Annotated in this window: 54 protein-coding genes and 3 pseudogenes (1 of these 57 only partly in view); 15 read left to right on the top strand and 42 right to left on the bottom strand. The window is 60.7% G+C overall.

All coding sequences use genetic code 11. From position 1 onward, the window contains the following. From KHO31_RS34070 to KHO31_RS33985, 18 genes are all read right to left on the bottom strand, one after another. Nucleotides 1-472, bottom strand: partial view of a hypothetical protein gene (locus KHO31_RS34070; RefSeq protein ID WP_211625391.1) — the 5' portion only. Its footprint begins 458 nt before the window's first position; only the first 472 of its 930 coding nucleotides appear in the window; the start codon lies at nt 470-472; its stop codon lies beyond the left edge, outside the window. Nucleotides 473-483: 11 nt separating this feature from the next. Then, complete coding sequence (locus tag KHO31_RS34065) at nt 484-2,661, bottom strand: hypothetical protein (RefSeq protein WP_211625389.1); 2,178 nt, start codon at nt 2,659-2,661, stop codon at nt 484-486. Between the two features lie 58 nt (nt 2,662-2,719). Further along, nucleotides 2,720-3,037 (bottom strand): hypothetical protein, encoded by a 318-nt coding sequence (locus KHO31_RS34060; protein WP_211625386.1) that lies wholly within the window; start codon nt 3,035-3,037, stop codon nt 2,720-2,722. A 2-nt stretch (nt 3,038-3,039) separates the two neighbouring features. Further along, nucleotides 3,040-3,312, bottom strand: coding sequence for a hypothetical protein (locus KHO31_RS34055; protein WP_211625385.1), 273 nt, complete (start codon nt 3,310-3,312; stop codon nt 3,040-3,042). Next, nucleotides 3,309-5,969 carry a transglycosylase SLT domain-containing protein gene (locus KHO31_RS34050; protein ID WP_211625382.1) on the bottom strand — a complete coding sequence of 887 codons (2,661 nt, stop codon included), beginning with the start codon at nt 5,967-5,969 and terminating at the stop codon, nt 3,309-3,311. The genes KHO31_RS34055 and KHO31_RS34050 overlap by 4 nt, the downstream gene beginning before the upstream one ends. 3 nt (nt 5,970-5,972) lie before the next feature. Beyond that, entirely contained in the window at nt 5,973-6,395 is a 423-nt protein-coding gene (locus tag KHO31_RS34045; RefSeq protein ID WP_211625380.1) for a hypothetical protein, read from the bottom strand. Then, on the bottom strand, nt 6,395-6,883 hold the full coding sequence (locus KHO31_RS34040; protein ID WP_211625379.1) for a hypothetical protein: 489 nt from the start codon (nt 6,881-6,883) through the stop codon (nt 6,395-6,397). Before KHO31_RS34040 ends, KHO31_RS34045 begins: the two co-directional genes overlap by 1 nt. 1 nt (nt 6,884) lies before the next feature. Beyond that, on the bottom strand, nt 6,885-7,088 hold the full coding sequence (locus KHO31_RS34035; RefSeq protein ID WP_211625377.1) for a hypothetical protein: 204 nt from the start codon (nt 7,086-7,088) through the stop codon (nt 6,885-6,887). Nucleotides 7,089-7,112: 24 nt separating this feature from the next. Next, nucleotides 7,113-7,322 (bottom strand): hypothetical protein, encoded by a 210-nt coding sequence (locus KHO31_RS34030; protein ID WP_211625375.1) that lies wholly within the window; start codon nt 7,320-7,322, stop codon nt 7,113-7,115. 53 nt (nt 7,323-7,375) lie between these two features. Then, nucleotides 7,376-8,044, bottom strand: a complete 669-nt coding sequence (locus tag KHO31_RS34025) for a hypothetical protein (RefSeq protein ID WP_211625373.1) — start codon at nt 8,042-8,044, stop codon at nt 7,376-7,378. A 3-nt stretch (nt 8,045-8,047) separates the two neighbouring features. Next, nucleotides 8,048-8,761: a hypothetical protein gene (locus tag KHO31_RS34020; RefSeq protein ID WP_211625371.1), complete on the bottom strand. Its 714-nt coding sequence runs from the start codon at nt 8,759-8,761 to the stop codon at nt 8,048-8,050. A gap of 131 nt (nt 8,762-8,892) precedes the next feature. Continuing rightward, a complete protein-coding gene (locus KHO31_RS34015) occupies nt 8,893-9,996 on the bottom strand; it encodes a tyrosine-type recombinase/integrase (protein ID WP_211625368.1) in 1,104 nt (367 codons plus the stop codon). After that, nucleotides 9,993-10,577, bottom strand: a complete 585-nt coding sequence (locus KHO31_RS34010) for a hypothetical protein (protein ID WP_211625366.1) — start codon at nt 10,575-10,577, stop codon at nt 9,993-9,995. Before KHO31_RS34010 ends, KHO31_RS34015 begins: the two co-directional genes overlap by 4 nt. A gap of 9 nt (nt 10,578-10,586) precedes the next feature. After that, complete coding sequence (locus KHO31_RS34005; RefSeq protein ID WP_211625365.1) at nt 10,587-10,808, bottom strand: transcriptional coactivator p15/PC4 family protein; 222 nt, start codon at nt 10,806-10,808, stop codon at nt 10,587-10,589. Further along, nucleotides 10,805-11,152, bottom strand: a complete 348-nt coding sequence (locus KHO31_RS34000) for a helix-turn-helix transcriptional regulator (protein WP_211625362.1) — start codon at nt 11,150-11,152, stop codon at nt 10,805-10,807. The genes KHO31_RS34005 and KHO31_RS34000 overlap by 4 nt, the downstream gene beginning before the upstream one ends. Before the next feature lie 145 nt (nt 11,153-11,297). Continuing rightward, nucleotides 11,298-12,497 carry a tyrosine-type recombinase/integrase gene (locus tag KHO31_RS33995; protein WP_211625360.1) on the bottom strand — a complete coding sequence of 400 codons (1,200 nt, stop codon included), beginning with the start codon at nt 12,495-12,497 and terminating at the stop codon, nt 11,298-11,300. A gap of 188 nt (nt 12,498-12,685) precedes the next feature. Beyond that, on the bottom strand, nt 12,686-13,612 hold the full coding sequence (gene ppk2 / locus KHO31_RS33990) for a polyphosphate kinase 2 (protein ID WP_211625358.1): 927 nt from the start codon (nt 13,610-13,612) through the stop codon (nt 12,686-12,688). Nucleotides 13,613-13,803: 191 nt separating this feature from the next. Then, on the bottom strand, nt 13,804-14,241 hold the full coding sequence (locus tag KHO31_RS33985; RefSeq protein WP_201077472.1) for a VOC family protein: 438 nt from the start codon (nt 14,239-14,241) through the stop codon (nt 13,804-13,806). Nucleotides 14,242-14,429: 188 nt separating this feature from the next. On the opposite strand from KHO31_RS33985, the gene KHO31_RS33980 reads away from it, so the two are divergent. Next, the gene (locus KHO31_RS33980; protein WP_201077470.1) at nt 14,430-15,476 is read left to right on the top strand and encodes a S1C family serine protease; all 1,047 of its coding nucleotides are present in this window, start codon (nt 14,430-14,432) and stop codon (nt 15,474-15,476) included. Nucleotides 15,477-15,663: 187 nt separating this feature from the next. Here the strand turns inward: KHO31_RS33980 and ggt are convergent, their stop codons facing one another. The 6 genes from ggt to KHO31_RS33950 all read right to left on the bottom strand — a co-directional run bounded on the left by ggt (nt 15,664) and on the right by KHO31_RS33950 (nt 22,610). After that, nucleotides 15,664-17,397 (bottom strand): gamma-glutamyltransferase, encoded by a 1,734-nt coding sequence (gene ggt / locus KHO31_RS33975; protein ID WP_201077468.1) that lies wholly within the window; start codon nt 17,395-17,397, stop codon nt 15,664-15,666. A gap of 230 nt (nt 17,398-17,627) precedes the next feature. Further along, nucleotides 17,628-19,031: an MFS transporter gene (locus KHO31_RS33970; RefSeq protein WP_201077743.1), complete on the bottom strand. Its 1,404-nt coding sequence runs from the start codon at nt 19,029-19,031 to the stop codon at nt 17,628-17,630. Nucleotides 19,032-19,288: 257 nt separating this feature from the next. Continuing rightward, the gene (locus tag KHO31_RS33965) at nt 19,289-20,053 is read right to left on the bottom strand and encodes a phosphocholine cytidylyltransferase family protein (RefSeq protein ID WP_201084984.1); all 765 of its coding nucleotides are present in this window, start codon (nt 20,051-20,053) and stop codon (nt 19,289-19,291) included. Nucleotides 20,054-20,080: 27 nt separating this feature from the next. Further along, a complete protein-coding gene (locus KHO31_RS33960; RefSeq protein WP_211625356.1) occupies nt 20,081-21,100 on the bottom strand; it encodes a flippase-like domain-containing protein in 1,020 nt (339 codons plus the stop codon). After that, nucleotides 21,097-21,918 (bottom strand): HalD/BesD family halogenase, encoded by an 822-nt coding sequence (locus KHO31_RS33955; protein ID WP_211625354.1) that lies wholly within the window; start codon nt 21,916-21,918, stop codon nt 21,097-21,099. The genes KHO31_RS33960 and KHO31_RS33955 overlap by 4 nt, the downstream gene beginning before the upstream one ends. Next, the gene (locus KHO31_RS33950) at nt 21,915-22,610 is read right to left on the bottom strand and encodes a CDP-alcohol phosphatidyltransferase family protein (protein ID WP_201077460.1); all 696 of its coding nucleotides are present in this window, start codon (nt 22,608-22,610) and stop codon (nt 21,915-21,917) included. The genes KHO31_RS33955 and KHO31_RS33950 overlap by 4 nt, the downstream gene beginning before the upstream one ends. 240 nt (nt 22,611-22,850) lie before the next feature. Here KHO31_RS33950 and KHO31_RS33945 point away from each other — a divergent pair, with 240 nt between their 5' ends. Beyond that, nucleotides 22,851-23,285 carry a hypothetical protein gene (locus tag KHO31_RS33945; protein WP_201077742.1) on the top strand — a complete coding sequence of 145 codons (435 nt, stop codon included), beginning with the start codon at nt 22,851-22,853 and terminating at the stop codon, nt 23,283-23,285. 30 nt (nt 23,286-23,315) lie between these two features. Here the strand turns inward: KHO31_RS33945 and KHO31_RS33940 are convergent, their stop codons facing one another. Together KHO31_RS33940 and KHO31_RS33935 are read right to left on the bottom strand one after the other, a co-directional pair. Next, on the bottom strand, nt 23,316-25,271 hold the full coding sequence (locus tag KHO31_RS33940) for a PhoX family protein (RefSeq protein ID WP_201084983.1): 1,956 nt from the start codon (nt 25,269-25,271) through the stop codon (nt 23,316-23,318). A 191-nt stretch (nt 25,272-25,462) separates the two neighbouring features. Then, entirely contained in the window at nt 25,463-26,035 is a 573-nt protein-coding gene (locus tag KHO31_RS33935; protein ID WP_201077456.1) for a hypothetical protein, read from the bottom strand. A gap of 627 nt (nt 26,036-26,662) precedes the next feature. Between KHO31_RS33935 and KHO31_RS33930 the strand changes: the two genes are divergently transcribed. The 3 genes from KHO31_RS33930 (at nt 26,663) to KHO31_RS33920 (ending at nt 29,135) form a co-directional block, all read left to right on the top strand. Next, nucleotides 26,663-27,814, top strand: coding sequence for a porin (locus tag KHO31_RS33930; RefSeq protein ID WP_201077454.1), 1,152 nt, complete (start codon nt 26,663-26,665; stop codon nt 27,812-27,814). Between the two features lie 294 nt (nt 27,815-28,108). Continuing rightward, nucleotides 28,109-28,462: a sugar ABC transporter ATPase gene (locus KHO31_RS33925; protein WP_201077452.1), complete on the top strand. Its 354-nt coding sequence runs from the start codon at nt 28,109-28,111 to the stop codon at nt 28,460-28,462. 166 nt (nt 28,463-28,628) lie between these two features. Then, nucleotides 28,629-29,135 carry a metal-dependent hydrolase gene (locus tag KHO31_RS33920; protein ID WP_201077450.1) on the top strand — a complete coding sequence of 169 codons (507 nt, stop codon included), beginning with the start codon at nt 28,629-28,631 and terminating at the stop codon, nt 29,133-29,135. Between the two features lie 314 nt (nt 29,136-29,449). Here KHO31_RS33920 and KHO31_RS33915 read toward each other — a convergent pair whose 3' ends face one another. The 3 genes from KHO31_RS33915 to KHO31_RS33905 all read right to left on the bottom strand — a co-directional run bounded on the left by KHO31_RS33915 (nt 29,450) and on the right by KHO31_RS33905 (nt 31,682). Beyond that, nucleotides 29,450-30,274, bottom strand: a complete 825-nt coding sequence (locus KHO31_RS33915; RefSeq protein WP_201077448.1) for an AraC family transcriptional regulator — start codon at nt 30,272-30,274, stop codon at nt 29,450-29,452. Nucleotides 30,275-30,394: 120 nt separating this feature from the next. Next, entirely contained in the window at nt 30,395-31,321 is a 927-nt protein-coding gene (gene epsC / locus KHO31_RS33910; RefSeq protein WP_201077446.1) for a serine O-acetyltransferase EpsC, read from the bottom strand. Between the two features lie 127 nt (nt 31,322-31,448). After that, nucleotides 31,449-31,682 carry a hypothetical protein gene (locus KHO31_RS33905; RefSeq protein WP_154559118.1) on the bottom strand — a complete coding sequence of 78 codons (234 nt, stop codon included), beginning with the start codon at nt 31,680-31,682 and terminating at the stop codon, nt 31,449-31,451. Between the two features lie 335 nt (nt 31,683-32,017). Here KHO31_RS33905 and KHO31_RS33900 point away from each other — a divergent pair, with 335 nt between their 5' ends. Further along, nucleotides 32,018-32,470, top strand: coding sequence for a DUF3005 domain-containing protein (locus KHO31_RS33900; protein WP_201077740.1), 453 nt, complete (start codon nt 32,018-32,020; stop codon nt 32,468-32,470). Nucleotides 32,471-32,678: 208 nt separating this feature from the next. Next, nucleotides 32,679-33,284 carry a short chain dehydrogenase gene (locus KHO31_RS33895; RefSeq protein ID WP_201084982.1) on the top strand — a complete coding sequence of 202 codons (606 nt, stop codon included), beginning with the start codon at nt 32,679-32,681 and terminating at the stop codon, nt 33,282-33,284. A 99-nt stretch (nt 33,285-33,383) separates the two neighbouring features. On the opposite strand, the pseudogene araD reads toward KHO31_RS33895, so the two are convergent. The 7 genes and pseudogenes from araD to KHO31_RS33860 form a co-directional block, all read right to left on the bottom strand. Continuing rightward, nucleotides 33,384-35,121, bottom strand: a pseudogene (gene araD, locus KHO31_RS33890) (L-arabinonate dehydratase). A gap of 72 nt (nt 35,122-35,193) precedes the next feature. Next, the gene (locus KHO31_RS33885) at nt 35,194-36,123 is read right to left on the bottom strand and encodes an ABC transporter permease (RefSeq protein ID WP_211625350.1); all 930 of its coding nucleotides are present in this window, start codon (nt 36,121-36,123) and stop codon (nt 35,194-35,196) included. After that, nucleotides 36,123-37,010: an ABC transporter permease gene (locus tag KHO31_RS33880; RefSeq protein WP_201108601.1), complete on the bottom strand. Its 888-nt coding sequence runs from the start codon at nt 37,008-37,010 to the stop codon at nt 36,123-36,125. The genes KHO31_RS33885 and KHO31_RS33880 overlap by 1 nt, the downstream gene beginning before the upstream one ends. Continuing rightward, nucleotides 37,007-38,086, bottom strand: a complete 1,080-nt coding sequence (locus KHO31_RS33875; protein WP_211625348.1) for an ABC transporter ATP-binding protein — start codon at nt 38,084-38,086, stop codon at nt 37,007-37,009. The genes KHO31_RS33880 and KHO31_RS33875 overlap by 4 nt, the downstream gene beginning before the upstream one ends. Nucleotides 38,087-38,224: 138 nt before the next feature. Continuing rightward, nucleotides 38,225-39,394: an extracellular solute-binding protein gene (locus KHO31_RS33870; protein ID WP_201077434.1), complete on the bottom strand. Its 1,170-nt coding sequence runs from the start codon at nt 39,392-39,394 to the stop codon at nt 38,225-38,227. A 284-nt stretch (nt 39,395-39,678) separates the two neighbouring features. Beyond that, nucleotides 39,679-40,623, bottom strand: a complete 945-nt coding sequence (locus KHO31_RS33865; RefSeq protein ID WP_201077432.1) for an SMP-30/gluconolactonase/LRE family protein — start codon at nt 40,621-40,623, stop codon at nt 39,679-39,681. A 107-nt stretch (nt 40,624-40,730) separates the two neighbouring features. Beyond that, entirely contained in the window at nt 40,731-41,672 is a 942-nt protein-coding gene (locus KHO31_RS33860) for a dihydrodipicolinate synthase family protein (protein WP_201077430.1), read from the bottom strand. 565 nt (nt 41,673-42,237) lie between these two features. On the opposite strand from KHO31_RS33860, the gene KHO31_RS33855 reads away from it, so the two are divergent. Beyond that, a complete protein-coding gene (locus KHO31_RS33855; protein ID WP_201077738.1) occupies nt 42,238-42,942 on the top strand; it encodes a helix-turn-helix transcriptional regulator in 705 nt (234 codons plus the stop codon). On the opposite strand, the gene KHO31_RS33850 is transcribed toward KHO31_RS33855, so the two are convergent. Beyond that, a complete protein-coding gene (locus KHO31_RS33850; RefSeq protein ID WP_074286461.1) occupies nt 42,926-43,243 on the bottom strand; it encodes a helix-turn-helix domain-containing protein in 318 nt (105 codons plus the stop codon). The genes KHO31_RS33855 and KHO31_RS33850 overlap by 17 nt on opposite strands. 155 nt (nt 43,244-43,398) lie before the next feature. Here KHO31_RS33850 and KHO31_RS33845 point away from each other — a divergent pair, with 155 nt between their 5' ends. Further along, a complete protein-coding gene (locus KHO31_RS33845) occupies nt 43,399-43,992 on the top strand; it encodes an acyl-homoserine-lactone synthase (RefSeq protein WP_201077428.1) in 594 nt (197 codons plus the stop codon). A gap of 159 nt (nt 43,993-44,151) precedes the next feature. Here the strand turns inward: KHO31_RS33845 and KHO31_RS33840 are convergent, their stop codons facing one another. Beyond that, a complete protein-coding gene (locus KHO31_RS33840; RefSeq protein WP_201077425.1) occupies nt 44,152-44,841 on the bottom strand; it encodes a FadR/GntR family transcriptional regulator in 690 nt (229 codons plus the stop codon). A 290-nt stretch (nt 44,842-45,131) separates the two neighbouring features. On the opposite strand from KHO31_RS33840, the gene KHO31_RS33835 reads away from it, so the two are divergent. The 3 genes from KHO31_RS33835 (at nt 45,132) to KHO31_RS33825 (ending at nt 48,097) form a co-directional block, all read left to right on the top strand. Continuing rightward, nucleotides 45,132-45,590, top strand: a complete 459-nt coding sequence (locus KHO31_RS33835) for a universal stress protein (RefSeq protein WP_201077423.1) — start codon at nt 45,132-45,134, stop codon at nt 45,588-45,590. Nucleotides 45,591-45,986: 396 nt separating this feature from the next. Further along, on the top strand, nt 45,987-46,643 hold the full coding sequence (locus KHO31_RS33830; RefSeq protein ID WP_201085002.1) for a helix-turn-helix domain-containing protein: 657 nt from the start codon (nt 45,987-45,989) through the stop codon (nt 46,641-46,643). Nucleotides 46,644-46,774: 131 nt separating this feature from the next. Then, on the top strand, nt 46,775-48,097 hold the full coding sequence (locus tag KHO31_RS33825; protein ID WP_201084977.1) for an SUMF1/EgtB/PvdO family nonheme iron enzyme: 1,323 nt from the start codon (nt 46,775-46,777) through the stop codon (nt 48,095-48,097). Nucleotides 48,098-48,495: 398 nt separating this feature from the next. On the opposite strand, the gene KHO31_RS33820 is transcribed toward KHO31_RS33825, so the two are convergent. The 3 genes from KHO31_RS33820 to KHO31_RS33810 form a co-directional block, all read right to left on the bottom strand. Continuing rightward, the gene (locus KHO31_RS33820) at nt 48,496-48,807 is read right to left on the bottom strand and encodes a DUF4148 domain-containing protein (protein ID WP_201084976.1); all 312 of its coding nucleotides are present in this window, start codon (nt 48,805-48,807) and stop codon (nt 48,496-48,498) included. 1,088 nt (nt 48,808-49,895) lie between these two features. Then, nucleotides 49,896-50,168 (bottom strand): hypothetical protein, encoded by a 273-nt coding sequence (locus KHO31_RS33815; protein ID WP_201077411.1) that lies wholly within the window; start codon nt 50,166-50,168, stop codon nt 49,896-49,898. Nucleotides 50,169-50,289: 121 nt separating this feature from the next. Further along, the gene (locus KHO31_RS33810; RefSeq protein ID WP_201077403.1) at nt 50,290-50,514 is read right to left on the bottom strand and encodes a hypothetical protein; all 225 of its coding nucleotides are present in this window, start codon (nt 50,512-50,514) and stop codon (nt 50,290-50,292) included. Nucleotides 50,515-51,041: 527 nt separating this feature from the next. Here KHO31_RS33810 and KHO31_RS33805 point away from each other — a divergent pair. Then, on the top strand, nt 51,042-51,239 hold the full coding sequence (locus KHO31_RS33805; RefSeq protein ID WP_201077401.1) for a hypothetical protein: 198 nt from the start codon (nt 51,042-51,044) through the stop codon (nt 51,237-51,239). 631 nt (nt 51,240-51,870) lie between these two features. Then, nucleotides 51,871-53,292, top strand: a complete 1,422-nt coding sequence (hpnJ, locus tag KHO31_RS33800; protein ID WP_201077399.1) for a hopanoid biosynthesis associated radical SAM protein HpnJ — start codon at nt 51,871-51,873, stop codon at nt 53,290-53,292. A gap of 104 nt (nt 53,293-53,396) precedes the next feature. Here the strand turns inward: hpnJ and KHO31_RS39920 are convergent. Next, nucleotides 53,397-54,043 (bottom strand): annotated as a pseudogene (locus KHO31_RS39920) (APH(3') family aminoglycoside O-phosphotransferase). 1,054 nt (nt 54,044-55,097) lie between these two features. On the opposite strand from KHO31_RS39920, the pseudogene tnpC reads away from it, so the two are divergent. Continuing rightward, nucleotides 55,098-56,273: pseudogene (tnpC, locus tag KHO31_RS33785) on the top strand (IS66 family transposase); the annotation flags it as partial. Between the last annotated feature and the right edge of the window lie 130 nt (nt 56,274-56,403).

Below are 56,403 nucleotides of genomic sequence, written 5' to 3'. Positions count from 1 at the left end.
GCGCCCCGCTTCCCGTCTCATCCGAGATCACGCCGGCCAATTGCGCAGAGGTCGTCGCTGCGAACTGCGCGAGCGTGCCGGTTGTGGTTGCCGAGCTGGTATAGCAAGTGAATCCAGTTCCGCTTGTGTATTGAAGCGCACTGGACGACGTGCTGCAGCTCGGCATGCTGAACGCGGCAGGAGCAGCAGACGAGCCGGTCGCGTTCGCCAGCACGGTGTTTGCTGCAGTATTTGCCAGCGACACCGTTACGTTGCCCGTTGCGCCGCTCACGCCGATGCCGGTACCGGCTACCAGTCCGGTCACGGACGCAGGCAGAGAAGACCACCCTGGCGCGCTGCTTGCGCCGGTCGACGTAATCACCTGCCCGCTCGTTGAGCCGGCCGGGTTCAGCATCTGGATCGGACTGAGGGTGGTCGCGGTGGCGACCAGACTCAGAAAAGCGAAGGTTGTTGCGACGATAAGCCGTTTCATATTTTGTATTCCTAAGAAATTGAAGCGACGTTCAACGTCGGGATCGAACTATACGTGATCGACAGGGAATCTCCTGGCGAAAGCATCACTGACGAGTTAGTTGCCAAGCTACCGCACAGCGTCGCACCCCGGAAGTACGAAAGATTCCCTACCGTTCCGCCGCTGACGAACGCCTTCTGATCCATGCCGGTGTTGTTCGTATAGGTGAACGGGCTGGCACCAACCGAAATGTTATTCACGTAGGACGGCCCGAAATACCAGCGCTGCTGCTGAGCCTGCCAGCACTTGCCGAACGCCGATTTCGTGCCGCTGTCCGTGATCTGCAGGTTACCGCTAAGCCCGCGGCCGAAGATGATCCCGCCGATGTAATTGCCGGTCCCGGCATCGATCGCGACCTGATCATGTTCGCCACCAATCAGGCGGTTACCGACCGAGCCCGCAACAAAGCGGAAGCCGCCAGTAGCGCCACCGGATCCTGTGTCAATGGCGAACTCGTTATAGCTGCCTGCACAGTTCACGTCCATCGACGTGTTCTGCTCGAAGTCCATGCCGTAGAACTTGTTGTTCAATGCGGCAGTGGTGAGCTGCATCCCGTAAATGGTGTTGTATTCCGAGTAGCCGCCAAGGAATGTATTGCCGAGCGTCGACGCGACGTAAATGCCGATCTGCGTAGAATCGATGGCACATTTAAAGGTGCAGTACGCCGTCTGGGCACCCGGTGCGCTCTGGTCGATCGAAACGCCGGTTAGCGGAGGGGTACCCGAATACCACCCGCCTGTGCGCTCCGTATTGGTCGTGACGAGATCGAAGTCGGAGGTCACGCAGCCGAGCACCTGGAATCCGGCTGAAGCGACGCCTGCGCCCCAGCAGCGTGCGACCACCTTGCAACGGTAAAGGTTCCGGATGTACGCCCCATCCAATGCGGTCGAAGGCGCTTCGATGATGAAGCCCTTACCCTGACCGAACGTCATCCCCCAGACGTTGTTGCCGAGCCCAGCGTCAAGCGTGATAGCGTTGCCCGTCCCGGTGTAACGCAGATGCACCTCGCCGTCGTTCACAATCATTGCGCCGCTGATCGCGAAGTTCGGGAAGGCCGCTGCAGCGCACACGCCCGCCGGGAAAGTCAGCTTCCGCTTGAAAACGCCGGCGGTACCGAGCCACGCCGCGGCAGCGGCGAGCGGTGCCGACTGGTCAACGAGAGCCGTCCCGGCGCGCCAGTCAGCGATCTGCGCGGTAGTCATGAAGTCGAACATGCTCACGCCATCCGTGAGCTTGTCCTGTACTGTGCGGACGACCGCTCCGGTTACGGATTGGACGAAACCGACCAGAGCCGCGCCCGCAGACGATGCGAGCTGGCCTATCTGTGCGAAGAAGCTGAGCGTGTCGGCCGCCAACATCGGGACGCCTACCGACGACGCCGCCGGCACCATCAACGACATCGTCGTACCGCCGACGATATACACCTTGTTCACGCCCTGCGGAATTGCAGATGTGAAAATGATCTGGTTTCCAACGATGGCGTACTGATCGGTTCCCTGATATTCGGTATCGAAATGCACATCGACGTTCGCGGGAGCGCCGTATGACTGCGACAGCGTCAGCGTTGTGGTTACGTTCGGCGTGAAATTAACGTTTGCAACGAACGGCCCTTCGCTCGTCAGAGCCCCTGCGCCGATGGCGGCGGGGAGCGGCAACGAGATAGGCAGACCGTTTTGGTCAAAACCCAGCACGGAATTCTTGCGTTGCGCGGCCACCGGGATCGTCCCGGAAAGATTGCTTTCCTGAAACGGAAGCGACAGCGACACCGGCAACTGGTTCTGATCAGGCTGAAGCGCCAGAATGTCCAACGTGCGCTGATTTGCCAGCATCGCTGCGTCGACCATCGTTTCAACGGTTTTCGCCGGGAACGGATCATTCGGTGCGATAACGGTCTTCTGCAGCGTGCTCGGATTGCGCAGCAACGTGATCGTCGCGCCGATCGCGGGTGGCGTCGCAAAGGCAACCTGACCGCCGACCGTGGGCAGGGACGCGTTGCTCGCACCGGTCGTCGTGAACCCACTCGTCATCTGGACGTTGTTGACCCAGACTTCAATATCCGCATTGTTCTGAAACAGGTATGGGAACGGGAAAATCACCGATGCGCCGTCGCCCGTATAAGAGATCCGACTTGCTGAAGTTGTTACGGCCATTTCGTTATCCTAAATATATCGACGGCGTTGCCGTTCACTGAATCGATCAGCGCCCTGACTAGCCCGCTACGTTAGACGGAATTCCCACCGCCCATCCCGACACACCTGATGCACCCGCGACGAGCAACGATACCTTGCCAGCGGGGGCCATGAAGTTCGCCGTGCCGTTCGCGGTGATGCTGATCGGCGTGATGGTCTTCTCGTTCTGCAGCGTGTACCAGTTGCCGTCCGGACCCATCTGCTGCAGCCTCACCGTACCGCTTGACCAGCTCGCCGCGGAGACCGCCAGCATCCCCTCACCGCCCGGCCAATCCATTGCTGGACCCTGTCCGGCAGACAGGCCAGTCCCTAACGCGAGCTGAATCCGGCGTGCCATGGTCAAGCCTCCTGCGCGGTCTGCGCGTCAATGCGTCTGAATTCGGCATGCACCAGCGACACGGCCAGAAGGTCGAAGGCCTGCCGCGCTGCCTCGTCCTGTAACTCGACGCGTGATTCCTGGTGCACTTTGATAAGGCGCTGCTTGCGCGTCGCAGTTGGATAGCCGTAGTGGTCGGACCTCGCGACAGTCGCATTCACCCGATGCACGAACGTGGACTCATAGAAGCGGCGAGCAGCCACCTCGGCCTGTGTCGGAATGAGATCGCTCATCATGTCCCGCCCATCGTCATCGCCGGCTCCATCGGCGGCGTAGGCACCGGCGGCGGAAGCGCCTGATGGAAGTCGAGCACCAAGGGCTCGCCAGTCTTCGGGTCGAGCGCGTACTTGCCACCCACGCGGAATGCGTACTTACCGTCGCCGATGTTGTCGTACTGATAGCGCGACGCGTCAAAGCCTGCATCCTTCTTCAGGCCTGCGGCGTCGAGCGTCGCCTGCGCGCGCGCCGGGAACTGGTCGGCGAAGGCCTGCTGATCCATGCCCCACGGCACCAAGAGATTCGACTTATTGCCATAGGAACCCACTGGCACAATGCCGCCGCCGGTCACCGCAGCAATGGCATTTGCCACGCGGCCATGGTCTTCGCTGGCCTTTTCAAACGTGATGCCGTTGTGCACGGCATCGGCCGTCAGGTAGTCACGCACCGCCTGATAGGTCTCGTCGTTCGCTTTGGCGCCATATGGCCCACTGAGATTCTTGAACGCGTTTCCCATCTGGTCGTTATAGGCCAGCCGCAACGTCGTATCGTCCAGCTTCGTAGGAGACTGCGTGCCGGCGGCCACTCCGCCTGCGTGTGTGCCCCTCCAGATGCTCTCGCCTTCGAGGATCTGCTCACCGATCGAAGGCCCGCTCATTGGCGTCCCATTTACAATCACCGCCCCAGGCGCCGCGGACACGTTCCCCGCGAATCCAACCATCGGCGCATTCTTGCTGATCTGCGCGACTGCGACACCGTACGCATCGTTGTCGGTCAAGCCCTTGCGCATGGTGTTCAGGATGGCAACCTGTTGTTGCGGCGGCGAACTCGACATCGTGGCCGACAAACTCTGCGCTTCCGCATTCTCGAAAACGGCGCCGGCCGTGCCGTATTTACTCGACATCATCGCCCCGACGGCCTGACGGTTCGCGAGCTCGGTGGCCGCCTGCTGCGGATTGTTCCAGTTAATCGGTGACGTCTTGGCGAGTCCCTTATACCCAGCAAACCCGATCGGATCGTTCTCGCGCATTTTGTTGGTCTGGTCGATCGCAGTCGCCAACGAGAGATAGTTTTTCTGCGCTTCGGCGTATCCGGCGTCGGTCGAACTGACCTTCGGCGCGCTGGCCGCCAGAACGGCCTGTTGCTGGTCAGGGGGAAGCGAGGCCACTTTCGCGATGTTCGCGCCCAGGTTCAGGGTGCCAATGTACTTCTGATACAAAGCCGGACCCTCAGCGCCATGCGCCGCGATGAAGTCTGTCAGATGCAGCGGATTTTGCGGCGGGTTACCTGTCATTGCCGCAGCTTCATGATCCTGCATCTGCTGGTCGACAGCGACCCGCGCCTGCGACTGCACCTGATGGCTTGCTTCGACTGCCCGGTTACTCCATGACAGCAGCTCGGCGGGCGTCATGTTATCGACCGCCGAATTCCCCGTTGCTCCGCCCTGCGGTGTCGCCGGTGCGCCCCCCACTGATGGCGGCGTAAGATTCACCGCGCTTGCACTTGCATTCAGACGACCGGTCACCTGGCTGACGTAACCATTCGTGTCCGGATCGTTCGGATGCAGCGGATCGTGGAAGTTGTTGATCGATCCATCCGGGTTGACGGCCTTCGCGCCGGAATACCAGACCGCGGCGATCTTTGCCGGATCGTTCTGATAGGTCGCACCGAGGCTCTTCAGGTACTGCAGGGATCCGTTCAGGTTGTCGGCGGGGTTTGCCCAGCTCAGGTTAGACGCAATGATCCCCTGCTTCTGCGCCGTCGCGAACGTCGACTGTGTGATCTGCAACGGCCCCAGCGCGCCCGAGCTGTTCGGCGTATTCGCAGCCGGGTTCGTCCCGCTTGACGACTCCTGCTGGTACATCGAACGTGCAATGCCGGCGAGTTGTCCCGAGACACCAGTCGCTTGCATCGCCCCCTCAAAGCCTTGATCGACTGTTGGGCCGGCACCAGACGTCGGCGCGATCAGTGGTTGTCCGTATAAGCGGGTCTGCAGCAGCTTGTTCGCCGCAACAGGGTCCTGCTGGATCAGGCGTTGTGCAGCAGCACCAGAAAAGGCGGTGCGCGCTGCCTCGTCGAGCTTTGCCCCTTCGATCGGCCCCAGCGCAGGCTTCGTGGCGTTGTACGAATCCATCGCCTGATCGTAGTTCAGCGTGCCGTTGAAGATACCCGCTGACATCTGCGTTACGCTCGCATTCGCGGCGTTCGCGCGGTTCGACATCGTGGCCTGATGCTCGAACTGCATCGCCTGAGAGGCGAAATTTTGCCGCAGGTTAATGAAATGGTCCGTAACCATCTGACGCGCAAGCGGATCGGTCACTCCGCTGATCGTTGCCTGCGCGTACTTGTCGAAGTTGGTCAGGACGTTTGGCGTGAAATTCGGTGCACCCGGCGCAGCGGCATCCTGCTGGCTCTGCATGTAGCCCGTCATGTCCTGCGTTGCCTGACCAATTACCGTTCCGGCGGCGACCCGCGCGCGCTGCTCGTTCTGCTCGCCGAGAATCTTCTCCGCGGTCTTGCCCTGCATCTGCAGGGCTTCGCTGAACAGCCTGCCACCCTGGGCGAGGCTTCCCACGGCTTGCCCAGTAGCGTCCGAAAACACGCCTCCCTGAGCCTGCTGCGGATCATAGTTCCCTGTCGCGCCGACCTGCTGGTCATAAATCGGGATCTGCGGCATGAATTAGGTATCCTGAACGTTAATGCCAAACGGTTTGATCACATCTTCCCGGGGCAGCACACGGCCGTCGTCGTCAACGTATCGGCCGTTCAGATCTATTTTGCGCCTCTCCCACTTCGGCGGCGGTTCGGGCACGTACTTGTATGCATCCAGATAGCCACCGGCAGGCGGTCGCGGGTCGTCTGATGCCTTGGCGACTTCCTGTGGTGTCGGAGCCGGTGTGGGCGTTCTGCGCACCACGCTGGAGGGTTTGTCGCGCAGATCCAGAATGACCAGCCACGCGGCGGCGTCCACGCCCAAATCCTCACGACATGTGCTGGCCTCGTCGTCGTCCGGCGAGTTGAAAACGCGTGCGGCAAAGACACCTTCGTCCACGTGTTCAAGAGCGACAAAATGCCTCGCAATAAAAGACGGCGTAAGTTCCATCACTCACCTTCCGCCTGAACAATCATGGCGCGCACGTCCTTCGGGATCTTTTCGCCCTTCGCCGTGTAAAGATCCTTCAACATCTTGATCACGCCGTAGAGCTCCATGAATTGCAACTCGGCCTTCAGGTACTCCAACGTGCGCTTCGCGTCGTCAAATGTAATCAAGCCTCGGGCGGCGGCCTGGCGCACAACCATGGCGGCGTCCTGCGCAGTCGGAGCTTCGCTCAACCCAGGAATCGCCACCTTGGGCTCAACCGGGCGCTTGGCCGCGATGCCGCGCTCGAGCAGTAAGCGTTGCGCCGCGACCTCTCCGGCCGCCGCAGCTTTGATGGTCGCGTCGATGACCTTCGTCAGGCTGCGATTAATCTTGCGCTGCACCGCAGGGTTCTCGCCATCCGTCGACGTCGGCCGTATCACTTGACCATCCGGCCCGCGTGGCAAAGGCGGGCGGCCATTCTTGCGCGGTTGAGCCTCGGTCGTTTGCATCTCAGTTCCCCTTTCGTGTCACGCGGCCGTCGCGGTGATACACCGTTCCATCCTGGTGCTGGATCGATGCAAGACCGCGGTTCGCATGGAACATCACTATCATCTCTGGCACGGTTGGATCACGATCGCGCTCGCGCTTCGCCGCCAGCTGCTCGGCGGCTTCGAGTTCATCGAGATAGCACTGGTTGACGATACGCAGTCCCATAGCGCCACCTCGGGTTCAAGCCGGTTACAGATAGGCATCAGCAGCCGCATCGCGGCAGCGGCTGATCTGGCCTGTGCTGTGAATCCAGCGGCCGTCTGAAAGCTGCATCGACGTGCATCCCGGATTGGCGGCGAACTGCGCCAGCGCAGCGACCAGCTCGCGCTCAAGCTCGCTCGCCTTTCCCTCGCTCGCAGCCCGTTTTGCATTGGCCAGCTCAAGTTCACATTCATTCATTTCGCATCCCAAAATATCGTGGATAGATGTCGCCTCAGATGCAGTCCGCTATGCTACTTGAGCAGGCGGTCCGCGTGCTCGGCCACCTGGCGGACGATGCTGTAATCCCACTCGGCTCCGCTGCGAACCAACGCATCCAGGATCCCCGGGTGCGACTTCGCGACATGTCCAAGCAGTCTGCTCGCTTTCGCCATCATCGCCGGAGCGCGGTCGCCGTACTGTGCCTGAAACTTGGCGTCCGTCTCGCGAGCCATCAACTCAATCTGATCGGGTGTCAGACGCTGCGCCGCAACCTGGCTGATCCGCTGAAATATCGACTGGGCGATCCCAACTGGCATGTTGGCCGCGCGAAACGCCTCGCTCGCCAGTTGCATCTCATCGAAGCTCGGCGGCAGCGCCGTATTGTTCGGCAGCCGGTAATCGGCAGCGTTGGCCGGTGCGCTAAGCGCGGCCGGCAACTCATTCCACATCGGGTCAGCAGCGGCATGCGCGTTCGACGTCACAGCCTGCCCAGCATCAGCCAGATCGCTCGCGATCATGGCATCGGCCTGCGCCTGCGTTAGCTTGCCAGCAGCCACCAGAGCCTGCGCCATCGCGGCTTCGCCTGTTAGCTCAACAGCTTTATCGGCGACCGGCTGGCGTGCCAGATACTCGTCGAGACTTTCTCCGTGGGGTGCCGGAGCTACCTGCTCGGGCGTGACGGCTTGTGTGTTCGGCTCCATCGCTTAGCCCCTGTGCTGAAACAGCGTGACCAAATCGTCCCTCAGGCGCTCGACTAGACTCGCATCCTGGCTGGCGACGAACGCCGACACCGCGGCCTCACCAAACTTCCCGTTCGTAGCCCCAAAGAGGCATCGGGCCACCAGTGCCCGAATTGCCATCTCGCTGAACGAATGCGGACGGTGGTTGGGCTTCACAGGCACACTTGAAAACAACGCCTCAGCGCCGAACAGCACGTCCGTGTAGCTCTGCGCCAGCTCACCAATAGCCGCTTGAAGTCGTTGGACACGGCGCACATGCTCGTCGCGCACGTCATCGGCTGCTGCCCATCGGGCCTTCGAATCATCTAGCGTGGCCTCGGCTTCGCGCTCGGCAATCTCAGCGCGGCAAGCCTTCAGCATGTCGCTCAGCATCTGGCGTTCGACCGATTCGTCGGTCAGGGCTGACACGTCGGGCTTGCCCGGCTTGCCAGCAACCAGCGCGCTCATTGCGTTGGCCAGAGCCTGATCGTATGCCGCATTCTCCGCCTCGGTAGAGCGCTCCATATCGGACAGCAACTGCGCCTCCACCTTGCGAAGATCGTCCAGCGTACGCGGCTTCTTCCTGAAAATGCCCTTGAGATCCACGCCAACCTCCAATGCTTCGTTATCCAAATTACTTTTTCGAACACTACCACAGGTTTTATCGAATTCTTCAGTACTTATTTGAAGCGCTTTCAATCCCCACCATCCAAGCCAGACGGGCGCTTGACGTCAAGCCGCGCGGGCGCGCGCGAGCAGCTTCGCACCGCAGTGCGTTTTCCCCCATGATTTCGCGGTCGCATCGATTGCGACACGATTGCGGCGCAGATTCAGTCCTGTGAGTCATTCCCGACTCCACTTGAGAAAACGGGCGCATTGACTGGCGAGGACTGCGAAGTCACGCGCAACAGATTTTCCATTGAATGCACCAAATTTTGATCAGCACGATTCATTACCTCGATCGGATCGAGCAGACGCCGGACGATATACCCCTCGGTGACCCCCAGCGACTTGTGCCGCAGCAGCTTCGAGATCTGACCCACGGTCGCGCCTTCCTCATGCAGACGGGTCGCGAACGAACGTCGAAGCGAATGCGGTGTGATGCCCGGCGTGGCGGCTTGCCTGTTTGCGAGCTCGAATTGCTTGGAGAACCAGCCCGCCGACAATGGACGACCGTCGTCGCGACTTACGACAAGGCCAGAGACGCGACGCCGATCATGGAGGTAGGCCCGAAGGCTCGACACGACCGGCAGCGGCACTGCTTCGCGTCCTTTCGTCTTTCCGGGTGTGAAGGTGTCCGCATGCCAGTCAAACCATTCAAATCGGGCGCTGAAGACCTCGGCCTCACGCAGGCCCAGTTGGAGCATCAGCCGGACGACCGTCGAAAGCTGTGCGTTTCCCTGCGCGTCGATCGCGGCGAGCCAGCCGGCGAACTGCTCGGCATACAGGACCGTTTTTACTGGTTTCTGAGGGGTCAGCCGCACGACCTTCCACGGGATTGATGGAATCTGCCCGGTGCGAACCGCCCACGCGAACAACAGCCGGATATTTTTTGTCCATGCGTTCGCAGTGCTAACCGAATGGGACCTCAGGAAGGCATCGCGCGCCCGTTCGACCATCAGGGTATCAACCGCATCGATCCGGACGTGTGTGAGGTCGCCTAGGTGTAGCCGCTGGCATATTTCCACGTTTCTCACGTGTGACGTCGAATGTGTGTTTTCGAAGGTCTCCAACCACTGACGGGCGAGTTCACGGACGGTCGGCAACGGCGGCAGACCTGTGGCCTCGCGCTCGGCCTGCTCGATCATCTCAGCGGCCACCTTAGCCGCGGCCGCCTTGGCCTTTTGCTTCGTCGAGCGCTGCAGTCTGCGCCCGGCGACGGTCGCGCGGAAGTGCCAGACGCCAGCACGACGGAATAGGCGTGAAATGGTCACCCCGCCTCCGCAGTCACGATCTTGCCTCGGAGCACCGCCATGGCTTCGCCAATCGCCGCGCGCGAGGCTTCAGAACCGCCGCTTTCCCTTGGGAGAGGCAAATCTATTCTCGGCGAAGCCGTTTTATATGCGATTACATCTGTGTTTACATCTGTACAGTGATTCCGCAGTTTTGCGGCGTCGATTCCGCGATTGTGCGGTGTCGATTCCGCAGCCTTGCGGGATGCATTCCGCAGTTTTGCGGAATGCTGTGCCGCCTCAATCATTGGTGCAAGCTGCGCATCCTGATCAACGAACGCGTACCAGTTTGTTCGGTCCCATTTGTCCATGGAGCCGGCGCGACGGAGAATGATCTGGGCGTCGGTGAGCTTGGTAAGCAGCCGCTGGATCTTGTCTTCCGATAAATACGGGAATTGCTGCGCGTATGCCTTCGCGGAGTTGAACGTCCACGTGCGACCGTCGACCTGATGTTTGCTGTTGGTCCAGTTGTAGAAAATCCAAAACCTGAGGTTATACAGGAGGATTGCGCAGTCAACACCGTACTGGGAGGCGTCTCCGACGTCGAAGCTATGGGTGGTCATGCGTCGCCCCTACCGCACCGGGTCGATCGCACGCGCGGCCAGCATGAGGCCCTGGCAGACCTCCGCGACCTGCTCGGGACGGAGCGTGATCCCCTTGCTGCTCGCTTGGTATTCACCTGACCCAGTCGCGAACCACACGCGCATGTCGATGAAGGTCCGACCGTGGTATTCCCGAAGGGTGATGCGCAAACGCTCGCTGGCGCTGCGGCGCAGCTCGACGATCGTGGTCATTTGTCAGCCCCGAGCAGGGCCGCAACCCGGGCTGCCAACTCCGGTTTCGCGAGGATCTGCGCGGCCAGCTTTTGGGTAGCATCTGATTCTTTCTGCCGTTCGATCTGCTTGGCGCGACCGGGCGAATACGCCTCCTTGACCGGGTTGGCGGCCCGTTGGTCGATCCACTCGGCAACCTCGCTAAGCCGCCATACCTTCAGCCGCGGTCCCAGCAGAAAACCCTTCGGAGCGTTGCCGTTCTTCTCCCACACGTCCCACGTCGAATCCGGAACTTGGGTTATTTCACGCAACTCGGGTCGCCGGATCAGCTTCACGTTGCGCAATTCATTTAGGAATTCTGACATTTATTCTTTCCTCATTTTCAAGCCACCTTAGATAGGCGGCGACTTGCTGAGGTCAGACACTACTACAAGTTATTTATCTGCCCAACCAAAAACCGTGGCCGAATTAGCGATGCCTAATTAAATCTATGTACGTACCTGAAATGCTTCACGCGGGAGCTGTTGCGGCGCAATATTCATCCACCATGTCGGCCCATTTCTGAAGCATGTCCCGGCGCTGTTCGGCATACTCCGCCCGGTTATAGACCGCACGGATGCCCCTCTGCTGGTGCGCCAGCGCCTTCTCAATGACATCCGAGCTAAAGCCTGCGTCGTGCAGCAGCGTGCTTGCAGTGCGGCGCATGTCGTGCAAGGCAAATGGCTCTAAACTCACATCGGTCTTCTTCGCTGCCCTGATCACTACGTTGATAACGGAATTCAGAGTCGATGTGCAAATCGGCTTATCGGGGGCACCTCGTGCCTGTAACAGGTACGCCGATCGGCCGGCGATGCCTTTTAGGACTCGGACGATTTCGACTACCTGACGGCTCAGATAGATGACGTGTGTTCGGCCTCCCTTCATGCGCCCCGCCGGGATCGTCCATGTCGCCGCGTCGAGATCGAATTCGTCGAATGTGGCACCGATCATCTCGCCCTTGCGGACCAAGGTAAGCAGAACCAGCCTGAACGCCAACTTGAGCGCTGGCTGGCTGCCCACTCCCTCGAGCACGTTAAAGAACGTGCCGATTTCGCCGGGGGTAAGCGCTCGCTCACGCGGCTTGAAAGTCGCCAGCGCGGCTCCTTTGATCTTCCCGGCGGGGTCACCAACTTCGATGCCGCGCGCCGCGGCCCACCGGTAGACCAGAGAAATGATTTCCCGCGCGTGTACGGCCGTCGACGGTGCACCTCGCGCGAGGATCTTTTCGCACAGGTCCATAACCTGGGGCGTGCTGATGTCGGTCAGCTGACGCTTTCCGAACGCCGGCAGGATGTCGCCGTCAAGGATGCGCTTGCGTAGCGTGACGGTTGACGGCGCCAGACCGGCATCCCTCAGCCAGATCTCAGCCAACGCCCCGAACGTCTGTGCGCCATCCTCCCGCCCGCGCCGACGGCGCTTGTGGTCGGCCGGATTTTCACCGTCCGCCAGCAATTTACGCGCATCCGCAAGCTTTGCGCGAGCCGCCGCGAGGGTGACATCCGGGTAACGGCCGAATGTCAGAGTCTGCCCACGGCCCCGAAAAATGTAGTCAAAGCGGAACGAACGGACGCCTGACGCCAATACGGCGACATAGAGCCCGTCGCGGTCGCCGTGCTTCGTCAGGGTCTTTCCGGGCGTAGGCTTCAGCGCGCGGATCTTGATGTCGGTCAACAATTCATTTCCCCCAGCTTCAACGGTATCTAGTGGATCGAACGGTCGACCTAGTCGTATACCGTTCTAAATACCGTCATTATAAGCTGGATGACGCTGGAATTTATGGGTGCTAGATGTGCCTTAATTGCCTGCAACGCCGCACCAGTGGGCCCGTTATTGGGCCTCGCTGGGTCTGGATATGGTACTCAATACACTTCAGGCACGATCATCGACGACGGCACCGGCTGGCGGCTGTATTCGTCGTGATAGACCCGCGCCGGCAACTCGACACGCGAATGCTCGATCTCGTGATACGGCACCTGGCCTAGCAGATGGTGAATGCAGTTCAGACGCGCGCGCTTCTTGTCGACCGCCTGCACGACCCACCACGGCGCCTCGGGAATGTGCGAACGCTGCAGCATGACTTCTTTCGCCTGCGTATAGGCTTCCCAGCGGCGCCGGCTCTCCAGATCCATCGGACTCAGCTTCCACTGCTTCAACGGGTCGTGAATGCGGTTCTGAAAGCGGATTTCCTGTTCTTCGTCCGTGATCGAAAACCAGTATTTGAGAATCTGCACGCCGCTTCGCGCCAGCATTTTTTCGAATTCCGGCACCGAACGGAAGAACTCTTCGTACTCGTCGTCGCTGCAAAAATTCATCACGCGTTCGACGCCCGCGCGGTTGTACCAGCTGCGATCGAACAGCACCATTTCGCCGCCGGCCGGCAGATGCGACACGTAACGCTGGAAATACCATTGTGTGCGTTCACGGTTGTTCGGCGCCGGCAACGCTGCCACGCGGCACACGCGCGGATTGAGCCGCTGCGTGATGCGTTTGATCGCGCCGCCCTTGCCGGCCGCGTCGCGTCCTTCGAAAATCACCACCAGCCGATGGCCCGTTTGCACGATCCAGTCCTGCAGTTTGACAAGCTCGCCCTGCAAGCGGAACAGCTCGCGGAAGTACACCTTGCGCGCCTCGCGATGCTCGGGCGTGAAGCCGTTCGCGCCGTCGATAATGCGGTCGTCGACCTCCATTTCGAGTTCCTCGTCGTATGCATCGATGAGGTCTTCCTCGAAACGGCGCTGCCGTTCTGCCATTACTTCGGCCTCGGGTCTCGGATCCAGCTCTTTCATTGCGACTCTCCTGGCAACGGGAATGGTTAGGCACGCGGCGCATGCGCGTCGCGAACGCGTCGATTATCGAAGCGCGAGGTGTCAGCCGTGTTACCAGCGCGGCAGCCGCACTTTGGGGCGATTGGCGCTCGCTAGCGGCGTGCGCGCCTTATGGCTATCCATGATAGCGAGTTTAGCGCGGCCGCCCGGCGCTAACGCAGCGGCCTGGCAAAGCTGAGTTCGTGGCCGTCAGGATCGGTGATGTGGAAATAGCGCTCGCCCCACGGCGCATCGGACGGCTGAAGCGACGGCTTCAAACCCGCCGCCAGTGCCTTCCGGTAGAGCGCGTCGACATCCGAAACATAGATGATCACGCGACCCCACCAGTTGACTGGCGCGCGCGTATCGACGATCAGGTTCAGATACGAACCGCCGAATGCAAACGATGTAAACGCCTCCTGCGAGCCACCGAATTTGATCGGAAAACCAAGCGCTTCGTAAAACAGCACGGCGCGCGGCATATCGTGGGTGGCGAGCGTGATGGCGCTGAGGGACTCGATGCGCGGCTCGGCCGGCTCGGCCGGGTCTGTCGACGCGCTCGACGCACTCGACGAAGCGGAGGCTGCGGCTGACGTGGCGGGCGAGTTCATGGCGGCTGTCTCCTTGGGATGGCGGCGCCTAACGGGCTTCTATGACGTGAGCCCGGGCGTTGCGGGCATTGGCGGGGCCTGACACGAGAAAGTGTCTCACAGCCAGCCCTCGCGCGCCCCGCCCTGCCCGCACTTGAAAACCGTCCCGCCGCCCCGCATCTGCATTTCCGTTTATCCGGAGCATCGCCATGGGAAGCCGTCCACGCTTCATTGATGACCTGTCGCGCGCCGCATCCGACGCCCCCGGGCCCAAGCCACTCAGCCCCCTATCCGACGACGCCCTGCTCGACGCCTATTCCCGCACCGTGATCGGCGCGCTGGAACGCGTTCAGCAGGCGGTCGCCTTCATTTCCGTCGAAGGCCGGTTGCCCGGCGGCCCTTCCGGGCGCGATAGCCGCGGCGCACGTGGCGGCACCGGCTCGGGTTTTCTGTTCACACCCGACGGCTATTTGCTCACCAACAGCCACGTGGTGCATGGCGCCACGCACATCAAGGTGACGCTCGCCGACGGCGCGAAATTCGACGCCGATCTGGTCGGCGACGACCCCGGCAGCGATCTGGCCGTCCTGCGCATCGGCTCGCCGGAGCCATTGCCGCACGTCGAACTCGGCGAATCGTCAAAGCTGCGGGTCGGCCAGATCGCGATCGCGGTCGGCAATCCGCTCGGCCTCGCCCAGACCGTAACGACCGGCGTGGTCTCGGCACTCGGCCGCTCGCTGCGTTCGAATTCGGGCCGCATGATCTACGACGTGATCCAGACGGATGCCGCGCTCAATCCCGGCAATTCGGGTGGCCCGCTGATCAATTCGGCCGGTCAGGTGATCGGCGTGAACACCGCGATCATTCCCGGTGCGCAGGCGATCTGCTTCGCCACCGCGATCGATACGGCCAAGTGGGTCATCATGCAGATCTTCGCGCACGGCCGCGTGCGGCGCGCGTACGTCGGCGTGGCCGGCACCACGCGTCCGCTGTCGCGCCGCGTGCAGCGCTATTTCGGTTTGAGCTCGGAGAGCGGCGTACACGTCATGGAAATCGTCAAAGGCAGTCCGGCCGCGCTAGGCGGTCTGCGAACCGATGACACGATCGTCGCGATCGACACGCTTACCGTGCAAGACGTCGATAGCCTGCAACGTGCGCTTGATGCGTCGCGTATCGACAAGCCGGTGAGCGTGACCGTGTTGCGTGGCGCACAACGGCTCGAATTGACCTTGACGCCGGTCGAGCAGACAAGTTGACCGAGTGGCTGCACAGCGGCTCAAAGAAGTTTCGCGTTCCGTGCCTCTCGCTCCGAGCCTCACGCGCTATTAATCTCGCAGATAAAAAAGGCCTCACACTCAATCGAGTGCGAGGCCTTTCTTCTGCCAGCGGCGCATCCATAAAGTTGCGCCGCCCAGATGCACCTGAACGATTCCAGTCAAACGCTCACTGGATCACCCGCGTGACACCGCGGCCGCGCGGATCGGCCGCTGCTTCCGGCGTATCGCCATTGACCTTGATCGCCTGGATGTCGCCGCTGAAATCCTGCCCCTCCAGCTTGTAACCCTTGGCTTCGATCTGCTTGGCAAGTTCGCCGTCGATTGGCTTGTACGGCTCCCAGAAGATCGTGTTCGGCGGCAACAGCTGATGATGGAAGCGCATCGCGCCCACGGCTTCCTGCAATGGCATGTTGAAGTCGTAAATGTTGTTGATCACCTGGAAGATCGACGTGAAGATGCGTGAGCCGCCTGGCGTACCGATCACGAGCGACACCTTGCCGTCCTTGGTCAGAATCGTCGGGGTCATCGACGACAACGGGCGCTTCTTCGGCTCGATCGAATTCGCGTCGGCGCCCACCACGCCAAACTGGTTCGCAACGCCCGGCTTCGCGGAGAAGTCGTCCATCTCGTCGTTCAGCACGATGCCGGTACGATCCGCCACCACGCCCGAGCCAAAGTAGCCGTTGATGGTGTACGTGTTCGACACGGCGTTACCCCACTTGTCGATCACAGAGAAGTGCGTGGTTTCCGCTTTCTCCGGCATCGACGTGCCAAGACCTGCCTGAATGCTCTTCGTATCCGAAGGCGCACCCGGATTGACCTCGGCGGCGCGCTTGGCGATGTAAGCGTCGTCGGTCAATTGCGCGACCGGCACCTTGTAGAAATCCGGATCGCCGAGATACTGCGCGCGATCGGCGAACACACGTTTTTCGATTTCAGCGATCAGATGCACGTACTGTGGCGAATTGAGCGCGACGCCCTTGAAGTCGGGTGCGAGATCTTCTTTCATCTTCAGCAACTGCACGAGACCGATACCGCCCGAGCTCGGAGGCGGTGCGGTAATCACGCGATAGCCGTTCCAATTCGCCTGAATCGGCTGACGCCACACCGCTTTGTACTGTTGCAGGTCGGCCTTCGTAATCAGACCGTGACCGCGCATGGACGCCGCGATCAGATCGGCCGTCTTGCCCGAGTAGAAGTCTTTCGCACCCTGATCCGAAATGCGCTGCAGCACGGCGGCGAGATCCGGTTGCTTGAAGTTGACGCCCTGCTTCAAGTTGCCGAAGTAGGTGTCGAAGTTGGTCTTACCGGCAAAGTCTTTCGCGGCGTCGTCGCGGCGTTGCTGCAATTGCTCGCTGACTTCGAAGCCGTCGCGCGCGTAGTGAATGGCCGGTGCGAGTACCTGCTTCCACTTGAGCTTGCCGAAGCGGCGCTGCGCCTGCCACATGCCGTCGACAGTGCCCGGCACGCCCACCGCGCGATAGCCGAACAGGCTCATGTCTTTGATGACCTCGCCCTTGTCGTCGAGATACATGTTCTTTGTCGCGGCCAGTGGCGCACGCTCGCGGTAGTCGAGGAAGTACGGCTTGCCATCGACATACAGCGTCATGAATCCGCCGCCGCCGATATTGCCCGCTTCCGGATACGTCACGGCCAGCGTGAAGGCAATCGCGACGGCCGCGTCGACGGCGTTGCCGCCCTCCTTGAAGATCTGTTCCGCGGCGTCGGCGCTGTACTTGTCGGCGGCCGCAATGGCGGACGCCGTGAGAATCGCCGGCTGCGCTTTCGCGGGCGCTTTTGCAAAGGCCGGAGTGGTTTCGAGAAAGCCGGTTGAAACAGAGACAAGTGCGACAAACGCAAGTCCGCTAACGGACGATTTGGCGTTGTGAAACAACTTCATTGCATATCCTCCAAGACGACTTTTCATCTGACGATAACGAAAGCTGTCTTGGGCTTATAACATGCCACTTCGGTATTTGCGAAGCCGTTGCACGCATAGGGCGCATGCTGCAGCACACAAAAATACCTCGCTAAATAACGATGAAAATCCCCGCCAGCAACGCGTTTAAATCCGCAGCAAATACAGTCGACGCGCCACACCGCCAAGCGGCGTGTCCGCGAGCCAAACGCTCACGCGCTCCCTCTGCTGCCGCGTGCAATTTCATCACCGGCGCCTTGCGGTAAGCGCGCGGTCACCGGAATCGACAGGAACGAGAACAGCCCGACCACCAGAAACGCCGGCCAGAAATCGGAGAACACGATAGTCGAATGACCCTGCACGTTATGCGAGATTTGCAGCACGATACCGGCGATCGTCACGCCGAGCCCCAAGGAAATCTGCTGGATCACACTCGCAACACTCGTCGCACGGCCAACGTCGCGGCTGGGAATATCCGCATACGCCAAGGTATTCAACGAGGTGAACTGCAACGACGGAAAGAAGCCGCCGAACAGCACCACACACCAGATCAGCCAATGCGGCGTGCCAGGAAAGAACAGACCGTAGACCGCAATGGCCAGCCCCGCGCAGACGGCGTTGAACATCAGCACCGTGCGGAAACCGAAACGGCCGAGAATGCGCGACGCGGCCGCCTTCATGAAGATCGAGCCGAACGCGGACGCGCAGGTGATCGACCCCGACTTGAACGCCGTCATGCCCAGTCCTTCCTGCAACGCGAGTGGCAACAGAAACGGCACCGCGCCGAGCCCGATGCGAAACAGCGAACCACCTATCACGCTCGCGTGAAAACTCGGAATGCGCAACAGGCGCAGATCGAGCACCGGCAACTCGACACGGTTCGCGTACAGCACGTAAATCACCAGCAGTACCACGCCGATCACGCACATGCTGACCGATACCATGTTCGACACCAGTTCGCCGCCGACCAGCGAGAGCCCCAGCATGAACAACGACGCCCCGCTCGCCGACAACACGAAGCCGGTCCAATCGAGCCTGCCGGGATGCGCTTCGCGCACGTTGGCGATGTGCTTGTTCGCCAGCCAGATGCCCAGCAGGCCAATTGGAATGTTGATGAAGAAAATCAGACGCCAGTGCAGATACGTCGTAATGAAGCCACCGAGCGGCGGTCCCACTACCGGCCCGAGCAGCGCGGGCACCGTCAGATAATTGACCGCGCGGATGAAATCCGATTTGGGCACCGAGCGAAAAATGATGATGCGTCCCACCGGCACCATCATCGCGCCGCCGATACCTTGCACGAAGCGCGCAACCACAAAGGTGCCGAGCGAAGTAGACGCCGCGCACATCAACGAGCCGGCCATGAAGATGCCGATCGCCGTGCGAAACACCGTGCGCGAGCCAAAGCGGTCGGCGACCCAGCCGCAAATTGGAATGAAGACGCCGAGGCCGATGACGTAAGCCGTCACGGCGAGCTTGAGGGTGATGGGATCCTGGCCGAGATCGCGCGCCAGAACGGGCAGCGACGTCACGATGACCGTGCCGTCCACGTTTTCCATGAACATCGCACACGCGACGATCAGCGGAACGATGAAAGTGCCTAAAGCGAGAGGCATTGGCATGACGACGGGTTGCAAGGCCGCCGGTGTAAAGCGTTAATTATCGCACCGCAACGACAACAGATGTTGCTAAGCGAGGCCTTTTCGTACTCGGATAGTGACGCGTCGCTATCCGGCGCCCAATCGTTGAGCGCGCAACGAGGCAGCACAGACTACGAATAACAGGAGTGAAACAGAAGAGGAAAATCGACGCGATAATGAGCCGGCATATAGCCGGCCCACCATGCAATACGGCAGCAATTCAGGGGCGAGGCTTAACGCGAAGCACTGACCAGCGGTTGCAGCTGCGGCAGAATCTCGGTGCCTGCGCGTGCGACGTCGTTCGGGAAGTCGATCTCGATCCACGGCGAGCCGGTCACGTCCGCCGTGTCGAACACCTGGCTGCGCTCCAGCAGCAGGTCGCGCACCGCTTCTTCGTGCGGCATGTTGGCCCGGCCGCTATCCACGTAGCCCGCAACGATCTGCGTGAAACGTCGCGCGGTGTCCTGGCGGAAGCGGAAGAAGCCCACCGATTCGCCGATCGTGTCGTACTCGAGATTGACGGCGAGTTGCTTGCGCAGTTCGACCGGCACGCCCCCTTTCAGGCACAGCTTGACAGGCTCGTCGCCGGCTTCGAAATCACGGTCGATCAACAGACGGTTGACCGTCTCGCCCGCTACGAGCGCGCTCAGAATGCGCTCGTCGTAAAGCACGTCGGCGTCCATCAGCAGCACGTCGCCGCCACGCGTCAGCGGCTCGGCCACCGTGTGCACCGTCAGCACGCTGCCCAGGTCGTAACGCGGGTTCAGGACGGTTTCCACCTTATGCGGCCAGTTGATCCGCTCCAGTTCCGCCAGCACCGATTCCGGCTGGAAACCGAGCGCCAGCACGACATCGGTCACGCCGGCGGATTCAAGCATTTGCAGATGCCGTTCGAGCAGGCTCATGCCGTCGAACTGCAACAGGCACTTCGGGAACTGTGCCTGCGGCGGTTGCTGGAGACGCAGGCCGAGGCCCGCTGCGAGGATGATGGCACGCATGCGCGGTCCTTTGAAAAAATACGGGGATTAATCGACAACCGGCACGCGCGCCGTGGCGCGCCGCCGTTGCCAGCTTCGTTCGCTGAAGTGCAAAACCAGAAGGCCCGGCAAGGCCAGCAGGATTTCGCGTGCGCGCTTGGCGAGCGACAACGCCAGCGCCGCATCCGGCGGCAAGCCCACGAGCGGCGCGAGCAGCAGATAACCGCCTTCCTGTACGCCGAGCGAGCCCGGGATCATGAATGCCGCACCACGAATCGCCTGCCCGAGACTTTCGAGCAGGAGTGCATCGACCCAGTCGACCGGATGGCCGAGAAAACGCAGCGCGAGCCACACCTCGACCGTGCCGACGATCCAGCCCACCAGACTCAGGGCGAAACTTGTCGCGACGCGGCTACGCTCGCGGTACATCGCCTGCACGGCGGCGTCGACGGCTTCGGCGCGCGTCATCAGCGACGACCAGTCGCGCTTGCCGAACACCTTCGAGACCACGCCCAGCAAACGGCCGAACAGGCCGCGCCGCTGCGCGTAATAGAAACCCGCGATCAGCGCACCCAGCACGCCGGTGGCAATGAGCGTGGCGATTCGCAGATCGTGCAGCGCGCCGTGCGCCGCGTAAGCACCGAACAGCAGCAGCCCGAGCAGCGCGAAGACGATTTGCGCGAGCGCCTGCGCCGTGGTGCTGACGGTAATGGCGGCGGCCGCGTCGCGCATGCGCATGCCGCGCTGCGATAGTTGCCGCACCATCACCACCGGGCCGCCGATCTGGCCGGCCGGCAACAGGCTATTCACCGATTCGCCGATCCAGCGCGCGAACAGCGCGTCGCGCAGCGTCACGTCGTGATGCACGCCTCCGCGATGGCGCTGGAACAGCACCGAAATCGCGCCGGCGTCGAGCACCAGCGGCACGAGGTGGAACGCCGCGACAAGCACGAGCCCCCAGCCTGCCGCGGCCAGTGCCGAGGCAACGGAGTCGAACCCCTGCCACGCGAGCAGGCCGACAAAAAGCGCCGTCCCGATCGACAGCAGAATCAGGGCCGCACGTGTCATGCGTGGTCCTTGCCGCGCTTCGTCATCTGACGGAAAACCTGGCGGAAACCGAAGTACGCAATCGCGTCCTTCATGTTCGAGATGAAACGGCGCCACGGCCGCATGTTCGGGTCGGTAACATATTCGAAAGTCAGCGACACGCGCATTTCGTTTGCGCCGGCCGGGGTGATGCGATGACGCAGCTTGTCGCCGTCGAAGAACACCAGCCCGCCCGGCGGAATTTGCACCGAGCCCGGCTGGTCCGGCACGTCCGCATTGCGCGTATGCAATTCGTAGTCGAGCCGGCATGACGATTCGTCAATTACGCCGAGCAGCAGCGTGTAGCGGCGGCCGTCATAGTACGAAGTGTCGTAGTGCCAGCCGATGTGGTCGCCGGCCCGCGTGTAGTAGTACAGCGCATAGGCATGCGGGTCGTCCGCGGGCGACACTTGCAGCTTGTCGCCGCTCAGTTGCTCGAGCCAGCCGATCAGTTCCTTCGAGCGATACAGCTCGGCGATAAACGGCGCGAGGCGGTCAATCGTATGACGGCTCACGCTGCCACCCTGCTTGTGACCGGGCAGATAGTTGCGGTTCACTTCATCGAGGAGACCCCGCGCGCTCTGGACGAGCTGGGCGGTGACTTCGGGCGCGAGGAAGTCTTCCAGGTACAGGAACGCATCCTGATCGGCGAAATCTCTCGAGAGACGCCGTGTGTCGAACGTGCGCGTGCGGCTCACAACGGCGCGATCGGCATTCGGTGCCGGCGCGGCCGACGAAGAGGCCGGCGAACCTTCAATTGAGACTGATGCGATCACGTCGTCTTCGGCGTGCGTACTCATTTACTGGCCCACATTTGACTGGTTTCAGACGCCTTGGCGGGGGCGAGCGCCGAGCGTGCGGCGCGGCGCGAGAGGCGCCAGTAATCGATCACAACCCAGGCGGCAAAGAGCGGCGCGCCGATCGACGCAACCAGGACGAACGGCATGACGGCGCTCGTCAGCGTGACGATGGGCAGCAGATACAACACGTCTTCGGTTTCGAAACCGCCGACCGATGCCTGCTTCGTGCCGTCTTTGCCCGCCATCTCCTCGATGCGCATGCGCAGGAAGAAGATCAGCGCAACCGCAACACCCGCCACAGCACCCAGCCAGCCGGGTGAAACTTTCAGCGAGCCGACATGCGCCGTACCGACACCCATGCCGACGAACAACATAACTGTCACGAGCGCGTCACAAGCGAGATCGTAAAAGTGACCGATCCGGCTCGACTTTCCGCCAATGCGCGCGAGCTCACCATCTGTATGGTCGACAAAGTTCGACAGCACGATCAGAAAGGCGCCCGAGTTGGTCCAGGCAAAACCGCCGTAGGCGAGGCACAGCGCGCCGGCGAGCCCGATCAGCAGGCGCAGCGTGGTCAGATGATTCGGCGTGACCCAGGTGTTGACGAGCGGCGTGACTAGTCGGCGGGCAAGCCTCGCATCCCATGTTCTGGGGGCTGGAACGTTAATTGGAATTGATGGTCGCGAATTCATAACCCGGAAATATATACGGGATCGTGAAAGCTTGCTTCTTTCCTTAACGTTTTCTTAAGGACCATTCGTTACCGTTGCGCGTCGGGCGCAAGGCAAGATTTGCCGAATCACGTTAAAGTGCGAATCCTGTTGCGTCTGCCACGCCGGATCACTTCGATGCGCAACGTCTTTCGGGTTGCGACATCTGGCCGCCGCCCGTTGCGAACTCACTACATCGAACGCGGGTCGTCATTCACGTATATGAAACGCTTCTTTTCGTCTGTACTCCTTGCGCTGGCCGCCGCCACGCTGCCGCTTACCAGTTACGCCGCTGCCCTCGATGCGCCGCTGACCTGCAATGAGAGCGGCCATCAGTTCATTGCCGATCTCGCCAAGCAGCAGATGATCGATCCCAAGCCGACACGCGTCGAAAGCAATTCGATCAATGCATTCTCGCCGGCGCAGGGCGCCGACCTGACCGCATTCGGCTTTCACGTTTTCGCGGTGGTCGGCTACGAAAAAGACGATCCGATGTTTCGTGTCGGCGACGGTGAACCGGTGGCCCGCTCGGCCTACGGTGTCGTGGTGTTCGGCGGCGAATCCAAGGTCCAGAACGCCATCGCCGAGGCCGGCAGCACGGCGATCGTGCATCGAGTGGCGCCGCTCGTGACGGCGATTTTCTGCAAGCGGAGTTGAGGCGGCGGGTTACGCCGCCCCACGCCTCCCCTACAGCTTGATGCCCGCCGGGTCCGCCGTCAGATAGCCCACCGTCGCGCCGAAGCGATCCTTATAGTTCGCCCGCACGAGCGGATCGAGCGTCGATTGGACCTTATCGTGCAACGGACTTTCCCAATCGCCGACGTGCTGGAAGTTGCTCATCACGTAAGTCCAGCCGTTGATTTCGTCGACCGCGTGCAAACCTGTCGACTCGGCGCCCGCCGGGCACGACAACACGCGTGCGAGCGTCTTCGTATCGACGTTGTACGCCCACAGGAAATTGTTGACGTGCATGCCGCTGTCCTCGCCGATGAAGAGCGTGCGCAGTTTCTCCGAGAACTTCAGGTTGTCCGGATTCGCAATGCGTTCCGGGTTCGCGGTGTTGCCGAGCGCGTCGGCGGACGACAGATCCTCGCCGACCAGTGCCGCGGGCGCGGCCATGTCCACCGGCACCCACTCGCTGTTGATCGCGCCGCCGCTGCGGTCGCGCTGGCCACCCTTCATGTTCAGCGCGTAGACCGCTCCGGCGCTGATCGTCTTGTCGACGGCGACATCGGTCGACGCGGCATTACCGCGCACCATCGATTTCTCGATGCGTGACATCGCCGAATACAGCACCTTGTCCCGGGCATTCACCGTCGTGCCTTCGAGCTTCGTGAAACCCATGCTGCCGCCCGCCAAAGCAGCGTAGCGATGCGTCTCCAGGAAAGTCGCCGCACGGGTCATGCCCGGCTTGATGCGCACCCAGTTGAAGGTGCCGTTGTAGTTGATCCTGGTGTAGGTCGGATCGGCCGGGTCTTTGGTCGCGACGTCCATGATGTCGCTCGCGCGCAGCTGGTTGGCGAGCGCCTCGATTTCGTCACTGGTCGCGTGGCCCAGATTGATCCAGGAAAGCGTCGCCGCGCCCGCGCCGCCCGCCGACACCTGCGTCCACTTCGCCACATACAACGTGCCCGCCGACAGATCGGCTTCGCGATCGGCGATGAACATGAAGAGGCCGCCGTTGGTCGCGTCGTCGCCCATCAGCACGGTGCGCCTGTCCGGCATCACCTGAATCAGTTCGTGCGAAATGCGGCCGAGGCCGTAGTGCTTTTTGATCGTGCCGGTGCCGTCGGGATTGACGCTCACTTCCGGCAGATGTCCATAGTGATAGGGGTTGGCGGTGGTTTCGTTGCCGAACAGACTGCGGCTGAACCCTTTGAACTGGCTATTGGTCGCGATCGTCGTGGCGTCCGGCTCGTACTCTTCGCTCGACAGATGCGTATTCCACGGCGACAGGCTCGCGCCGCAGGTAATCCACAAACCATGCGCCTTCGACGTATCGACGTTGTGGTAGCCCACTAGCGTGAGCTTGCCGGTAGCCGGGTCCTGATCGAGCGTGAGCACGGCGATCGGCGAAGGCAACTGGCCATACATCGACTTCAGACTCTGATCGCGGGTCGTGTACTCGAACTGCACGACGGCGAATACCGCATTGCCCTTGAGTCCCTTGACCGTAGGCTTGTCGAGGCGGATCAGCGAGCTGCCGTCCGGACAATCCGAGTAGAACTGGCGCTCCTTACCCGCAACGGACTGATCGATGATCGGCTGATTGTTGATGTCGAAATAACCACCAGCCAGGATCGTGCCGCCCTTGATGTTCGGCACCGTGTCGCCGGTGACGAAAAACGGCTGGTAAGCGAGCTTGAAGGTGCGGCTGCTACCGTCGCTCAGTTGCACTGAGAGGGTTGAGCCGACCGTAGTTTTCGCCATCGCGGCGGGATCTGCCAGCGTCGGCGCGGCCATGCCGCCGAATGCCGCCGAGACGAAGCTCGCCACCGGTTTGACCGGAATCGTCAGTTCGTCGCCTCCGCCGCCGCACGCGGTCAGCATCGACGCCGTTGCAAGGCCGCCTAACGGCAGCATCGGCGCACCGGCGAGTAGTTTCAGGGCCTTGCGGCGGGAAAGGTCGAACGGCTCTGCCATGTTGTCGTGATCCAGAGTTTGGGTAGCGTGGGTGAATGCACAGCCGGCACGCACTCAGACCCCAAACCGCATGGTTCACGCTCGCGCCGCTATGACGCGAGGATTCTATGAAACGAATGTGAAAGTAACTTGACAGGCTTTAGTAATGCCTTAGTTTGGCCGTTCGTTAGCTTTGCCCTGACATCACCCGTCTAGCCCGGGCGGCGGAATTCGTTTTCGACCCATGCAGCAGCGCTCGCCTTGCTCAGCTTGAAGTTCGGCGCGACCTGCACTTGCGCGAGTTGTTCGCCGAAGGTGTCGAGCGCGGTCAGCAGCGCGTACGGTTCGATTTCGTCAGGAACGATGTCGAGTGTGATGTCGAGTTCGTCATTGCCGTCCGCGCTGGCCACGCGCACTTCTTTATGCAATTGGGCGCGCAGTTGCTGCTCATGGCGGCGCAGCACTTCAGACGCGGTTTTCACCAGCGTGTTGAACGCCGATGTGTCGAGCGGCTTGGGATCTTTCTTGTTGCGGCCCATTGTCCACGGGCCGACGAGCGCCGGTTCCGCTTCGCCGTCCTTGATCATTTCGACGGCCCAGCCTTCATCGTCTTCGTTCTTGATGACGCGCGCGGTCCAGCCGTCGTCGCGCCACAGACGCGGTTCGTGCAGCGTTTCGGGCTGCGCTTCTTCCAGGTGCTCGGGCGGGGTTTCGTGGATGTTGGACGCACCTTCCGTCGTGGAGTCAGCAGCGGTGTTGGACGATGGAAGGGGGGTATCGGTCATTACAGGTTTACTCACGTTCGCGGGGCGGAAACACATCTCAGGCCTGCGATTCTACCCGTCCCGCACACGCCGGACGCGGCCCCCTGACGAACGGACAAGGCAGGACAAGCTTCTCGCCAATCGAAACAGTGCATTTCCTTATTCGCGGGAACTTATAAGTCGATTATAAAAAATTAAAAAAACGCGGCCCGAAAGCCGCGTATAGAAAGATGAAAAAGACACCCCTGGTCAAAGGGTAAAACGAATTGTAGAACCGTAATTAGCCGAGATAGACCCCATGAATTGGAAGAGTGCGTTGCAGAAAACAGAATGAATCGAAGTCCACCCCAGCGATACGCTCAAACCCTTACCGGATATGACCCAGCCGGAGCGTCGCGACCGAGCAACACCCACAATTTGACGAATAGTTACAGCGTCATCGCACACAAATATTTTTTTCTTTATTTACCCGTACTTACACGACTCCGAATCCGCTATTACGGATTAGAAAATGCACTGTTGTGCCATATGCGCTTAAAGATATAAATAGCCGGCATACACTTCGCAGCGGATCGTCAGGCAGCCGGCGGAATCGGCTGTAAGCACTGGAATGCGATTCTCTACGCACTGTCCCGGAGTTATCTAAACATGAAAAAAACCCTCATCGCAGCAGGCCTCATGGGCGCGTTCGCCATCACCGCTCACGCACAAAGCAGCGTCACGTTGTACGGCACGCTGGACGCCGGTCTCGTCTACTCGAACAACCAGGGCGGCCACAGCAACTGGCAACAAGGCAGCGGTTCGGTGTCGAACACCTACTTTGGCCTGCGCGGCAATGAAGACCTTGGCGGCGGTCTGCATGCCATCTTCACGTTGGAAAACGGCTTCAACCTGAACAACGGCCAGGACTCGGAAAACGGCACGATGTTCAATCGTCAGGCGTTCGTCGGACTGCAGAGCGACCAATACGGCGCGCTGACGCTCGGCCGTCAATACGACTCCGTGGTCGACTACCTCGCCCCGCTGTCCGAAGCGGGCGCGGGCTTCGGCAACAACCTGGCCGCTCACCCGTTCGATAACGACAATCTGGACAACTCGTTCTCGATCAAGAACGCCGTGAAGTACACGAGCGCGAACTATGCGGGCCTCAAATTCGGCGGCTTGTATGGCTTCAGCAATTCGGCCGGCCAGTTCTCGAACAACCGCGCATGGAGCGCCGGTGCTTCGTACGACAACGGGCCGTTGAGCGTTGCCGCTGCCTACCTGCAACTGAACAACTCGGGCAGCTCGAACCTGGGCGGCGCCGTCTCGCAAGGCGACGGCACCGCCGCGGTCGCGGCGAACCTGCAACGCACGTTCGGTGCGGGTATCAACTACACGTACGGTCCGGCAACGGCCGGCTTCGTGTACACGCATACGCAACTGGACGGCATCACGGGCGTGGACGTCGGCGGTGTGACGCTGCCTGGCGTGGCAGGCACGAACCTGCATCTGGACAACTATGAGTTGAACGGCAAGTACGCGCTGACGCCGGCCTTGAGCCTCGCGGCCTCGTACACGTTCACCAACGGCAAGATGTCGGGTTCGAACGGCTCGGGCGATCCGAAGTGGCACACGGTGTCGCTGCAAGGCGACTACTCGCTGAGCAAGCGTACCGACGTGTACGTGGAAGGCGTGTATCAGCACGCATCGGGCGAACTCGGCAACTTTGGCGCGAACGTGGCGGCGATCAACACGCTGGCGCCGTCGTCGACCGGCAACCAGGTTGCTGCGGCCGTCGGCCTGCGTCACCGCTTCTAAGTTTTTCCGGTGGGACTTGCAAAGCGGAGTACCGGTCCGCTCTGCAGACGAACCCGTGCGTGACACGATCACGCGCGGGTTTTTTCATGGGGCTTACGCTCTTACGTTTCGGCGTAGCCATAGTGACGGCGCAAGCGCGCCGTGGGTATACTGATACCGGCTGCCTTCCTTGCCGTAACGTCGTTGCGGTTGAACGGCGGCTTCGTCGCGAAGCATGGCGTTGCGTTCAATCGCATCGCGCTTCGCCCGCGCCCCAAGTTCCCGTGTACGACCGGGGACGCCGACGATCGGATCATGAAAAGACTTCTCCTGCTTGCCCCTGTTGCTGCCGTCACCGCCCTTCTTGCTGCCTGCGGTTCTCCCAGCAGCCCCGCCCGCGATGCGTCCCAGCCGATGATGTACGTGTCTTCGCAGCGCGCCCCCGCCTATATCGCCGATTGCCTCGAAAGCAAGCTGTCACGCGTGCGTATGTCGAGTGTAGGCGGCGCGACCGAGCTCGCTGTCGGGTCGGATTCGAACAACTCGTATTTCGTTACGCTGACACCGTTCAATGCCGGCTCGGTCATCAAGGTGATGCATCCCGCGAATGCACCGGACGACCCGCCGGAACCGGAAATGCGCGTCGATATTGCGCGCTGCGCGACCTGAGGTTCTGGTCACACTGCGGCGTTGTTGAAGCCCACACTGAGGACCACACTGACGGCCACGCCGATGCGCGATTTTTTATATCGCGTGTCGGCTATTTTTTATCTGCTCATCTGCGAACATAGCCGCCCTTTAGCTTTTATCCGGCGCGCTGCGTCGTGAGGTTTTGATGGCATCCAACAAAGCACATCACGCGACTGGGTTTGCAGCCGGCGTTATCGCGGCGGCTGTTGTCGCTCGCACCGGCGGCGGCGGTTCGTTTCATATCGGCGTGTTGTTGAGTTTCATCGCTGGGGTGGCGGGGAGTACGGCGCCGGACTGGCTGGAGGTGGCGTGGTGGTCACGGGCGCGAAGGCTGTGGATCACGCATCGCACGTTGACGCATTGGGGGGTGGCGTGGGTCGCGTTGCTCGCGGGTTCTTATCATTGGCTTGGGCATTCGGTTTATGCTGCGCCGGCGTTTGGGTTCGCTTGTGGTGGGTTGATGCATCTGTTGGCCGATTGGCCTAATCCGCTTGGGGTGCCCTGGGTTGCTGGGCGGCATTCATTGAATCTTTGGAATAGTGGGCATTGTGATTTGATCGTCGTTGGGGCTTCGTGGGTTGCGGCCTGGTTTATCGGTGAGCATGTCTGGTTACATGGGGTTTCGGTTTTGCGGGTTTTGAGAATCGGGTGAGGGCTGGCTTTTTTTTGTGCCTGCGCGGCGCTTGGTTCTGGGTGCCCTGCGGGGTTGGCCTTTCCTTGTTTTCTTAGTGGTCTATTAGCGTCGCCCCTGTGCGGGGCGGCACCTACTTCTCTTTGCTGCTGCAAAGAGAAGTAGGCAAGAGAAAGCAGCTCAAACCGCCAATTCTTAAGCGGGTCCCTCGCACAGTCGCGGTAGTGGTGCATCTGGAATCTGTGTTCTCGCACATTCGGCGTGAGTGACAAGGCAGTCATTCTTCCGGCGGCGCTGCGCGCGCCGATGCGTAATTCGTCAACGCCGTCGCGGGGTTATGGTCGTGTCGCGGACGCGTAGTTGGCTGGTGTAATCCCCAGCAATCGCACGAATGCTCGGGTCATGTGGCTCTGGTCGGCAAAGCCCGCTGCGGCCGCCGCGTCGGCTAACGTGGCACCCCGCGCGATCAGTTGCCTCGCTAGTACCACTCGGCGCTGCATCCTGTATGCGTGGGGCGGCAAACCCATCTCGTGCGCAAAGCCTCGCAGTAGCTGGAAGCGGCTCATGCCGGCGTCGGCAGCAAGATCGGCTAGCGTAAGCGGTGCCGAAGGATCGTCGTCGATCCTGACCCTCGCTCGTGCAATCGGGCCCACCCGATGGGCCAACCGCGAACGTGTGTGCGTGGTCGCGTGAGTTCGAAGCAGATACCCAAGCAACTCAAGCATCGCCTCCTCCCGCACCAGATCGTCCGGCACAGTTTGCGCTTCCACCGATACCGCGAACAGGCGCTCAAATAGCACCTTCAGTAACGGATCGTGGACCACCGGTTGCGTCAGTTCAATCTCGTGCGCAACCACCCCATTCAATTCGGTGGCGGCGTCGGTCAGCATCGGCGGCTCGAAATACAACATTCGCCATGCACGTCCGCGCTCGTCGAGCGGGCTGCCGTCGTGCACCTCCCCTGGATTCACCATGATCTCGTCGTTCGCCCGCGCCTCAACCACGCCGCGCCCACTCGACGATCGGTGTCCGCCAGCAATGATCACGCCCACGCCGAAGCGATCGTGCGAATGGCGCGGAAACGAATGCGCCGTCTCCGCCACCGTCGCCTCGACGCCAGCTATCGCGCAACGAGGCATGTGAACGCGACCGCGCGACATGGTTCGCCACTCAGAAGTTAAAGGGCATTCCGCGCTGCGCGACACACGGCAATGCGCGCGGCACAACACGTGCGAATGGGCGCGGCAAAGCGAGAAACGGCCCGCGAGCCAGCCCGCTCATCAACCGCGCCCCTCGTCCGTGCGCTCTCCCTCGCGGATCTTGCCCTGCGACACGCTGCTGCCCGGCGGCACGCTATGCGTGAGCCATACATTGCCGCCGATCACCGAACCGCGCCCAATGGTCACGCGCCCGAGAATCGTCGCGCCGGCATAAATCACAACGTCGTCTTCAACGATCGGATGGCGCGCGTTGCCCTTGACCAGCGTGCCGTCAAGGTCCGCAGCGAAGCTCTTTGCGCCGAGCGTGACGGCCTGGTAGACGCGCACGCGCTCGCCGATGATCGCGGTCTCGCCGATCACGACGCCCGTGCCGTGGTCGATAAAGAAACTCGGGCCAATGGTCGCGCCCGGGTGAATGTCGATGCCGGTCGCCGAGTGCGCAATCTCGTTGATGAAGCGTGCAAGCAAGGGCACGCCGAGGCGATGCAACGCGTGCGCAAGACGATGATGCGTCATCGCCCAGACGCCCGGATAACACAGCAGAATTTCAGTGATGTGCTGCGCAGCCGGGTCGCCGGTGAAAGCGGCCTGTATATCGCTGACCAGCAACGCGCGAATACCGGGCAACTGCGTGCCGAATTCGCGCGCGATGTCGAACGCACGCTCCTTCAGAATCTCATCAGGCGTTTCGCCAAACTCGGGCAGAAAGCGCAAGGCGCGGCGAATCTGTTCCGCGAGCAATCGCAAGGTGCTTTCGAGCGTATGGCCGACGTAGTAGTCGACCGTTTCGTCAGTTAGATCGGGGGCGCCGTAGTGTGTGGGAAACAGCGCTGCGCGCAAGCCGGTGACAATTGCAGTCACCGCATCGCGCGAGGGCAGCTCGCGGATGCCGAGCGGATGCCGCGTGCGATGCAATTCTTCACGCGACGCACGCAAGTCCGCGACGATCTGTTCGAGACCCCAGTTGTGGGAAGGCACATTAGGCATAAAAGGACAGCGCCGCGCGCGAGGCACGGTTTAGAGTGATTGTCCCAAGAGATTACCGCGTTTTGCCGAGGCCCGCGCAGCGCCGCACGGCTGCCGGGTATGCCGGGCCGCGCATGCCGGATTCGCTTCAGATGGTCACGCTGCTCGCATCGATCCAGCGCACCGCCCAGTCGCGTGCGTGCGCGATGGCCGTGGCTTCGTCAGGAAAACGCAAGTCAGTGGGGAAAAAACGGTTGGCGACCAGTTCGCCATCGCTCGAGCGGGAGATGACCACATAAGGTTGCCAAGTACCATCACACGCGCGCGCCGGCGCGCAATTCAGCAAGTAGCCGCGATGTGTGAATGCAGCATCGAAATGCATGTGTCACCCGCCCTGACGGCCCCGTTAGAAGTTTTGAGTCGCGCGCGTCTATTCGTTCTCGGCCATGTAAAAACCGCCGGACGCATGGCGTCAATTTAACCGCGTTTCGCTCGTCGGAGTAAGATCATACTCTGTAGAAAATAAGCGTCCATTAAAAAAAACGAAAAGAAACCCGGACGCAATCGCCAGGTGAAATGCCCGCATACGTCATTGCGCATCACTGCGAGGCAACTGCGGCGCAGAAGCAGTACAACTCACACGCACGAAGACGTTTGTGCGAGGCGGAACGGGTTTTGCTGCACTTCAACCATGTCCTCTTCAATGGAGAACGCATGATGAACAGCGATATCAACAAGCCAGCAGCCGCGAGCACGCTGCCGGACACCACCGGCCCGCGCACGACCGAACTACATAACGACCGCACCCACGACAGCACGGTCGACACCGACGGCAAGAATCTCGAGGCCGCCCGCATAGCCGGCCACAGCCCGATCTCGCCCGACGAGATCACGACGACCAACGCGACCCTCGTCAACAGCGTGCCCGAGGCGCACGACGGGATGGCCGGCTTCGACAGCCGGGTTGGCGGCAATCATCTGCTGCTGGCGCTCGAACCGGGCTATACGGTCATCGACAAAGGCATGGTCGAGCCGCAGGGCGCCGATTCTGCGGATGATCTGCTCGACGACCCGAGCTCGATTCGCGCCCGCCGCGAACGTGGTCGCATTCATTACGCCGTCAATCACATGCGGCCCACTCGCGTGATCGAATTACATCGGGTGCCATAACTATTCGCGCTGCGCGTATTTGTTTGAATTACACCGTTTGTTCCAATTAATCAGTCAATTCCAAAGAGCGCGCCGTTTGAATGACGGCGCGTGTTTTGTCCCGGATTAGAAACTCAGGGTTGCAGGACCTGCAAGCCGAACAGGCTTTTTCCATTCGCTGAACGCCGACACAATCGACTGCATGTCCAATACCAAAACGGAGCAGCAGATGAAAAAGATCGTCGTGATAGGCGCAACCGGTACGGTCGGCCACGCTGTGAGCGCGGCATTGAAAGCGCGCCATGAAGTCATCGAAGTGGGCGCGACACGCGGCCAGTTTCGCGTCGACAGCACCGACCCGGCCAGCATCGAACGGCTCTTTAGCGAAATCGGCAAAGTCGACGGCGTCGTCACCGCCACCGGCAAGCTGCATTTCGGCCCGCTGCCGGAGATGAGCGTCGAGCAGTTCTGGGTCGGCCTGCGCGACAAGCTGATGGGTCAGATCAACGTGGTGCTGGGCGCCCAGCAATACGTGAACGACGGCGGCTCGTTTACGCTGACGAGCGGCATTGTCGGCGACGAACCGATTCGCGAAGGCGCGAATGCAACCACCGTCAATCTGGCCCTGGAAGGTTTCGTGCGCGGTGCCGCGATCGAATTGCCGCGCGGCATCCGCATCAACGTGGTGAGTCCGACGGTGCTGACCGAAGCGCTCGACGCTTTTGGACCCTACTTCCGTGGCTTCGAGCCGGTGAGCGCCGAACGTGCGGCACAGGCCTACCTGCGCAGCGTGGAAGGCGCGCAAACGGGCCGTGTGTATCGTGTAGGGTATTGATGAGATTACGCGATGCGGTCCAGCCGCATCGCGTCCCCCTCCCCTGCGTGTGGCCGCTCTATGGCAGCGTCACGACTCTCTCGACGGCCCTCAGAAAACTCAGTGAATCTCCGGCTCGCCGAGCATCGGTTTGCGCGCCGCCGCGCTGCAGGAAATCGAAATCGCAACCTTTATTCGCCTGCAGCACGTGCACCTGATGCAAGGCGCCGTAGCCGCGCGTGAAACGCGGCTCGGGCTTCACCCAGGCGGCCTTGCGGCGCGCCAGTTCCTCGTCCGGCACGAGCAGGTTGAGCAAGCGCCGCGGCACGTCCAGTTCGATCAGATCGCCGCTTTGCACCAGCGCAAGCGGCCCGCCGATAAACGACTCCGGCGCGACGTGCAACACGCACGCGCCGTAACTCGTCCCGCTCATCCGTGCATCCGATATACGCACCATATCGCGCACGCCCTTCTGCAGCAACTTCCGCGGAATCGGTAGTTGCCCCCACTCGGGCATACCCGGAGCACCCACCGGCCCCGCATGCTGAAGGACGATGACGCAGTTTTCGTCGATGTCGAGCACTTCGTCGTCGATGCGCGCAGCCATGTCGTTGTAGTCCTTGAACACCACCGCGCGGCCGGTATGCACGAGCAACTGCGGCTCGGCGGCACCGGGTTTGATCACGGCACCGTCAGGCGCGATATTGCCGCGTAGCACCGCGAGACCGTTATTCGGCAGGAGCGGTGCGCTGCGGCGGCGAATCACTTCGTCGTTGAAAATCGTCGCGCCTTCAAGGTTCTCGCCAAGCGTGCGGCCGTTCACGGTTTTCTGCGAGCGGTCGATCGGGTCGCCCAGTTCGGCCAGCATGGCCGGCAAACCGCCCGCGTAGAAAAAGTCCTCCATCAGATACGCGCCGGTCGGACGAACATTCGCCAGCACCGGCGTGCGGCGCGAGATGTCGTCATAGCGATCGAGCGTCAACTCAATGCCGGCGCGGCGCGCGAGCGCGATCATATGCACGATCGCGTTGGTCGAGCCGGACAGCGCGAGGCAGGTGGTCACAGCGTTGTCGATCGAGCCGGCGGTAATCAGGTCGGATGGTTTCAGGTCCTCCCACACCATCTCGACGATACGCATGCCAGTTTTCGCGGCCATTTGCGCGTGCCGCGAATCCGCTGCGGGAATGGAGGCAAAACCTGGCAGCGTAAAGCCAAGCGCTTCGGCAGCACTTGTCATGGTCGACGCGGTGCCCATCGTCATGCAGTGCCCAGGCGAGCGCGCTATACCGCCTTCGACGCCTTGCCAGTCCTCTTCCGTAATGGTTCCCGCGCGCAACTCGGCCCAGTACTTCCAGCCGTCTGAGCCGGAGCCGAGCGTGACACCGTTCCAGTTACCGCGCAGCATCGGACCGGCCGGCAGAAAGATCGCCGGCAGATCCATCGAAATCGCGCCCATCAGCAAGGCTGGCGTGGTCTTGTCGCAACCGCCCATCAGCACGACACCATCGGCGGGATACGAGCGCAGCGTCTCCTCGGCCTCCATCGCGAGGAAGTTGCGATAGAGCATCGTAGTGGGCTTCTGGAACGGCTCGGCAAGGGTCTGCACGGGCAGTTCGACCGGAAAGCCGCCCGCCTGCCAGATGCCGCGTTTCACTTCCTCGACACGTTGCTTGAAATGCGTGTGGCAAGCGTTAATCTCGCTCCACGTGTTAAGGATCGCGATCACCGGCTTGCCTGCGTACTCCTCGCGGCTATAGCCCATTTGCGCGGTGCGCGAGCGATGGCCGAACGAACGCAGATCGTTCACGCCGTACCAGCGATGGCTGCGCAAGTCTTCAGGTTTCTTTCTTGTCGTCAACGTCTGCTCCACGATGTCTTGCGCCGTCCCCAATCCCTCAAGGGGACTTCCTTCGGAGCGGGCTTCAGTGCTTCAGCGCTTCTGCTCCTTCACGCGCGACACGATCTGCGTCGGGCTGACGAATTGCAACGCGATCAGCACCCAGATCAGCGTAATCGCCATGTAGATCATCGCCATCGCGTCGATCGATTGCGGTGCGCGCACGCCGGTTGAAAATACAGCGTAGTACAGGGCGACCACAAGCGTTTGCGTCGCGGGACCCGCTGTGAAGAAAGTGAGTTCGAACATGCCGATAGTGCGAACCAGCACCAGCAGCCCGGCCGCCAGCATGCCGGGCACCAGCAAGGGCAACAGCACGTAGCGGAAATAGCGGAATGTGTTCGCGCCGAAAATGCGCGCCGCCGCTTCGAGATTGGGATCGATCTGCTCGATGAACGGCGTCATCACGAGGATCACGAACGGCAGCGCCGGCACGAGATTCGCAAGAATCACGCCGCCTAGCGTGCCCGCAAGGCCGACCTTATACATCACGGTCGCCATCGGAATGCCGTACGTCACGGGTGGCACCATCAAGGGCAGCAGGAAAATCAGCATCGCCATGCGCTTGCCGGGAAACTGCACGCGGGCGAGTGCATACGCCGCGGGCACGCCGAGCACAACCGACAGCACCACGACCGCGCCGACCACTTCGACGGTGACCCACAACACGCTGGCCAACTGGAAATCGCTCCACGCCTGCGCGTACCAGTGCAGCGTAAAGCCTTGCGGCAACAAGGTGCCGAACCAGCGGGTCGCCACCGAGTTCACCGCGACGGTCGCAATCAGCAACACCACGTTGACGAGAAAGAACACCATCGCGCCCCACACCAGCACATGCCAGATCCGTCCCGGCACACTGGCACGCTGCTTCACGCGCTTGCTGGGCGGCTGGGCGCCGTCGTTGTTCTGGTTCGACGCGGGCGCCCGCCACGAAGGATGCGCGGCGCGGTGATCGCTAGCCATCAGCCTTTGCCTCCCGTCACCGGACCGCTGTAGAAGAAGCGGCGCGCGCCGAGCATGGCGCTGACCACCAGCAATTGAACGAAGCCCATCACCATCGCAATCGCGGAAGCAAGCGAATAGTCGTAGCTTTCGAACGCGGCTTCGGCCGCGGCAATCGACATGACGCGCGTCGGGCCGGCAGGCGCGCCCAGCAGCACCGCGGATGGAAACACCGAGAACGCCTGCACGAACGATAAACACGCGGCCATCGTTAAGCCGGGCACGAGCAGCGGCAGATAGATGCGCAGAAACTGCTGCCACGGGCTCGCGCCGAGCGTGGCGGCGGCACTTGCGAGCGTCGGATCGATGCCGGTCACGTATGACAACGTCAGCAGAAACGCAAACGGAAAACCCGACACGATCAGCGAGATCAGCACGCCCCAGAAGTTATGCGTCAGACGCACTTCATCGGTGTAGAGATGCAGGCCGTGCAATGCCTGCGGAAGCCAGCCGTTCGGTCCGAAGTACGTGAGCATGCCGTCGGCGATCAGCACGGTACCGAGCGTGACGGGAATCACCAGCAGCGTCGTGACGAATTTCTGATAGGGCGAATTGCGCCGCAGCGCGAACGCCACTGGAACCGACACGCCCACATTGATCAGCGTCGCGGGCACCGCGAGCTTGAGCGTGACGACAATGGTCGGCCACATCGACGTGTCGGTGAAGAACGTCAGATAGTTGGCCCACAGGCCGCCGCCGTTCATCGGCCGGAACGACAGCATCAGACCATACGCAAACGGATAGATGAACAACGCGACAATGAAGATCAAAGCCGGCGCGACCAGCCACGCTTTGGCGTCGCGCGGCGCACGTGGTGCGCGTGGCGGCGACAGCGTGGGCGTGCTCATGCAGCCTCTGCGTCATAGACAAGCGTGCGTGACGGCGGCACGTGCAGGCTGATGCGCTCGCCCTCTTCGAATTCTCCCGAGATGCGCACCCACAAGTCGCCGAACGCTGTCTTCACCCGCAGCAATGAATCGTGACCGCCGTATTCCACTGTTGTCACCAGCGCGTCGAACGCGTTGTCCGCGCCAGCTGCTGCCCGCTCCATATCCTCCGGGCGCAGGGCGACGCTCACGAGCTTGCTGTTGAAACCAGCCATCGGCGTGCCGACCAACCGCACACCGTTCGCACTCACCGCGACTCCATCGCCCTGCGTGCCTTCGAGTGCGAATTCAGCCACGTTGCGATAGCCCATGAACCGCGCGACATGCAAATTCTGCGGCCGCGTATAGACCTCTTTCGGCGTGCCGACCTGCTGTACCACCCCTTCTTTCATCACGACGATGCGATCGGCCATGGAGAGCGCTTCGTCCTGATCGTGCGTCACGTACAGCGTCGCGCGTTCGAGCTGGCTATGGATACGGCGAATCTCAGCGCGCATTTCAATGCGCAGCTTCGTATCGAGATTCGACAGCGGTTCGTCCATCAGGATCAGCGGGGGTTCGATCACGATCGCCCGCGCAATCGCCACGCGCTGCTGCTGACCGCCCGACAGCTGTCCGGGCAGCTTGCGTTCATGTCCGACCAGTTGCACGAGCTGCAACGCTTCACGCGCACGCCGCATGGCTTCGCTCTTGCCGACACCACGCATCTTCAATCCGAAGCCGACGTTATCGAGCACGCTCATATGCGGAAACAATGCGTAGTTCTGGAACACCATGCCAAAACCGCGCTTTTCCGGTGGCAGCACGTCAATGCGCTTATCGTCGAGCCAGATGCCGCCGCCGCTCAACGGCTGCAAACCGGCGATGCAATTGAGCGCCGTCGATTTGCCGCAACCCGAAGGTCCAAGTAACGCAATGAACTCGCCACGCTGGATATTCAGATCGAGCCCTTGCAGCGCCGCGACCGCCTGGCCTTCCGCATTCGTGAAACTGCGGCTCACTGAATCGAGCCGCAACTGCTCAAAGTGATGCTTCATGGCGGTGTCCCGATACGCGTGACGCACGAATCGCAGCGAACCAATAGAACGGATGCGCGTGAAGCTTCATGGCGGTTTCCTGCTTGCATGACACGCGAATCCCGGCGGACCCAACGAGTACACGGACTCATTCAGCGACTACTTGGTCTTCTGCGCGCCGATGTCGCTGTCCCACTTCTTGAACGCCGCGACCATCGCGGTCGCATTCAGCGGCAACACATGCGGACGCTCAGCCAGCAGCTTCGCGTACTCCGGCCGGCCGTACTTCTTCAGCACATCCTGGCTGTGCGCCGGCGCCTGCTCGATACTCACGCCCTTGATCGCCGGACCGGGATAGAAATAACCGTCGTCATAGGTCATGGCCTGCTGCGCCGGCTCGAGCATGAAGTTCATCAGCTTGTAGAGCACGTCGAGCTTTTCCTTCGGCACGCCTTTCGGAATCACCATGTAGTGCGCGTCGTTCACCCACGTCATGTTATCGAATGCCTGCACACGGAATTCCGCCGGCACGATGCCGAGCGCGCGCGGGTTGATGTCCCAGCCGGTCACGGTCACGGTCATGTCGCGCGTGCCCTCACCGAGCTCCTTCATGACTGCCGAGGTGCCGCCCGGATAATAAGGAATGCAATCGTTCAATTGCTTGAGGAAGGCCCACGTCTTGTCCCAGCCGTGAATCGGATCTTGCGGGTCCTTGTCGCCGAGCACGTAAGGCAAACCCATCAGGAACGTGCGACCCGGGCCGGAGTTCGCCGGCCGCGCGTAGATCAGCTTGTCCGGATGCGCCTTGCACCATTGCAGGAGTTGCTCAGGCGTTCTGGGTGGATCGCTGACTTTGGCGGGGTTGTATTCGAGCAGCGGACCAGCCGGCATATAGGCGACCTCGAGACCGAAGCCTTGTGCGAGATCCTGCATCTTGCGCGGACCGGGCGCGTATCTGTCGAGCACACCGGAGAACGCCGCCGCATTGTCCGGCAACAACTTCATCCAGAGATTCTGTTCGATGCCGGCGGCCAGTGCGTCGGTGCCCGTCAGGACGAGATCGATATCGGAGCGGCCGGCGGCCTGCATCGCCTTGATCTTGCCGGGCAACTGCGGGGCGGGCGCGTTGGTGAACGTGAGATTGGCGACGAGATTCGGATACTTCGCCTTGAAGGCCTCGAAACCCTTCTGCGTGAGTTGAAGATCGCCGGCCACGTCGACAATATTGAGCGTTACCGGGTCGGCCGCGTGCGCGGCGGGTGCAAATGCGGCACTAGCCGCGAGACATACGGACACCAGCCTGAGCGCCAATCTGCCTGAAACAGTCATTGCGTCTCCTCGCTTCTTTGTATGGAAGTCCGCCGGTCAAATGCGCTGCTGGCGGTGTCTGTCTACCAATGGAACATAGCGAAGCGGAACTGCCGATGTCAAGCAAATACTCGCCACGGCGCTTTGCTCAGGAAATTGGCTACTCTGGCATTGAATCCATGTGATTCAATGGTTTACGCGCTTTATCCGAGGGCAAACCCGGAGTCGGCAATCAGGTCGAGTAGCAGCTTGTCAGGCAACCCTCATCTGGGCAGCGCATTCGCTAGTGCGCATTTCTCGCGCACTTAGCCGCCCTGGACACCCTGCGTGTTCACAAACAGAGAATACAAGCCGTGGCTTGCCGCCATGAACAACCGGTTGCGATGGCGTCCGCCGAAACACACGTTCGCGCAGCGCTCCGGCAACGCAATATGGCCGATTGGCTCGCCTTGCGGCGTGAAGACGCGTACGCCGTCGAGTTCGTCGGTGCCCATGCCCCAGCCGCACCAAAGATTGCCGTGAGTGTCGACGCGAAAGCCGTCCGGCGTGCCCGGGCCGGCGTCGATCAGCACACGGTTGTTCGACAGCACGGCGCTGTCGCCACTGACGTCGACATCGAACGCGCGAATCTTGCGCGGCACGCCACGCGATTCGACGATATACAGCACCGACTCGTCCGGTGAAAACGCAAGGCCGTTCGGGCCCAGCACGTCGTCGGCGACCACCGTCACTTCGCCGGATTGCCCGTCGATGCGGTACACGCACGCAGGCAGTTCCGACTCCTGCCGCTCGCCCTCGTAAAAGCTGTCGATGCCGAAGGTCGGATCGCTGAACCAGATCGAACCGTCCGACTTCACGATCACGTCATTCGGCGAATTGAAGCGCTTGCCGCGATAACGGTCGGCGAGCACGGTCATCGAGCCGTCGTACTCGGTGCGCGTGACGCGCCGCGTCAGGTGCTCGCAGGTCACGAGGCGGCCCTGGCGGTCGCGCGTATGACCGTTCGCATTGTTCGACGACTGGCGAAACGTGGTCACCGCACCGCTGGTTTCGTCCCAGCGCAGGATGCGGTCGTTGGGAATGTCGCTCCATAGCAGATAGCGGCCGTCGCCGAACCAGACCGGCCCTTCCGACCAGCGCGCGCCCTGATACAAACACTCCACGGAAGCGGACGCCAGGATCAGCGATTTGAAGCGCGGATCGAGAATGCGAATGGAAGGATCGGGATAGCGTCGGCTGGTGTCGGTCATGCGTAGGCTTTGGGTAAGGAAAGTTGATGAGGAATGCAGGCACGAAGCGTGGTGCACCCTGCATGCCGCGCGCGGCGTAAGCGCCCGCTTTCGACACAAAGGCGACGTCAATGCAACGCGGGCTTCTGCGCGAACTGACGCTCCAGGGTAAGCAGGACCTGCGTCGCATGATCGATCTTCGCATGATGTTCGGGCGGCGTCGAACTGAGTAGCGGCAGGATTGGCCCCATGTCGGCAATCTTCGAGAACGTGAGCGCGTCGTGCAGCACGCGGATCAGCGAAATTTCGTCGCGCAGGGTTTCGAGCGGCATGAAAGCGTCATGAAGACGCTGCGCCGTGTCTGTATCGCCGGTCCTGACGGCTTTCAGCAGAGCCATAACCATGCGCGGCGCAATACATCCCGCCCCCGTCGTCCATGCAGCAAGACCGAACTCGCGCAGATGGACGAGCGCAGGCCGCTCGCCCATGCCCGAGACCACCTTGGCCGCAGGCACGAATTGCAGCAGGCGGCGCAGATAAGGATCTTCGGCAGGATTGTCGCGGACGATCGCGTATTTGACGGCCAGCAGCGTGCCGCGCTCGATCAATCGCGCGAGCGTGTCGAGCTCCACATAGTTTTCGTTCTTGATGTACAGCGTGAGCGGGATGCCCGCCGCATCGACGATGCGTGTGAGCCCCGCCTCCACCCCTTCGGACGTCGTAAAACCGCTCAGCGGCAACACCATCGCGGTACGGTAGCGGGTCTGCGCCAGGATGCGAGCCTGATCGAGCATTTTTCCGTAGTCCGGGCCAATTGCCGGAATCACGCGCGTGCCCGCGCTCGCAGCGTCGGCCAGCAGATCCAGCAATGCCCGATACTCGCTGACGGCCACGTGATAGAGGTTCGCATTGCCGCCGTACAGCAGGGTGCGCACGCCGCCAGCCTCGATGTGCCGGATCAACGCGCGATTTTCAGCGGCATCCAGCGTGTAATCGGCGCGGCGCGCAAGCGGCGGCACAGCCATGACCGAAGCGGCGAACTCGCTAACGAGGATCGGGGATTCGTTCATGACGCCTCAAACGCACCAGGACTGGATGTTCAAGGTAGCACCGGGCTCGCAATGTCGTCAAACAACTTGACCGCAGATGTCACGGTGCAACCTCGAACCGAAATCGATGCGAGGGCGAAGTTGGCAAAGTGTGGCGCCGCGCTTTTGTATGACAATAGCGCGGCAGGCGGGTGTTGGTGAATGGCGGGAGAGCTAAGTGGAATTGCCAGTTTGGCAATCAGAGTCGTTTTTCCTGAATTCCGACGTGCATCGTCATTCGAATTGGTTTGACAATAATGTTGCCGACCAAAAGCATAAAAACGCCACTACGAGAAAATTACCCACTTTATCGACCCGTAAATGTTAACCAGGTCAAAGAAATCCGATATAAGGAGTAACTCGTTCGCTTCTTTGCAGAACCAGCGCTGGGCCGCTTCTTTAGATATCGCCCTCGGCCTGCGAAATAATTTTTAGTGATAGATTGTGAAGATAAAAACAGCCAGGCGGGTTACCTTACCGCTATTAACCGCAACGAGACGTTTGCGAGTCTGAGAGAACCAAATTGTCGCTACATTTTATCGAGGAAATGGCACCGCTACTGAACGCCGCGGACGAAGCGGAATGGTTCAGTGCAATCGCGGGTCTTGCCGAGACGTGGGGGTTCGACAGGATTTTGATCGCCATGCTGCCGCGCCCGACGATTCGCCTTGAAGACGCCTATGTGCGCAGCACCTACGCGCCGACGTGGCGGCGCACCTACGACGAGCAGGGACTCGTGCATATCGACCCGACTGTCTCGCATTGCGCGACGCGCGCCACGCCACTCATCTGGTCGCCGGACATTTTTACGACCGCACCGCAACAGGCGATGTACGAGGAAGCCCGCTCACATGGTCTGCGTTCCGGTGTGACGTTGCCGATTCATGGGCCAAACCAGGAAGCCGGCATGATGTGCTTCGTCAACGACAGCAATCCGACCGATGAATTCTGGCGTCATGTCAACGTTGCATTGCCGAATCTAGTGTTATTGCGCGATCTGGTAATTGATACCAGTCAGCGCCATTTGAATACGCACGCTCAGACTTTATTACCGAAACTCACGCCACGCGAACGCGAATGTCTGAAATGGACCGCGCGCGGCAAATCCACCTGGGAAATCTCCCATATCCTGAGCTGTTCGGAAGCCGTGGTGAACTTCCACATGAAGAACATCAGGACAAAATTCGGTGTGAATTCGCGGCGCGCGGCGGCCGTGATCGCCGCGCAGTTGGGGCTTATTGACCCGGGTTGAGCAAGGCGGCAGCGTCGCGGCTGAACAGCACCCGCTCGGCCCGGCCCAGATCTGCGTCGGAAACGGTTTTAGTGAAGTAGAGGCCCAGCAGGATCGACACCGGTGCCGGAATTTCGGCCCCCGATTCGAACCGGCTGCCACGCGACTGCGTCACGCCAAAGCGTGCCCAGAAGCGGCGCTGGCTCTCTTTCTTCTTCTTGCGGTAGCCAATGATCAGGACGCGATCCACCGCCGATGACGGCTCTGCCGGGCGGGTTTGGACCGAGGGTTGCGCTTGCCAGTGGTTTTCGAGAAGTTCCATTGTTTGTGTCCCGTCGGTTGAGGGCTGAGGCTTATCTCGAATTCTGCGTTATCCGATAAGCATGCACACCTATCCAGGTAGGTAGGTGGCAGAACGATTCAAAATGCATAAGTTTCCTTGCGTATTGGGTATCCCAACACGTTCAGGAGAACGTCATGCAAACAGCGATCCGGATTGGAATGCGGCAAGAATTCGACAACGCGGACATCAATGAGATGTATCGCCTGCGGGCTCGGGTGTTTCACGGGCGGCTCGGGTGGGACATCCCGACCATCGCTGGCATGGAGATCGACGGCTATGACGCCCTCGGGCCGCACTACATGCTGATTCAGGGCGATGATCGGCACGTGCGTGGCTGTTGGCGCCTGATGCCGACGGAGGGGCCGAACATGCTGAAGGACACCTTCCCGCAATTGCTGCATGGCGCGGATGCGCCAGTCGGCCTGCATATCTGGGAATTGAGCCGGTTCGCGATCGAAACCGGCGGCGAGGAGCAGTCGTTTGGCTTTGCCGACCTGACGATGCAGGCGATTCATGAGCTCGTGACGTTCGCCGACCGGATGGGCATCACGCGTTACGTCACGGTGACCACCACGCCGATCGAACGCCTGCTGCGCAAGACCGGGATCGACATCAGCCGGCTCGGGTCGCCCCTGCAGATCGGCGTGGAACGGGCCGTGGCGCTGGATATCGCGGTCAGTCCGAAGACCCGCACCGCCCTGTTCGGACCAATGGCTGTTGCCGCCTGAAGCCCGGAAGCGATTGTGGCCTGGCCAAGGTTGCAATCGCGCTCGCAGTTGCGCGATTGCGGCCGACCGGTTGCTGAGGACCGGCGGGGGTCGCGCGGTTGTGGCGGACTGTCAGCGGTTGCCTGGTATTTGCGGCCCGAGATGGGGACGCGCGGGATATCAGGAGCCGAACATCCGCTCAAGCGCATTCTCAAGGTGCGCTCGCATCGCCTTCCCTGCAGCGGGGCCGTCCTTGCGGCGGATTGCCTCGAGCACGGCCATATGTTCGGCCTGCACGAGCCGCTGCCGCTCCACCGTCTTCACGAGCGACAGATTTCGAGACAGATTCATGCTGAACAGAATCTGTTCTTCGATAAACGACATGACCGTAATAAAAAACGGGTTCTTCGACGCGCGCGCCACCGCCAGATGGAACATGAAATCGTCCTGTGCGCCGATGCCCCGAGTTTCGATGATGCGTTCCAGCTGGTCCCACGCATGCTGGATCGCGTCGATGTCGTCGGCCTCGGCCTTGAGCGCCGCCTGTTCGGCCGCACCCGCTTCGGTCACGATGCGAAATTCATAGCAACGGCGGATGTCGGACAGCGTTTCGAGCGGCGCGAAGCGGCGCACATCCGGGTCCGGCCGTCGCGCCACCGTGGTGCCCGAACCGTGCCGCGTCATGATGATCCCGTCTGCCCGCAAGCGCGCGAGCGCCTCGCGCACGGTCGGCCGTGACGTCGCAAAACGTTCGGCCAGTGCGTGCTCGGTAGGCAGCCTCTCGCCTTCCTTGTACTCGCCGTCAAGAATGCGATTGAGGATGTCGCCGTAGATCTTGTCGGGCAAGCCCGTCGTTTTGCGCTCGTTCATCAGCGGTGCTGAAGCAGCTTGTCTGAGTAGGTTCTGATTGTAAGGCAAACCTGTCCCTATCTTGATTTGATATATGCACCATGGCTTGACAGGAATGCCGCAAACACCTGCTGCACGGTGCTCGGCGAGCAAAGCGCCGTTATCACAAAATTTGACAAGCGTTTGATTTACATCCTGACGGACTGCATCTTTTTCAGCGATCATTTAAGCTCGCATCGGTAATAAATTGTCAATGAGTCCGGCCGGGCGCAACGGCCGCGGCATCCGAATCCTTCAAACGCGGAGTCGATATGTACACACGCATCCTTGTAGCGGTCGATGGCAGCCACACCTCGCGCCGTGCATTCGAAGCAGCGCTCGCGCTTGCGAAATCCACCGGTGCCGTCTTGCAGCCGTTCTACGTCGTCGAAAACACGCCGATGTATTTCGAAGCACCCGGCTACGACCCTTCCATTCTGCGTAACCGCCTGGTCGAAGAGGGCAAGGAACTCGGCGCCGAATTCGCTCTGGCCATGGCGGCGCAGGGTGTCAAGGGGGAGATCGTCGTGGGCGAAGCTTCCTCGCTCGACGACGTCTCGGTGGTCGTGCTAAAAGCTGCCGCCGACTTCAACGCCGATCTGCTGGTGATGGGCACGCATGGCCGGCGTGGTTTTCAGCGCCTGATTCTCGGCAGCGTCGCAGAGCGCTGCGTGCGTCAGGCTAGCTTGCCGGTCCTGCTGATCCCGTCCGCTGCGGGGCAAGGTGCGTGAAGACGCCTGAACGCATGGCGACGCACGTTGCAACTGCGTGTGCTTGCTCCATGGAGCGGCTAGCACACGCGGAGCCCTATCTCCAAAATCGGAGCAGCGCCCCATCGCCGAAATGCATAGCAGTCCATAACCACAAGCAGCAACGCAAGGGTGACATTGCTCAAGAGGCCTAACTGCGCGAACGCGTCATTTTGTCGCTAAACGAGGGGCATGGGCGGTGGGACAATCAGTCGTTACTCTTACAAATGGCTGCAGAACATGCTTACTCCTACCGCTGTTACTCGCTCCGCCGGCGCCGCCGATTCCACTCTGACCTCGCCGCCGGCGCGTGGCGGCCGTCGTGCCGCGCCGGCACGGGCGACCGCGCGCACCGCCGCTCGCTGCTCGAGCTGCTCGATGCGGGCGCTCTGCATGCCACAAGGCTTGTCGCCCGACGAACTCACGAAACTCGAAGCGCTGATTTGCACCGCGCGCTCGGTGCAGCGCGGCGAAGCGCTGTATCGCAGCGGCGACCGCTTCGACAATATTTACGCCGTACGTTCCGGCTCCATGAAAACCGTCATGGCGCACCGTGACGGCCGCGAGCAGGTCACCGGACTGCGCCTCGCCGGCGAAGCGCTCGGCCTCGACGGCATCAGCGAAGACGTGCATGCATGCAGCGCCGTCGCCCTTGAAGACAGCACCGTTTGTATCGTCCCCTACCCCGCCCTCAAGTCCCTGTGCCGCGAAATTAGTTCGATGCAGGAACGCCTGCACAAACTGTTGGGCGAACAGATCGTCCGCGAAGCTGGGCAGATGATGGTGCTCGGCTCACTTTCCGCGGACGAACGTGTGGCGGCATTTCTGCTCGACGTGTCGGAGCGCAACGCGCAACGTGGCTATTCATCCGCGGAATTCAATTTGCGCATGACACGCGAAGATATGGGCAGCTACCTCGGCATGACGCTCGAAACCGTGAGCCGCACCTTGTCAAGATTTCAAAAACGCGGCCTGATTGACACACAAGGCAAACACATCCGGATCGTCGATCTGGAAGGCTTGCAGAAGGTGTAAGCCATATGCCCAGGACCTGGCCCGCGCAGCCACGTCCCCGCTCACCGGTTTTTTAGCACGCATTCATCTTGGCATGGCTCCTGCGAGCGGGTACAGTCTTTAGTCCGTCCCCCGCAAGGAGACTTGGCGAAATGAATCGCGACCCCGCCCCGCGTCACCCGCTCGTCCAGCGTCTGATCGACGCGCGTCAAGTGACTGACGCGCTGTTTTCCATCGTCAAACCCGAGTTTCTGTATGACCGGCCGATCCGTGAGCGCCACCGGATCGTGTTTTATGTAGGTCATCTGGAAGCTTTCGATCGTAATCTTTTCGATCAACGCCTGTGCGATTTGCCGGCGTTCGATCCGCACCTCGACCAGCTCTTCGCTTTCGGTATCGATCCTGTCGACGGCGGTTTCCCGACCGATCAACCGGGTGACTGGCCGTCGCTCGACGCGGTGCGCAGCTACGCGTTGCGCGCCCGCGAGCAGATCGACCGCGAACTCGATGCGCTGAGCGACTCGGCGCGAGTCGGCCGCGCGGGCGTGCATGCTGACGCGTCCGAGCAGTTGCTGAACGTCGCGATCGAGCATCGGCTGATGCATGCTGAAACGCTCGCGTACATGCTCCACCAGTTGCCGCTTTCGCAGAAGGTCACCGGGTTGCACGAGCCGGTGCTCACCCGTTCTGAACCGCGTGAGGCTTTGTCGTCGATGGTCAGTGTGCCGGCTGGCGCAACGGTGCTCGGCATGTCGCGTGAGAGTGGGCGTTTTGGTTGGGATAACGAGTTCGGCGAAATGCGCGTTGACGTGCCGGCGTTCGAGATCGACCGCCATATGGTGACGAACGGCGCGTTTCGTGAGTTCATCGAGGCAGGCGGTTATCGCGAACCGAAGTGGTGGACGGACAAGGATTGGGCCTGGAAAGAAGCCGAGCATATCGAGCATCCCGCCTTCTGGTCGCGGCAAACCGCAGGCGATCAAAACAGCGCATGGATGCTGCGCACAATGTTCGACGAAGTGCCCCTGCCGCTCGACTGGCCCGCCTACGTGAGCCACGCCGAAGCCAGCGCCTACGCGCGCTGGGCCGGTAAGACGCTACCTAGTGAAGCGCAATGGCAACGCGCTGCACACGGCGCGCCGCATGCGATGTCGGGCAATTTCGATTTTCGAAGCTGGGATCCGCAGCCGGTCGACGCGCATCCGGACAACGTCAGCGCGTTCGGGGTGGAAGGTCAATTCGGCAATGGGTGGGAGTGGACCTCCACGGTGTTCGACGCCTTGCCGGGATTTGAAGCGTTTCCGTTTTATCCGGGCTACTCCGCCAACTTCTTCGACGGGCAGCACTACGTGATCAAAGGCGGTTCGGCGCGCACTGCGCAATGCATGTTGCGACCGGCTTTTCGCAACTGGTTTCAGCCGCATTATCAGTATGTGTATGCGGGGTTTCGGTGTGTGAGGGTGACTGACAAGTAAACCATAAGCTGACTCTGCGGTATCGGTTTGTGGTTTACCGCAAGCTAGGCCGTGTTTGTGGTTTAGCCGTTACTATTGAGTCGAGCTTGAAAAATTCGGGGAACCACATACGGCGGAGCTTTTAGGCCGAAATGGTGTTGTGAGATTTGCAGGAACCTGGCACATTAACGTGAGAATCCTGCATTTTTCGACGAGGTGCAGATGGGTCCGAAGATGCCCGTGACGGAGGGAGATTTCTTCCGGCAGCCGCTGCACACTGTGTGCATTCGTTTAAAAGGAGACCCGTGGGGCGGTCTGCAGCGCACGCTGCAAAGGTTCAGCGCTGCGCTGTGCTGCAATGCAACGCGCGGATGCAGCGCGCTAAGTCCGAGGAGGTCCGTAGTGGCTCCGGGAGCCCCTCACTTGGGATGCGACTGCTGGCACTCCGTTTCGAACCAATGGTCGACCTGGCGCTGCGCCGCGTGTAGATTCGCTGGGTAGTGGGGGTCGTCGCGCCATGGTGATGGGTTGTAGCCCGCTTTCCTCAGGGCCGAAAGCTCGCTTTGGTGTTGCGACTTCGTCCGAGGCGCGTTGCTTCTAATCGCGGCCAGGTCACGGCACTCCGTTGGGCTCAGATGTGGCCCGCTTTGTGGCATGCCGGCGGGGGCATATCCAGTCAGCAGGAGCGCCAACGCAGCAAGCGTCGAGCAGTTTCTCGTGAGGTTTTCCATAGCGCATCTCCACGCATCCGATTGGCGCAACGCGAGCGGTGCGATGCCGCCGATCGCGCGTGACTTCCGCGTTTATTTTGCCTTAGTCCAGTCACCGGAAGAAGGCCTTCCTTGAGAGCGGGAGCGGAGGACCGGAGATGAGTCTAGCGCGTCTTCGGTAATGTGGCGCGCTCCACGTCGAGCGTGAAGCTGCGTACCGACAGCGTACCGTGCGCCCATAACATCAGACGTGACTCGGGGTACTTGCATTTCGTGGTTGTCGCGACGAAGGCGTTCGCGATGTCTCAGTGCGGCCACGTTGATCGATAACGGGTTTTAGGCTCAAGCCGCCACAGAAGCGTTCTGAAATAAACCGTTACTACTTTGTGAGGCGCGTCGCATAGCGTTGAGATAATCTGAAGTTCGGGCTGGATGGGCCCAGAGCCAGCCGGGGCGACGAGAAGCAGTCGCATAGACCGGCGGCGTTGACCATGGAGATCAACATGCCGGCCGCGGTGCTCCGATAGGCCCACAGCGGATTGCACGTTGCGAAAAGCGGGGAAAGGTCGCATCCGCAATGTTTGGCACTGGGAAACGGTCTTTCGATTTCGGCGTGGCCCGAGTCGAATGCACCGGCCGCCGGCATGGATTGTTCGGCGCCCTCTAACCCTCTAATCAACTTTGCACGCGTACCAATGGACTCCGCCACACCTGACGAACAATTGGTTATTGACTTGTCACTTCAGGCAGTGAAACGGGCGATCGCTGAATCCAAGGCCGCCATCCTTGCCCTCCGGCCATCGGATGAGTATGCCGCCGCCCTCGGCGCCTTAGAGGCAGCACAACGTGCTCTCGATACTCTATAAGTGATAGCTCCGGCCTTCGCGCACGGCAGTGTTGCCTTAAAAGAGATAGCGGATCACGGCGCTGCACGGCTGAGGCAGCAGCCGAATCAGTAAAAGGCACGACTCGAGCGTACCTTCGTTCGGCTGAGGTGGGACCGGAGGTCGACGACTGGAGTCAACGGGCCGGTTCCGGCGCGCGACGAACTCGCAAAACTGGCCCACCTCTTGACGCAGAGTTTGATGGGACGGTGTGGCGAATACGCCTCATTGGCCTGCGCCGCTGTGGGCGATTTGAACAGCAGCGTCACGCTTCTTTTTGGCTTCCGCCTTTTTATGGTCATAGACCTTTTTTGCAGCCGCGACTTCCCTGTTGTATTCGCGATCCGCCGCAGCAACCTGCTGGTGCATTCTTACGATCTCGTCCGGATGTTCGGCGGCAGTTCCTGGGCTCGCGCCAGGATTGCCTTGCGCCCAGACGCATGAAGAAGATACCAATGCTAGGGATACGGTCATCATGACCGCAGTGTTGTTTTTCATAGCGAACTCCTGAGGTGCCTATTTCTACGGTGTCCGGTCTAGGGACGGCGAGTGTTCCAGTCTATACATCTTCGAAAAGGTGTTGTATCGGACTTTGGTCCAATGGCTGCCCCAGACCTTCTCAGTCGAGGCGTAATGCTCCCGCAACAGCGGCCCTGATAGCGAAACACGCTATGTCGCCGGAGGTGAACGCGTTTGCGATCGCGCTGGCGGCCAATAACGCCCGCACGACCATTGACTCGCGGAAATCTTCTTTTTTGCCGACGTTGCGCTTCGGCAACGCGTGTTCCGTCGCGTGTCGACTAATTTTGCTAACGCCACTCGGTTGATCAAGAAGGTGGCTCATACCTACCGCTACTACCTCACGTGTCTGGGCCGTGCTGCCATCGCTGCTGCCTGTTCTCTCACTCGTTTCAGCATCGTTCCCGTTCTGGCCACAGCACACTGAAGTCTTCTCACAAATCGCGAAGACTAAACTCCTTAGCGACCTGAACGAACTGAGCCGACCGCATCAGGCAGAGGTCGGCCACGATCAGACATTCGATGTCGAAGCCTGAGTCGTCAACAATCCAGACTGCGAAGTGCGTACATTCACGCCCAGATCGTCACAGGTAGAAAACTGCTGCGCCGCCCCTTGCACACGGACACCGCAAATCCAGAAACCGAACTCCAGACGCGAAGAACGAGCCTCCTTGACGCGCGGACGTTCGTCGACGACTACGTTGAAGGGTCCAACTCCAGCGTTACGCCAGCAGCGCGGATCACTTGCAGGAAAGCGACCGTATCGCCGACGGCAGCGGTAGCCTGCTCTGCAAGCTCCCATACGGGCGTGGATTTTTCGGCGCTCGCCATCATTGATTCGAGAGCGTCCGAATGAGCGAACCCGTGAGCTACCGCCACCCCGAGAACGGCATCCAGAACGCGTCGGGCCGCCGCCCGGGCATCGACCGGCGCCAGGGGCGCCCGGTTTGCAAGAAAGCCTGCCATCAGCAGAAATTCGGCTGGGCTGATGTGCCGTCCATTGCCAACAGGCACGCCGCCGGTATTGCCGTGATCTGGCCTCATACATAGCCTCCCGCTTTGGAGCACTAAGCGCTGTGAACGCGCGGATCCGTATCGTTACTGCCGATGGCCGTTTCGCAAGGGTTTCCCCGACGGCCGGGTTGCTGTGTGCGGCACCGCACGCCGCTCGATGTCAGGAGCAATGTGTCGGCGAGACATCTGAACGCTGCGACTCCCTCACCAGAACGAACTGGGGCGGACGACGTGTGAAGTGGGGCCTTGCAGCGCGTCTGCGCGCTCGCATGTGGATTCACCGTAATATAGTACAGAAAGAATCACTAATGCCGACTCGCAGCCTCTGTGCATCTCGCGGTAACGACCGACACTCGAATGTGCGAATTTTTTTTGCCGTGTCACGATTGCAGGCTGTAGTATCCTTGATCGGCCCCTGCTCCCATCTAATAGCCACAGCTTTGCTGCTTCACGTCAACCGGCGCCCGCTTCCGAAAGGATGACAATGCGTCGAGACTAGGCCTGTTTGTCCCGCTGGACCCGCAGGAGGGAACGGCGGCTATAGTAGCTATCCAGCAAGTGTCAGATTTTTGAAGGCATTGAAACAATTTGCGAACATCGCCGATCCCTGGCGAGTCCCTTTGGGGTGCTGATCTCGATCGAGCGGACCATTTTTTCGAGGGTATTCATGAAAACGCTGTTTCTGCAGGCACCTTCATTTGACGGCTTCGATGGCGGCGCGGGCTCACGCTTCCAAACGAAGCGCGAGATCCGGTCATTCTGGTATCCGACGTGGCTCGCCCAGCCCGCGGCGCTGGTCGAGGATAGCCGCCTCGTGGATGCTCCCGCAGATGGTTTATCGCTGGACACAACTCTCGACATTGCCCAGGAATATGAACTGGTCATCATTCATACAAGTTCTCCATCGTTCGCAAGCGACGTTCAATTCGCGGAACATTTAAAACGGCGTAAGTCCTCGATCCTCATCGGTATGGTCGGCGCAAAGGTAGCCGTCGATCCTCACGGCTCACTGACCGCGAGCGATGCTCTCGATTTTGTATGCCGGGAAGAATTCGACTTCACGTGCCGCGATATCGCGCAGGGGCTTCCGTTCGAGTCGATTCTCGGCCTTAGCTATCGTCTGCCCGACGGTGCAATCACGCACAACGAAGCCCGGCCGATTCTTGAAGACATGGACCAGCTTCCGTTCGTTGCGCCCGTCTATAAGCAACACCTGACGAGCAAGAATTACTTCAGCGGCTATCTCAAGCATCCCTATGTATCGCTCTACACGGGCCGCGGCTGCAAATCCAGATGCACCTTTTGTCTCTGGCCACACACGGTCGGGGGTCATCGTTATCGCACACGCTCGGTCGAGAACGTCATCGAAGAAGTGAAATGGATCAGGGACAACATGCCCGAGATCAAGGAGATCATGTTTGACGACGATACCTTCACCGACCTCAGACCGAGAGCCGAAGAGATTGCTCGCGGCCTGGGCAAGCTGGGAGTGACATGGTCGTGCAACGCGAAAGCGAATGTGCCTTATTCAACCCTCAAAGTGATGAAGGACAACGGGCTGCGGCTCTTGCTCGTCGGCTACGAGTCCGGTGACGACCAGATCCTCGTGAATGTCAAAAAGGGCCTACGGACCGATATGGCGCGTCAGTTCAGTGACGATTGCCGCAAGCTTGGCATCAAGATCCACGGCACGTTCATTCTTGGGCTTCCCGGCGAGACGCACGAAACGATCGAGAAGACGATCCGGTACGCGAAAGAGATCAACCCCCACACGATCCAGGTGTCGCTTGCGGCGCCCTATCCGGGTACGGTCCTTCATAAGCAAGCGGTCGAGAATGGATGGCTTAATGACGGTAAGGTCATCACCCTCATTAATGACGCCGGCACCCAGGCTGCCGCTATCGGCTATCCACACCTCTCACGCGAAGAGATCTATCGTGGCGTGGAAGAGTTCTATAAGCGTTTTTATTTCAGGCCATCGAAGGTCTGGGAAATCGTTCGCGAGATGCTAGTGAGTTGGGAGATGATGAAACGGCGCCTGCAAGAGGGGGTGGAGTTCTTCAGATTTCTCCGGGCGCGCAAGGCATGACGAGCAAGACCAGGACGAGGCTCGCCAGATAGGCCGAAGAACTGTCTGCGTCGATTACCCGCCCAGCGCAATGATTGCCGTCATCGGCGGAACGCCCAGCGCGGTCAGTGCAAGATCTTGATAGCGGTCCTAACGCTTAAGCGACCGCAGTCGATGAAGCCAGTGAAGTTACTTCCGTTGGCCATGAAATTCGGCAGGCAAGCGTCGCCGTGGATCACTACAAGGTCATACGTCTCCGGGAGCGTCGACAGCAGATCAGCGAGCACATCCGTAGCGGTCTTTCCTTGCCGCTCATTGTCGAAGTCTGCCTCGTCAACGAGCCCGACGTTCACACGATTCTTGGCTGCTGCGATACGCTCCTCCGGGCGATGCTCGAAAGGGCATACTGCGATCGGCACCTCGTGGAGGATACGTAGTACCATCGCCAAAATTCCCACGATTTGAGGGGGGACAAGTCGTTGGCATTGGCCAGATCGAGCCCGGGGACGGCCGTCATCAGCAGCCAGTGGCGGTTATCTTCCGTCGCATCACCAAGCACGGTCGGTCCAGGCACATCTAGCCGTTTCATCCCCTGAAGGCGTTCAACCTCGCCAGGAAGCTCACTTGGCAAGCCAGTGGGTTCGGACTTTAGAAATAGCTCTTCCCCGCCGTCGCAACGAATGCGAAAAACTTCCGCTCCCGATTCTCCAATAACTTGTCGTTTGATCAGTGCTCCAGCGAATCTTTCACGCCACTTGATCGGGATTTGCATGTCGTCATTACGTGGTTTCCTAGCGGAGCTTACATAAGTGCATCGGCAAGATTGTGAACGATCCAGAAATATGCATCGAGCGCGAGCACGAACGAACGGCTGCTTTGGAGCGGGTCGATTGACTGCTCCGGGTCGATCAACGACGTCGGCGTATCCGACGCGCTCGAACGGTCGGGACATTAGGATAGTCCTGAGCAGGTCGCATCAATGCGGCTGGGGAGCATTTACGCGAGGGCTTGATAGTGACAACGAACACTGAAGGACTGGTAGTGGCGCTGAATGCAGCACTAGCAGACAAGAATCAGCGACTCGATGCAGCGATGTCGGCGGGCATCGTTTGATTACGTCAAACTGAAAAATCTGTTAGACCTCGCGCCGCAGTAGGACCACGTACTGCGGACTGCCGTCGCCACGCAGGTCGAAGGCTTGATCGTCAGGGTCATTCTTTCCTCGTCTTCGGTTGTTCGGGCTGCGGGTCATGTCCACGTTGCGTCGGCGCCCTCGTGCACGCATCCGGAGGCGTCACGGAGGTCACGTCGTTGCAGCAGCACGCATAGACCGGAAACCCGTATGAATTCGTGCGGATTATGGTCGTTGGTCCGTGCAGTGGACACACCGCGTTCGCGTTCATGTCGCCTCCCGAAACTCATGGTCAACCGCTTATATCGTACACGCGGCTTGTCAGTTCGGTACGGGCCAAGCACCGATGTGCCGCTGAGATGGAGGCTAACCGGTGCACGCCAGCGCGATCGGCATCTAAGCCGTCGCGGCATCGATAGTCAAACGAAGTTTTTCCGAGGCGGCGACTCACGTGATCGGGCTGTCAGCTTTAGGCCCAGATTCCTGGGAGAGGGTCTTCACGGGCGAGTGATCAACAAATCCCATGCGTGGCCAGCCAACGGTGCAGCCAGAAACCATCGCGGCCCGCCTCGAAAAGGGCGTCATGACTGGCACGATGAACTGCCGGTCCGGCCGCTTGGAAGCGCACTGACGAAGATACGACTGCCGATTTTCGGATTTAGGCAACAGAAGTTAAGAGTCGGCTCTTAGTGACTTCGACGAGGCCGAACAAATCGCCGCCACCGAACCCGACGACATGGACGCCGGCGCCAATGACGAAGCGTTTGTACTCCCCGACACGGGTCTGCCGGATCCGCCGGCACCCACGGGAAGCAAACCGGGACGTAAGCCGTTACCCGCACATCTGCCGCGTCAGCGCATCGAATACGACCTGCCCGAAAGCGCGAAGGTATGTCCGTGCTGCGCGCACGCACTGCACCGCATGGGCGAAGAGATCAGCGAACAGTTGCATATCGAAGTAAAGGCCTCGGTGCTTCAGCACGTGCGCTTCAAATATGCATGCCGCCACTGCGAGCGTCACGCGGAGCGCACGCCGGTGATCACGGCACTCATGCCCGCCCAGCCGTTGCCGGGCAGCAATGCCAGTGCGGCGATGATCGCCACGGTCACTGCGGGCAAATAAGTCGACGGAACGCCGCTATACCGGATGGCCCATGCGCTGGCACGCGCGGACATCGAAGTCGGACGCGGCACGCTGGCGAACTGGATCATCCGGCCTGCTGAGTAGCACTACAGCCGTCTGTATGAGGCGCTGCGCACAACGCTGCTGTCGCAACAGCTGATTCACGGCGACGAGACAACGGTACAGGTGCTCAAGGAGCCGGGCAAAGCCGCCCAGAGCACCTCGTATATGTGGATGTACCGCAGTGCCGAAGACTGCCCTGAGCCCGTCGTGCTGTTCGACGACCAGCCGGGACGCGGGCAGGACTATCCCCGGACGTTCCTCTCCGGCTATAAAGGTCTGCTAATGACCGATGGATATGCCGCATGGCGCACGCTCGAAGGCCCGACGCACTTTGGTTGCCTGGCCCACGCCCGGCGTGCCTTCGTGGATGCCCTCAAGGGCATGAAGAAACCAGGCGGTCGTGCCGCACATGGACTGGAATACTTCAAGGCGCTCTATCAGGTAGAAACACTCGCAAAGGGCGATCTGCCCGAAGGCGAGACGCGGGTCGATTACACCTTCCGGTTGCGTCAGCAACATAGCGTGCCACTGCTTGAGTCGTTGCAGAAATGGTTCGATGAACAAGCGCCGCAGATTCTTCCCGAGAGCCTGCTGGGCAAGGCGATCTCATATACGCGCAACCAGTGGACATACCTCAGCCGCTATGTGAACGACGGACGCGCGCCAATCGATAACAACGTGATTCATGCCGCTAGCGGCATGAGGCAGAGATTTTTTTGGTTGGCGGTCGCGGCAACCAGCGCATCGCCATGTCGTCGGACCTGATCCGCGACCGGTAATCAAAAAAATGTTTGTGCTAAACCGCTCCACAGGC

It is taken from the genome of Paraburkholderia domus, from assembly GCF_905220705.1.
GTDB classification, from domain to species: Bacteria; Pseudomonadota; Gammaproteobacteria; order Burkholderiales; family Burkholderiaceae; genus Paraburkholderia; species Paraburkholderia domus.
Note: the sequence above shows the minus strand (reverse complement) of the source record. Positions and strands in the feature narration are given on the sequence as shown.

Coding starts and splice junctions, on each gene's coding strand:
- KHO31_RS34065 (WP_211625389.1), bottom strand. CDS start 2,661: ATGGCCGTAACAACTTCAGCAAGTCGGATCTCTTATACGGGCGACGGC.
- KHO31_RS34060 (WP_211625386.1), bottom strand. CDS start 3,037: ATGGCACGCCGGATTCAGCTCGCGTTAGGGACTGGCCTGTCTGCCGGA.
- KHO31_RS34055 (WP_211625385.1), bottom strand. CDS start 3,312: ATGATGAGCGATCTCATTCCGACACAGGCCGAGGTGGCTGCTCGCCGC.
- KHO31_RS34050 (WP_211625382.1), bottom strand. CDS start 5,969: ATGCCGCAGATCCCGATTTATGACCAGCAGGTCGGCGCGACAGGGAAC.
- KHO31_RS34045 (WP_211625380.1), bottom strand. CDS start 6,395: ATGGAACTTACGCCGTCTTTTATTGCGAGGCATTTTGTCGCTCTTGAA.
- KHO31_RS34040 (WP_211625379.1), bottom strand. CDS start 6,883: ATGCAAACGACCGAGGCTCAACCGCGCAAGAATGGCCGCCCGCCTTTG.
- KHO31_RS34035 (WP_211625377.1), bottom strand. CDS start 7,088: ATGGGACTGCGTATCGTCAACCAGTGCTATCTCGATGAACTCGAAGCC.
- KHO31_RS34030 (WP_211625375.1), bottom strand. CDS start 7,322: ATGAATGAATGTGAACTTGAGCTGGCCAATGCAAAACGGGCTGCGAGC.
- KHO31_RS34025 (WP_211625373.1), bottom strand. CDS start 8,044: ATGGAGCCGAACACACAAGCCGTCACGCCCGAGCAGGTAGCTCCGGCA.
- KHO31_RS34010 (WP_211625366.1), bottom strand. CDS start 10,577: ATGACCACCCATAGCTTCGACGTCGGAGACGCCTCCCAGTACGGTGTT.
- KHO31_RS34005 (WP_211625365.1), bottom strand. CDS start 10,808: ATGACCACGATCGTCGAGCTGCGCCGCAGCGCCAGCGAGCGTTTGCGC.
- KHO31_RS34000 (WP_211625362.1), bottom strand. CDS start 11,152: ATGTCAGAATTCCTAAATGAATTGCGCAACGTGAAGCTGATCCGGCGA.
- ppk2 (WP_211625358.1), bottom strand. CDS start 13,612: ATGAAAGAGCTGGATCCGAGACCCGAGGCCGAAGTAATGGCAGAACGG.
- KHO31_RS33985 (WP_201077472.1), bottom strand. CDS start 14,241: ATGAACTCGCCCGCCACGTCAGCCGCAGCCTCCGCTTCGTCGAGTGCG.
- KHO31_RS33980 (WP_201077470.1), top strand. CDS start 14,430: ATGGGAAGCCGTCCACGCTTCATTGATGACCTGTCGCGCGCCGCATCC.
- ggt (WP_201077468.1), bottom strand. CDS start 17,397: ATGAAGTTGTTTCACAACGCCAAATCGTCCGTTAGCGGACTTGCGTTT.
- KHO31_RS33970 (WP_201077743.1), bottom strand. CDS start 19,031: ATGCCTCTCGCTTTAGGCACTTTCATCGTTCCGCTGATCGTCGCGTGT.
- KHO31_RS33965 (WP_201084984.1), bottom strand. CDS start 20,053: ATGCGTGCCATCATCCTCGCAGCGGGCCTCGGCCTGCGTCTCCAGCAA.
- KHO31_RS33960 (WP_211625356.1), bottom strand. CDS start 21,100: ATGACACGTGCGGCCCTGATTCTGCTGTCGATCGGGACGGCGCTTTTT.
- KHO31_RS33955 (WP_211625354.1), bottom strand. CDS start 21,918: ATGAGTACGCACGCCGAAGACGACGTGATCGCATCAGTCTCAATTGAA.
- KHO31_RS33950 (WP_201077460.1), bottom strand. CDS start 22,610: ATGAATTCGCGACCATCAATTCCAATTAACGTTCCAGCCCCCAGAACA.
- KHO31_RS33945 (WP_201077742.1), top strand. CDS start 22,851: ATGAAACGCTTCTTTTCGTCTGTACTCCTTGCGCTGGCCGCCGCCACG.
- KHO31_RS33940 (WP_201084983.1), bottom strand. CDS start 25,271: ATGGCAGAGCCGTTCGACCTTTCCCGCCGCAAGGCCCTGAAACTACTC.
- KHO31_RS33935 (WP_201077456.1), bottom strand. CDS start 26,035: ATGACCGATACCCCCCTTCCATCGTCCAACACCGCTGCTGACTCCACG.
- KHO31_RS33930 (WP_201077454.1), top strand. CDS start 26,663: ATGAAAAAAACCCTCATCGCAGCAGGCCTCATGGGCGCGTTCGCCATC.
- KHO31_RS33925 (WP_201077452.1), top strand. CDS start 28,109: ATGAAAAGACTTCTCCTGCTTGCCCCTGTTGCTGCCGTCACCGCCCTT.
- KHO31_RS33920 (WP_201077450.1), top strand. CDS start 28,629: ATGGCATCCAACAAAGCACATCACGCGACTGGGTTTGCAGCCGGCGTT.
- KHO31_RS33915 (WP_201077448.1), bottom strand. CDS start 30,274: ATGTCGCGCGGTCGCGTTCACATGCCTCGTTGCGCGATAGCTGGCGTC.
- epsC (WP_201077446.1), bottom strand. CDS start 31,321: ATGCCTAATGTGCCTTCCCACAACTGGGGTCTCGAACAGATCGTCGCG.
- KHO31_RS33905 (WP_154559118.1), bottom strand. CDS start 31,682: ATGCATTTCGATGCTGCATTCACACATCGCGGCTACTTGCTGAATTGC.
- KHO31_RS33900 (WP_201077740.1), top strand. CDS start 32,018: ATGAACAGCGATATCAACAAGCCAGCAGCCGCGAGCACGCTGCCGGAC.
- KHO31_RS33895 (WP_201084982.1), top strand. CDS start 32,679: ATGAAAAAGATCGTCGTGATAGGCGCAACCGGTACGGTCGGCCACGCT.
- KHO31_RS33885 (WP_211625350.1), bottom strand. CDS start 36,123: ATGGCTAGCGATCACCGCGCCGCGCATCCTTCGTGGCGGGCGCCCGCG.
- KHO31_RS33880 (WP_201108601.1), bottom strand. CDS start 37,010: ATGAGCACGCCCACGCTGTCGCCGCCACGCGCACCACGTGCGCCGCGC.
- KHO31_RS33875 (WP_211625348.1), bottom strand. CDS start 38,086: ATGAAGCATCACTTTGAGCAGTTGCGGCTCGATTCAGTGAGCCGCAGT.
- KHO31_RS33870 (WP_201077434.1), bottom strand. CDS start 39,394: ATGACTGTTTCAGGCAGATTGGCGCTCAGGCTGGTGTCCGTATGTCTC.
- KHO31_RS33865 (WP_201077432.1), bottom strand. CDS start 40,623: ATGACCGACACCAGCCGACGCTATCCCGATCCTTCCATTCGCATTCTC.
- KHO31_RS33860 (WP_201077430.1), bottom strand. CDS start 41,672: ATGAACGAATCCCCGATCCTCGTTAGCGAGTTCGCCGCTTCGGTCATG.
- KHO31_RS33855 (WP_201077738.1), top strand. CDS start 42,238: ATGGCACCGCTACTGAACGCCGCGGACGAAGCGGAATGGTTCAGTGCA.
- KHO31_RS33850 (WP_074286461.1), bottom strand. CDS start 43,243: ATGGAACTTCTCGAAAACCACTGGCAAGCGCAACCCTCGGTCCAAACC.
- KHO31_RS33845 (WP_201077428.1), top strand. CDS start 43,399: ATGCAAACAGCGATCCGGATTGGAATGCGGCAAGAATTCGACAACGCG.
- KHO31_RS33840 (WP_201077425.1), bottom strand. CDS start 44,841: ATGAACGAGCGCAAAACGACGGGCTTGCCCGACAAGATCTACGGCGAC.
- KHO31_RS33835 (WP_201077423.1), top strand. CDS start 45,132: ATGTACACACGCATCCTTGTAGCGGTCGATGGCAGCCACACCTCGCGC.
- KHO31_RS33830 (WP_201085002.1), top strand. CDS start 45,987: ATGCGGGCGCTCTGCATGCCACAAGGCTTGTCGCCCGACGAACTCACG.
- KHO31_RS33825 (WP_201084977.1), top strand. CDS start 46,775: ATGAATCGCGACCCCGCCCCGCGTCACCCGCTCGTCCAGCGTCTGATC.
- KHO31_RS33820 (WP_201084976.1), bottom strand. CDS start 48,807: ATGGAAAACCTCACGAGAAACTGCTCGACGCTTGCTGCGTTGGCGCTC.
- KHO31_RS33815 (WP_201077411.1), bottom strand. CDS start 50,168: ATGAAAAACAACACTGCGGTCATGATGACCGTATCCCTAGCATTGGTA.
- KHO31_RS33810 (WP_201077403.1), bottom strand. CDS start 50,514: ATGAGCCACCTTCTTGATCAACCGAGTGGCGTTAGCAAAATTAGTCGA.
- KHO31_RS33805 (WP_201077401.1), top strand. CDS start 51,042: ATGAGCGAACCCGTGAGCTACCGCCACCCCGAGAACGGCATCCAGAAC.
- hpnJ (WP_201077399.1), top strand. CDS start 51,871: ATGAAAACGCTGTTTCTGCAGGCACCTTCATTTGACGGCTTCGATGGC.